Source organism: Nonomuraea sp. NPDC049486, assembly GCF_040676925.1.
Classification (GTDB): Bacteria; Actinomycetota; Actinomycetes; order Streptosporangiales; family Streptosporangiaceae; genus Nonomuraea; species Nonomuraea ferruginea.
Genome location: NZ_JBFAPV010000002.1, coordinates 734,905 through 792,575 on the forward strand (window position 1 = coordinate 734,905; position 57,671 = coordinate 792,575).

General features: G+C 70.7%; 47 protein-coding genes and 1 pseudogene (2 of these 48 only partly in view). 27 read left to right on the plus strand and 21 right to left on the minus strand.

Annotation, left to right across the window (positions count from 1 at the left end; genetic code table 11):
* The 7 genes in view from AB0K05_RS08330 to AB0K05_RS08360 are tightly spaced (at most 17 nt apart) and all read left to right on the plus strand, a layout consistent with a single transcriptional unit that may run on beyond the window.
* On the plus strand, positions 1-409 hold the 3' end of the coding sequence (locus AB0K05_RS08330) for an ABC transporter substrate-binding protein (protein ID WP_364227791.1). Its footprint begins 683 nt before the window's first position; the window shows 409 of its 1,092 coding nt (coding positions 684-1,092); the start codon falls outside the window, past its left edge; its stop codon occupies positions 407-409.
* Complete coding sequence (locus AB0K05_RS08335) at positions 410-1,411, plus strand: LLM class flavin-dependent oxidoreductase (protein WP_364227794.1); 1,002 nt, start codon at positions 410-412, stop codon at positions 1,409-1,411.
* Entirely contained in the window at positions 1,408-2,601 is a 1,194-nt protein-coding gene (locus tag AB0K05_RS08340; protein ID WP_364227797.1) for a thiolase family protein, read from the plus strand. The genes AB0K05_RS08335 and AB0K05_RS08340 overlap by 4 nt, the downstream gene beginning before the upstream one ends.
* Positions 2,598-3,260, plus strand: coding sequence for a 3-oxoacid CoA-transferase subunit A (locus AB0K05_RS08345; RefSeq protein ID WP_364227800.1), 663 nt, complete (start codon positions 2,598-2,600; stop codon positions 3,258-3,260). The genes AB0K05_RS08340 and AB0K05_RS08345 overlap by 4 nt, the downstream gene beginning before the upstream one ends.
* Positions 3,257-3,922 (plus strand): 3-oxoacid CoA-transferase subunit B, encoded by a 666-nt coding sequence (locus AB0K05_RS08350; protein ID WP_271277141.1) that lies wholly within the window; start codon positions 3,257-3,259, stop codon positions 3,920-3,922. The genes AB0K05_RS08345 and AB0K05_RS08350 overlap by 4 nt, the downstream gene beginning before the upstream one ends.
* Before the next feature lie 17 nt (positions 3,923-3,939).
* Positions 3,940-5,367, plus strand: a complete 1,428-nt coding sequence (locus AB0K05_RS08355; RefSeq protein WP_271277142.1) for an aldehyde dehydrogenase family protein — start codon at positions 3,940-3,942, stop codon at positions 5,365-5,367.
* A 13-nt stretch (positions 5,368-5,380) separates the two neighbouring features.
* Positions 5,381-6,007: a nuclear transport factor 2 family protein gene (locus tag AB0K05_RS08360; RefSeq protein ID WP_364227805.1), complete on the plus strand. Its 627-nt coding sequence runs from the start codon at positions 5,381-5,383 to the stop codon at positions 6,005-6,007.
* Positions 6,008-6,165: 158 nt separating this feature from the next.
* On the opposite strand, the pseudogene AB0K05_RS08365 reads toward AB0K05_RS08360, so the two are convergent.
* A pseudogene (locus tag AB0K05_RS08365) lies at positions 6,166-6,282 on the minus strand (IS701 family transposase); the annotation flags it as partial.
* 109 nt (positions 6,283-6,391) lie between these two features.
* Here AB0K05_RS08365 and AB0K05_RS08370 point away from each other — a divergent pair.
* A complete protein-coding gene (locus AB0K05_RS08370) occupies positions 6,392-6,790 on the plus strand; it encodes a hypothetical protein (protein ID WP_271277144.1) in 399 nt (132 codons plus the stop codon).
* A 21-nt stretch (positions 6,791-6,811) separates the two neighbouring features.
* Here AB0K05_RS08370 and AB0K05_RS08375 read toward each other — a convergent pair whose 3' ends face one another.
* From AB0K05_RS08375 to AB0K05_RS08395, 5 genes are all read right to left on the minus strand, one after another.
* The gene (locus AB0K05_RS08375; protein WP_271277145.1) at positions 6,812-7,828 is read right to left on the minus strand and encodes a serine hydrolase domain-containing protein; all 1,017 of its coding nucleotides are present in this window, start codon (positions 7,826-7,828) and stop codon (positions 6,812-6,814) included.
* A 68-nt stretch (positions 7,829-7,896) separates the two neighbouring features.
* Positions 7,897-9,267, minus strand: coding sequence for a HAMP domain-containing sensor histidine kinase (locus AB0K05_RS08380; RefSeq protein WP_364227809.1), 1,371 nt, complete (start codon positions 9,265-9,267; stop codon positions 7,897-7,899).
* The gene (locus AB0K05_RS08385) at positions 9,264-9,941 is read right to left on the minus strand and encodes a response regulator transcription factor (protein WP_364227812.1); all 678 of its coding nucleotides are present in this window, start codon (positions 9,939-9,941) and stop codon (positions 9,264-9,266) included. Before AB0K05_RS08385 ends, AB0K05_RS08380 begins: the two co-directional genes overlap by 4 nt.
* Before the next feature lie 268 nt (positions 9,942-10,209).
* A complete protein-coding gene (locus AB0K05_RS08390) occupies positions 10,210-11,403 on the minus strand; it encodes an FAD-dependent oxidoreductase (protein WP_364227815.1) in 1,194 nt (397 codons plus the stop codon).
* Between the two features lie 50 nt (positions 11,404-11,453).
* On the minus strand, positions 11,454-12,305 hold the full coding sequence (locus AB0K05_RS08395; RefSeq protein WP_364227818.1) for an SDR family NAD(P)-dependent oxidoreductase: 852 nt from the start codon (positions 12,303-12,305) through the stop codon (positions 11,454-11,456).
* Positions 12,306-12,534: 229 nt separating this feature from the next.
* Here AB0K05_RS08395 and AB0K05_RS08400 point away from each other — a divergent pair, with 229 nt between their 5' ends.
* Both AB0K05_RS08400 and AB0K05_RS08405 read left to right on the plus strand, forming a co-directional pair.
* Positions 12,535-13,476, plus strand: coding sequence for an RNA polymerase sigma-70 factor (locus AB0K05_RS08400; RefSeq protein WP_364227821.1), 942 nt, complete (start codon positions 12,535-12,537; stop codon positions 13,474-13,476).
* A 64-nt stretch (positions 13,477-13,540) separates the two neighbouring features.
* Positions 13,541-14,764, plus strand: a complete 1,224-nt coding sequence (locus AB0K05_RS08405; protein ID WP_364227823.1) for a cytochrome P450 — start codon at positions 13,541-13,543, stop codon at positions 14,762-14,764.
* 309 nt (positions 14,765-15,073) lie between these two features.
* Here AB0K05_RS08405 and AB0K05_RS08410 read toward each other — a convergent pair whose 3' ends face one another.
* A complete protein-coding gene (locus AB0K05_RS08410) occupies positions 15,074-16,405 on the minus strand; it encodes a ricin-type beta-trefoil lectin domain protein (RefSeq protein ID WP_364227826.1) in 1,332 nt (443 codons plus the stop codon).
* 405 nt (positions 16,406-16,810) lie between these two features.
* Entirely contained in the window at positions 16,811-17,581 is a 771-nt protein-coding gene (locus AB0K05_RS08415) for an FCD domain-containing protein (protein ID WP_148032243.1), read from the minus strand.
* Positions 17,582-17,748: 167 nt separating this feature from the next.
* Between AB0K05_RS08415 and AB0K05_RS08420 the strand changes: the two genes are divergently transcribed.
* The 4 genes from AB0K05_RS08420 to AB0K05_RS08435 are packed head-to-tail and all read left to right on the plus strand — an operon-like array spanning position 17,749 to position 21,940.
* Entirely contained in the window at positions 17,749-18,987 is a 1,239-nt protein-coding gene (locus tag AB0K05_RS08420) for an extracellular solute-binding protein (RefSeq protein WP_364227831.1), read from the plus strand.
* Between the two features lie 55 nt (positions 18,988-19,042).
* Positions 19,043-19,936, plus strand: a complete 894-nt coding sequence (locus tag AB0K05_RS08425) for a sugar ABC transporter permease (RefSeq protein WP_364227834.1) — start codon at positions 19,043-19,045, stop codon at positions 19,934-19,936.
* Positions 19,936-20,763 (plus strand): carbohydrate ABC transporter permease, encoded by an 828-nt coding sequence (locus AB0K05_RS08430; RefSeq protein ID WP_148032241.1) that lies wholly within the window; start codon positions 19,936-19,938, stop codon positions 20,761-20,763. Before AB0K05_RS08425 ends, AB0K05_RS08430 begins: the two co-directional genes overlap by 1 nt.
* A gap of 25 nt (positions 20,764-20,788) precedes the next feature.
* A complete protein-coding gene (locus AB0K05_RS08435; RefSeq protein WP_364227838.1) occupies positions 20,789-21,940 on the plus strand; it encodes a mandelate racemase/muconate lactonizing enzyme family protein in 1,152 nt (383 codons plus the stop codon).
* A 24-nt stretch (positions 21,941-21,964) separates the two neighbouring features.
* Here the strand turns inward: AB0K05_RS08435 and AB0K05_RS08440 are convergent, their stop codons facing one another.
* A complete protein-coding gene (locus AB0K05_RS08440) occupies positions 21,965-22,702 on the minus strand; it encodes a FadR/GntR family transcriptional regulator (RefSeq protein WP_219552531.1) in 738 nt (245 codons plus the stop codon).
* 354 nt (positions 22,703-23,056) lie between these two features.
* Between AB0K05_RS08440 and AB0K05_RS08445 the strand changes: the two genes are divergently transcribed.
* The 3 genes from AB0K05_RS08445 to AB0K05_RS08455 all read left to right on the plus strand — a co-directional run bounded on the left by AB0K05_RS08445 (position 23,057) and on the right by AB0K05_RS08455 (position 30,090).
* Entirely contained in the window at positions 23,057-25,438 is a 2,382-nt protein-coding gene (locus tag AB0K05_RS08445) for an RICIN domain-containing protein (RefSeq protein ID WP_364227842.1), read from the plus strand.
* 83 nt (positions 25,439-25,521) lie between these two features.
* Entirely contained in the window at positions 25,522-28,341 is a 2,820-nt protein-coding gene (locus AB0K05_RS08450; RefSeq protein WP_364227844.1) for a carbohydrate-binding protein, read from the plus strand.
* Between the two features lie 12 nt (positions 28,342-28,353).
* Positions 28,354-30,090, plus strand: a complete 1,737-nt coding sequence (locus AB0K05_RS08455; protein ID WP_219548845.1) for a ThuA domain-containing protein — start codon at positions 28,354-28,356, stop codon at positions 30,088-30,090.
* A gap of 48 nt (positions 30,091-30,138) precedes the next feature.
* On the opposite strand, the gene AB0K05_RS08460 is transcribed toward AB0K05_RS08455, so the two are convergent.
* Genes AB0K05_RS08460 through AB0K05_RS08490 form a run of 7 tightly spaced genes read right to left on the minus strand, consistent with a single transcriptional unit; the run spans position 30,139 to position 36,750 of the window.
* Complete coding sequence (locus AB0K05_RS08460) at positions 30,139-31,470, minus strand: nucleotide pyrophosphatase/phosphodiesterase family protein (protein ID WP_364227848.1); 1,332 nt, start codon at positions 31,468-31,470, stop codon at positions 30,139-30,141.
* Positions 31,470-32,582 carry a metabolite traffic protein EboE gene (gene eboE, locus AB0K05_RS08465; RefSeq protein ID WP_364227851.1) on the minus strand — a complete coding sequence of 371 codons (1,113 nt, stop codon included), beginning with the start codon at positions 32,580-32,582 and terminating at the stop codon, positions 31,470-31,472. The genes AB0K05_RS08460 and eboE overlap by 1 nt, the downstream gene beginning before the upstream one ends.
* A 2-nt stretch (positions 32,583-32,584) precedes the next feature.
* The gene (locus AB0K05_RS08470; RefSeq protein WP_364227854.1) at positions 32,585-33,430 is read right to left on the minus strand and encodes a TatD family hydrolase; all 846 of its coding nucleotides are present in this window, start codon (positions 33,428-33,430) and stop codon (positions 32,585-32,587) included.
* Positions 33,431-33,937: an EboA domain-containing protein gene (locus tag AB0K05_RS08475; RefSeq protein ID WP_148032232.1), complete on the minus strand. Its 507-nt coding sequence runs from the start codon at positions 33,935-33,937 to the stop codon at positions 33,431-33,433. It abuts the gene before it with no gap.
* Positions 33,882-34,748 carry a sugar phosphate isomerase/epimerase family protein gene (locus AB0K05_RS08480; protein WP_364227858.1) on the minus strand — a complete coding sequence of 289 codons (867 nt, stop codon included), beginning with the start codon at positions 34,746-34,748 and terminating at the stop codon, positions 33,882-33,884. The genes AB0K05_RS08475 and AB0K05_RS08480 overlap by 56 nt, the downstream gene beginning before the upstream one ends.
* Positions 34,745-35,590 carry an SCO3242 family prenyltransferase gene (locus AB0K05_RS08485; protein WP_364227861.1) on the minus strand — a complete coding sequence of 282 codons (846 nt, stop codon included), beginning with the start codon at positions 35,588-35,590 and terminating at the stop codon, positions 34,745-34,747. The genes AB0K05_RS08480 and AB0K05_RS08485 overlap by 4 nt, the downstream gene beginning before the upstream one ends.
* Positions 35,587-36,750, minus strand: a complete 1,164-nt coding sequence (locus AB0K05_RS08490; protein ID WP_364227864.1) for an inositol-3-phosphate synthase — start codon at positions 36,748-36,750, stop codon at positions 35,587-35,589. The genes AB0K05_RS08485 and AB0K05_RS08490 overlap by 4 nt, the downstream gene beginning before the upstream one ends.
* Before the next feature lie 247 nt (positions 36,751-36,997).
* Between AB0K05_RS08490 and AB0K05_RS08495 the strand changes: the two genes are divergently transcribed.
* From AB0K05_RS08495 to AB0K05_RS08530, 8 genes are all read left to right on the plus strand, one after another.
* On the plus strand, positions 36,998-38,437 hold the full coding sequence (locus AB0K05_RS08495; protein WP_364227867.1) for a sugar ABC transporter ATP-binding protein: 1,440 nt from the start codon (positions 36,998-37,000) through the stop codon (positions 38,435-38,437).
* Positions 38,438-39,400 carry an ABC transporter permease gene (locus tag AB0K05_RS08500; RefSeq protein ID WP_364227870.1) on the plus strand — a complete coding sequence of 321 codons (963 nt, stop codon included), beginning with the start codon at positions 38,438-38,440 and terminating at the stop codon, positions 39,398-39,400.
* Entirely contained in the window at positions 39,397-40,347 is a 951-nt protein-coding gene (locus tag AB0K05_RS08505) for an ABC transporter permease (protein WP_148032227.1), read from the plus strand. The genes AB0K05_RS08500 and AB0K05_RS08505 overlap by 4 nt, the downstream gene beginning before the upstream one ends.
* Positions 40,334-41,530 carry a substrate-binding domain-containing protein gene (locus AB0K05_RS08510; protein ID WP_364227874.1) on the plus strand — a complete coding sequence of 399 codons (1,197 nt, stop codon included), beginning with the start codon at positions 40,334-40,336 and terminating at the stop codon, positions 41,528-41,530. Before AB0K05_RS08505 ends, AB0K05_RS08510 begins: the two co-directional genes overlap by 14 nt.
* A 37-nt stretch (positions 41,531-41,567) precedes the next feature.
* Positions 41,568-42,401 carry a sugar phosphate isomerase/epimerase family protein gene (locus tag AB0K05_RS08515; protein WP_364227877.1) on the plus strand — a complete coding sequence of 278 codons (834 nt, stop codon included), beginning with the start codon at positions 41,568-41,570 and terminating at the stop codon, positions 42,399-42,401.
* Between the two features lie 226 nt (positions 42,402-42,627).
* Complete coding sequence (locus tag AB0K05_RS08520) at positions 42,628-46,101, plus strand: ThuA domain-containing protein (protein ID WP_364227880.1); 3,474 nt, start codon at positions 42,628-42,630, stop codon at positions 46,099-46,101.
* 123 nt (positions 46,102-46,224) lie between these two features.
* Positions 46,225-49,011 (plus strand): glycoside hydrolase N-terminal domain-containing protein, encoded by a 2,787-nt coding sequence (locus AB0K05_RS08525; protein WP_364227882.1) that lies wholly within the window; start codon positions 46,225-46,227, stop codon positions 49,009-49,011.
* A 230-nt stretch (positions 49,012-49,241) separates the two neighbouring features.
* Entirely contained in the window at positions 49,242-50,543 is a 1,302-nt protein-coding gene (locus tag AB0K05_RS08530) for a potassium transporter TrkG (RefSeq protein ID WP_148032222.1), read from the plus strand.
* Positions 50,544-50,567: 24 nt separating this feature from the next.
* Here AB0K05_RS08530 and AB0K05_RS08535 read toward each other — a convergent pair whose 3' ends face one another.
* The 4 genes from AB0K05_RS08535 to AB0K05_RS08550 all read right to left on the minus strand — a co-directional run bounded on the left by AB0K05_RS08535 (position 50,568) and on the right by AB0K05_RS08550 (position 55,084).
* Positions 50,568-52,124, minus strand: a complete 1,557-nt coding sequence (locus AB0K05_RS08535; RefSeq protein WP_364227884.1) for a hypothetical protein — start codon at positions 52,122-52,124, stop codon at positions 50,568-50,570.
* Positions 52,121-52,993: an ABC transporter ATP-binding protein gene (locus tag AB0K05_RS08540; protein WP_364227887.1), complete on the minus strand. Its 873-nt coding sequence runs from the start codon at positions 52,991-52,993 to the stop codon at positions 52,121-52,123. The genes AB0K05_RS08535 and AB0K05_RS08540 overlap by 4 nt, the downstream gene beginning before the upstream one ends.
* Complete coding sequence (locus AB0K05_RS08545; protein WP_364227890.1) at positions 52,986-53,651, minus strand: helix-turn-helix domain-containing protein; 666 nt, start codon at positions 53,649-53,651, stop codon at positions 52,986-52,988. The genes AB0K05_RS08540 and AB0K05_RS08545 overlap by 8 nt, the downstream gene beginning before the upstream one ends.
* Positions 53,652-53,722: 71 nt before the next feature.
* Entirely contained in the window at positions 53,723-55,084 is a 1,362-nt protein-coding gene (locus AB0K05_RS08550; protein ID WP_364227893.1) for a potassium transporter TrkG, read from the minus strand.
* Positions 55,085-55,340: 256 nt separating this feature from the next.
* On the opposite strand from AB0K05_RS08550, the gene AB0K05_RS08555 reads away from it, so the two are divergent.
* Complete coding sequence (locus AB0K05_RS08555) at positions 55,341-55,607, plus strand: hypothetical protein (protein ID WP_148032218.1); 267 nt, start codon at positions 55,341-55,343, stop codon at positions 55,605-55,607.
* A 132-nt stretch (positions 55,608-55,739) separates the two neighbouring features.
* Here the strand turns inward: AB0K05_RS08555 and AB0K05_RS08560 are convergent, their stop codons facing one another.
* Positions 55,740-56,351, minus strand: a complete 612-nt coding sequence (locus AB0K05_RS08560) for a TetR/AcrR family transcriptional regulator (RefSeq protein ID WP_364227896.1) — start codon at positions 56,349-56,351, stop codon at positions 55,740-55,742.
* Between the two features lie 101 nt (positions 56,352-56,452).
* On the opposite strand from AB0K05_RS08560, the gene AB0K05_RS08565 reads away from it, so the two are divergent.
* On the plus strand, positions 56,453-57,671 hold the 5' portion of the coding sequence (locus AB0K05_RS08565) for an FAD-dependent monooxygenase (protein WP_148032216.1). Its footprint extends 296 nt past the window's final position; the window shows 1,219 of its 1,515 coding nt (coding positions 1-1,219); it begins with the start codon at positions 56,453-56,455; its stop codon lies beyond the right edge, outside the window.

Sequence of the window (57,671 nt, forward strand, 5' to 3'; positions counted from 1 at the left end):
GGGCGGCGGCTTCGCGACGACCCGGAAGAACCTCGAGGCCAAGAAGGACGTCCTCGAACGGTTCGGCCGTGCGGTGGCGAAGGCGTTCGTCTTCGCCAAGGCCAACCCCGAGGCCGCGATCCGCGACCTGTGGAAGCTTTATCCGGAGACCCGCGGGTCGGAACCGGAGGAGAAGGCGCTGGCCGACGGGGTCAAGGTCCTCGAGGTACGCCTGGACGGACAGGGCTTCGACGACAAGACGCTGGGCCGGATCGACGAGGCGGCGTTCACCCGTTCGCTCGACTTCATGGCCTCGGCCGGACTCATCAAGAAGTTCCCGGCGAAGGAGATCTACACCGACGCGATGTTCAAGGCGTTCAACGAGTTCTCCTACGACGAGGTCGTCAAGCAAGCAGAGAGCGCCGGCTGAATGCGGCTGGGGGTCGCGCTCGACCTGAGCTCCCAGGAGCCGGTCCGCCCGCAGGTGGATCGCGCGGTGACGCTGCTCGCCCGCGCGGAGCGGCACGGTTTCGACTCCGCGTGGGTGGGTGAGAGCTATCACGCGGCGGCTCAGCCGTTCCACCTTCCGTCCGTCCTGATGGTCCTGGGGCATCTGGCCGGGCGGACGTCCCTGGCGCTGGGGTCGGCGGTGCTGCTCCTGCGCGCGTACAGTCCGGAGAAGCTGGCGTACGAGGCCGCGCTGCTCGACCAGCTGTGCGGCGGGAAGCTCACCCTCGGCCTCGGGCTCGGCGGCCCGGAGGTCGCCCACCGGGCCGGGCTGCCCGCGTCAGGTCCGGCCGGCGCGGCCTTCGACGCCACGCTGAAGTCGCTGCGCGACGCCTGGTCCGCCGACGAGCCGGTGGCGGTCCCGCCTCCGGTGCGGCGCGGCGGGCCGCGGATCCTGGTGGGCGGCAAGGTGGTTGCCTCGGCCCGTCGTGCCGCGACGCTCGCCGACGGATTCTATGGCGCGACGAACTACTGCGACGACCTGTTGACCAAGCAGTCGGCCGCCTACTGGTCGTGTCGCGGCGGACGGCCGGACGGGACGGAGGGAGTGGTCGCCACCACCAGGTTCTGCGTCGTCCACGAGGACGCCGCCACTGCCCGCGAGCTCGCCGCGCGCCACCTGAAGGCCGCGACCGGCTACTACACCGAGCGGGGCTTGTGGATGGGTGCGGACGGCCCTGCCGAGATCGAGCTTCCCATGGTGGGCACGCCCGGCGAGATCGACGCGACGATCGCCCGGTACGTCCGGGCGGGGGTCACGTCCGTCCAGCTGCGGGTCGCCCCGTTCGGCATGCCGCCGGAGGTCGCCCGCCACACACTCGACCTGGTCGGGCGGCACGTCCTCCCGCACTGGGACCACACGACATCCGCAAGCAAGCGAAGGACGCCTCCTGAGATGGGGCAGGAAGTGGAGACGCTCCGATGAGCAGCTCATTCGTGTACGCGTCGGTCCGGACCCCGTTCGGCCGGTTCAACGGAGCCTTGGCCGACACGAGGGCCGACGATCTGGCCGCGACTGCGTTGAAGGGACTTCTCGACCGCTCGCCGGGCCTGGATCCCGGCCTGGTCGACGACGTGTTCTGGGGCAACGCCAACGGCGCCGGCGAGGACAATCGCAACGTCGGCCGGATGGCCGTGCTGCTGGCGGGCATGCCCGTCTCGGTGACCGCCACCACGGTGAACCGGCTCTGCGGCTCGTCGCTGGACGCCGCCATGATGGCCGCACGCATGATCGAGGCCGGCGACGCGGAGATCGCGATCGCCGGAGGCGTGGAGTCGATGACGCGGGCGCCGTGGGTCCTGCCGAAGCCGTCGCGCCGGTTCCCGGCAGGCGACGTCACCGCCGTCTCCACGACGCTGGGCTGGCGTCTGGTGAACGAGCGGATGCCCGCCGAGTGGACGGCCTCGCTGGGCGAGTGCAACGAGCAGCTGCGGGAGAAGTTCTCGATCTCGCGTGAGCGGCAGGACGAGTTCGGCGCCCGCTCGCACCGCCTCGCGGCGGAGGCGTGGGCGAAGGGCTTCTACGACGACCTCGTGGTGCCCGTCCCCGGCGCCGACCTGGTCCAGGACGAGAGCATCCGTGCCGGCACCTCGCTCGAGGCGCTGGCGAAGCTGAAGCCGGCGTTCCGGCCCGACGGGACGATCACCGCCGGCAACTGCTCACCGTTGAACGACGGCGCGAGCGCGGTCCTGCTGGGCTCGGCGAGCGCAGCCGCGACCATCGGTCGTGACCCGGTCGCGCGGATCGCCGGTCGCGGCTGGGCGGCGCTGGTGCCGCAGCAGTTCGGCTACGCCCCGGTCGAGGCCGCGGGCGACGCGCTCGAGCGGGCGGGCATCACCTGGGACGACATCGGCGCTGTCGAGCTGAACGAGGCGTTCGCCGTCCAGTCGATCGCCTGTGTCGACGCCTGGCTGAAGCTCGGGCTGCGGGACGCCGAGCTCGTCAACGCCAAGGGCGGGGCGATCGCCATCGGGCATCCACTGGGCGCCTCGGGCGGGCGCATTCTCGGGACCCTCGCGGCGCGGCTCGTGGAGTCCGGTGAACGATGGGGCGTGGCGGCCATCTGCATCGGTGTGGGTCAGGGCTTGGCGGTCGTGCTGGAGAACGTCGCATGACGCTGCTCTGCACCTCTGCCGACGAGGCGGTCAGCGGCATCGCCGACGGCTCGACGGTGCTGGTCGGCGGCTTCGGCACGACCGGCATGCCGTTCGACCTGATCGACGCGTTGATCCGGCAGGGAGCGCGAGACCTCACCGTCGTGTCGAACAACGCGGGCAACGGGGACACCGGGCTCGCGGCGCTGCTCGCGGCCGGGCGGGTGAGCAAGATCGTGTGCTCGTTCCCCCGGCAGACGGACTCCTGGGTCTTCGACGAGCTGTACCGCAGCGGGAAGATCGAGCTCGAGGTCGCGCCGCAGGGGAACCTGGCCGAGCGCATGCGCGCCGCCGGAGCCGGGATCGGCGGGTTCTACACCCGCACCGGAGCCGGGACCCTCCTCGCGGAGGGAAAGGAGACCCGCGAGATCGACGGCCGGACGTACGTCCTGGAACTGCCCATCGCCGCCGACGTCGCGCTCATCAGCGCCCACACCGCGGACGCCTTCGGGAACCTCGTCTACCGCAAGACGGCACGCAACTTCGCTCCCGTCATGGCGACGGCCGCGACGACCACCGTCGTGCAGGTGCGGCACGTCGTCGAGCCGGGAGTGCTGGATCCTGAGGCCGTGGTCACCCCAGGCATCTACGTCGACCGGATCGTGCAGGTGTCGTCATGATCGCTCAGCACTCTGACCGCAGCCCTCTCGGGCGGGACGAGATGGCCCGGGTGCTCGCGCGCGACATTCCCCGCGGGGCGTACGTCAACCTCGGCATAGGTCAGCCCACGACCGTCGGCGATCACCTCCCCCCGGAGTCGGGGGTCATCCTCCACACCGAGAACGGCATGCTCGGCATGGGGCCGGCGGCGACGGGCGACGCGATCGATCCCGACCTGATCAATGCCGGCAAGTTCCCGGTGACCGAGCTGCCCGGCGCCTCGTACTTCCACCACGCCGACTCGTTCGCCATGATGCGAGGCGGCCACCTCGACCTGTGCGTCCTCGGCGCCTACCAGGTCTCGGCATCGGGGGATCTCGCCAACTGGCACACCGGCGAGCCCGACGCGATCCCGGCGGTCGGCGGGGCGATGGACCTCGCCGTGGGCGCCAAGCAGGTCTTCGTGCTGATGTCGCTGTTCACCAGGACCGGCGAGCCGAAGCTCGTCAGGGAATGCACGTATCCGCTCACCGCGCTGCGGTGCGTGGACCGGATTTATACGGACGTCGCCATATTCGAGATCACCGGAGGGGACCAGGTCCTCGTCCGGGAGACGTGGGGGATCTCGTTCCATGAGCTCCGCTCGCGACTCGACGTCCCGCTCGCCGCGGCGACACCATGAGGAGGTTGGAGAGCGACATGTCCACCAGACACCAGTTCTACATCGGGGGTGCGTGGGTCGATCCGGCCGCGCCGCGCACCTTGGGCGTCCTCGACCCCGCGACCGAGGAGACGTTCGCGGAGATCAGCCTCGGGACGGCCGAGGACGTCGACCGCGCGGTGGTGGCGGCGCGCGCGGCCTTCGCCGCGTACGCGCACGTCAGCGTGGAGCAACGGCTGGAGTACCTCGAGCGGATCATCTCCGGCTTCCGGGCTCGGCTGCCCGAGATCGCCCGGACGATGACGCGTGAGATGGGGGCGCCGATCACGTTCTCGACGGAACGCCAGGCCACGGTGGCGCTGTTCCACTTCGAGGAGGCGGCCCGCGTGCTCGCGGGCTACCGCTTCGAGGAGAAGATGGGAGCCGGGATCGTGCGGCGCGAGCCGATCGGCGTCTGCGGTCTCATCACGCCGTGGAACTGGCCGCTGAACCAGGTCGCGTCGAAGGTGGCCCCGGCCCTCGCCACGGGATGCACCGTGGTGCTCAAGCCGAGCGAGATCGCGCCGCTCAGCGCCATGGTGCTCGCCGAGGTCATCCACGACGCCGGGCTGCCGCCCGGCGTGTTCAACCTCGTCAACGGTGACGGTCCCACGGTGGGTGAGGCCATCGCGGCGCACCCCGGCATCGACATGGTCTCGCTCACCGGCTCGACCGGTGCCGGCATCAGGGTCTCCAAGCTCGCGGCCGACACGGTGAAGCGCGTCGCGCTCGAGCTCGGCGGCAAGTCGGCCAACATCATCCTGCCCGACGCGGACCTGGAGTCCGCGGTCGTCGCCGGGGTGCACTCGTGCTACACCAACGGCGGCCAGAACTGTCAGTCGCCCACGCGGATGCTCGTGCACCGCTCGCAGCGCGACGAGGCGTACGCCGCTGCGCGACGGGCGGTCGAGGAGGTCCGTCTCGGGGACCCGTTCGATCCGTCGACCACGATGGGGCCCGTGGTGAGCCAGGCGCAGCTGGAGAAGATCACCGCGCTCGTGCAGTCGGGGATCGACGAGGGCGCGACGCTCGTGGCCGGCGGCCCGGGACGCCCCGACGGGCTCGACAAGGGGTTCTACGTCCGCCCGACCGTGTTCGGCGACGTCACGCCGCAGATGCGGATCGCGCGCGAGGAGATCTTCGGCCCCGTGCTCTCGATCCTGCTCTACGAGACCGAGGACGAGGCCGTCGAGATCGCGAACGACACGCCGTACGGGCTGGCGGGCTTCGTGCAGTCGAAGGACCCCGACCGCGCCCGCAGGGTCGCCAACCGCATCCGTGCGGGCCGCGTCTACCTCAACGGCGCTCCGTTCGACCGCAGCCTGCCGTTCGGCGGCTACAAGCAGTCCGGGAACGGACGGGAGTTCGGGCGGTTCGGCTTCGAGGAGTACCTCGAGGTGAAGGCCGTGCTCGGCTATCCGCGGTGAACGAGAGGACGACATGGTGAACCCTGACCACAGCCGGCGGCTGGCAGTCCTCCTGGACCGCGAGGAGCTCTTCGACCTGGTGAGGCGGGAACGCTTCGCCCGCGACCAGCGACTCTTCGACATGATGCGTGACTGCTTCCACGACGACGCCTACGTCCGGACCACGTGGTACGAGGGACGCGGCGGCGAGGCCTACGTCGAGGCGACGAAGACGTGGATGGCGCGGACCGGGAACAGCAAGCACTGGGTCTTCCCCGCCTACGCGCGGGTCGAGGGCGACCGGGCGACCGTCGAGAGCCCGGCGAAGATCTTCAACCGGACCACGGTGAAGGGAGTGGAGGTCGATTTCCACGCCTACTGCCGCTTCTTCTCACGTGCGGTTCGGGACGAAGGACGGTGGAGGCTGATGACCTTCGAGGTCCTGATGGAGCGCGACGAGCTGCGCCCCGTCCACGCGGGTGAGGCGCTTCCGGTGGACGGGGCCCAGCTTGCCGGGCTTCGGCCGTCCTACCGGTTCCTCACCTGGATTCAGTCGACCCGCGGCGTGACGGTGAGCCAAGACCTGCTCGGCGACGACCGGCCGGCCGAGCTCGACGCGTTCCACCAGGGCGAGACCGCCTGGCTCGCCGGCACGGGCTAGCGGTCAGCGCCGCGGGCCCCGCTGCGACGGGCCCGGGCGTGCACGAGCCTGGGCGGGTCGAGCCGTAAATTCGCCCTGCACCTGCACCGCCGGCGTCGGCCAGGACGACGAGCCCGACATCGTCTCGGTCCCCGGCCGCGCGACCGCGGACCGAGCAGCCCGGCGTGTTCGGCCAGGTTCCAGCAGTTCTCGCGGTCGGTGTCGGCCGGCAGCCCGCGCACGTACGCATGCGCGGCGCGACGTGGTTCGATGCGGCCGAACCGACCGGCGGTCCGCGGCCACTGCACGATCTTCGGTTGTCTTCACCGACTCCGGACGATCTCGCGGTGGCCGTCGCCAGGTGACCCCTACGCCTCAGTACTAAGGCCCGTTCATACCCGACACGTGACGGTGACGGTCTCCTGGTCGGCGCAGGGGCATGCGGAGGGCATGGACGCGGAGACGGCGCGGCGGAACGGACCAGTGATCTGCGGCGCCCGCGCGACATCGGCGACAACCCCGGAGGTCGCGCTGCCGGCCGGCCGTTACGAGGACGACTGGACCCGGCTGTGGTGGGTGCGGGCTGACGGGAGTGCGGTGGTGGCGGTGGACGGCCGGGACCGGGCCGCCGTGCTGGACGCGCTCGTGCGTGAGTACGAGCAGTACCGCGAGCGCCGCCCCGCCGGGCCGGTGATCATCGTCCGGGTCACCCGCTGGTCGGGGTGGCGGTACCGGGACGAGCCTGAGCAGCCCGTGACGCCGGCTCGCCGCAGGCCGTCGCCCGACGGTGACCGTGCGAGGTGACCCGGGTGTCGTACGGCGCGCTCAGGAGACCTTGGCGGCGACGGCGCGGAAGGCGGCGAGCACCTCCTCCTGGTCGTGCGCGCCGGTCGACGTGGTGGACTTGACGATCACCACGTCGTGCTCCGGCGAGACGTAGATGTACTGTCCGCCGAACCCCGCCGCCATGAAGTCCCGCTCGCCGCCCAGCCACCAGTGCAGCCCGTACTTCGGGTTGACCTCGGACGGGCTGGTGGACGACTTCACCCACGATGCCGGGACCACCTGCTTGCCGTGGGCCTTGCCCTGGCGCAGGTAGAGCAGGCCGAAGCGGGCGTAGTCGCGGTCGGTGGCCTGGAAGCAGCAGTAGCCGAGGCTCTCGCCCTTGCCGTCACTGGAGATCTGGGCCGCGCCCGCCATGCCCGCGGGCTGCCAGATCTTCTTCTCGACGTAGCGGTGGTAGGGGGTGCCGGTCGCCTCGGTGATCACGCGGGCCAGGACGTACGAGTTCATGCTGTTGTACTCGAACTGGCTTCCGGGGGTCCAGTCGGGCTGCTGGCGGGCGGCCATCCGGGTGAGCGACTGGCCCTGGTTCGCGGCGATCTGCATCCGGGGGACGTCCTCGCGCTCGTCCCAGTCGGTGCCGGACGACATCCACAGCAGGTGCCGGATGGACACGTTGTTGTAGCCGGACTTGCGCAGTTCGGGCAGGTACTTGGTGACGGGCTCGTCGAGCGACCGGATGTGCCCCTCCCGCAGCGCGATGCCGAGCGCCGCCGAGGTGAAGGACTTGGCCATCGACCACGACTGGAAGCGGGTGTTCCGGTTCGCGTCGGTGTACCGCTCGTGGACGATCTTCTGACCACGCAGGACGAGGAATCCGTTGGTCTTCGTACGGGTGAGAAAGTCGTCGAGGGTGCGCCGCTCGCCCTGGTAGGTGTACGTGGCCGAGAGCGGCCGGTTGGCGTCGACCAGCTTGACCGGGTCGGCCGACGGCCGGATGACGTCGGCGGACGGGGCCGCGGGAGCGGCCAGGGTGAGCGCGATGAGGATGCTGCGCACGTCGCCTCCTGGAGTGGGTGATGGGACAGGGGCGATGATGGCGGGCGTCCTTGGCAAATCTCTGGCAGTCACTCCAGCCACGAGCGGGCGCGGCCGGTCCCGCCGGCCGTGGGCAGCCGGATCTCGAAGCGGGAGCCGGTCACGGTGGCGGCGCCGCCGTGCAGCTCGGCCTGCTGACGGACGAGCGTCAGGCCGAGGCCGGAGCCGGGACTGCCCGGACGGCGGCGGAACCGGGCGAACACGGCTTCACGCTCCCCGGCGGGGACGCCGGGGCCGCCGTCGGCGACGGTGAGGACGGCGGTCGCCCCGTCGAGGGCGAGTTCCACGGTGATCGGGGGCTCGCCGTGCCTGGCGGCGTTGTCGAGCAGGTTGCCGGCGATCAGCCGGAGCCCCTCGGCCCAGCCGCGCACGGTCACGCCGTCCGCCACGGACTCGATGATCGTCGTGCCGGGGTGGCGGCGGCGGGCCGAGGCCGCGGCTTCGCGCACGATGCCGCTCAGGTCGGCGGGGGCGGAGGTCGCGGGGTCGAGCAGCTCTCCGGCGGCGAGCTGGCGGAGCACGGTGATGAGCCGCTGGACGCGGGCGTGCTCGGCGGTCAGGTCGGCGACGAGTTCGTCGCGGTCGGCGGGGGTGAGGCCGGGGTGGTCGAGCTGGGCGAGGTTGGCGCCCATGCTGGTGAGCGGGGTGCGCAGCTCGTGCGCGGCGGTGGCGGCGAAGGCGCGGGCGGTGTCGAGCGCCTCGGCGGTGCGGGTCACCGCCGCGTCGCGCCGGTCCAGCAGGTCGTTGAGGACCCCGGCCAGGTGGTCGATCTCACCGACGCGGGACCCGGTGTCCAGCCGGATCCCCGTGCGGGCGGACGGCTCCGGCGGGGTGTCGAGGGCCGCGGCCTGCCGGCCGAGCCGGACGAGCGGTCGTACCGCGTACCGCCCGAGCGCCAGCCCGGCCGCCGCGCCCGCCGCGGCGCCGGCCAGCGTGACCGTCCACACCCGCCGGCGCAGCAGCGCGAGCTGGGCGTCGAGCCGTTCCCGCGGCTCGAACAGCCATAACCGGCTGCCCCGCCGCCCCAGGTCGGTGGCCACGTACCGCCACTCGCCCGCCCCTTCGGCGTGGTCGGCGGGGCCGTCGCCGGCGGGCGGGCGCGCGGGCACGTCGCCGATCGTCAGCGGTTCCGCGCCGTGGACGTGCACGTACGCGCCCGTACCGACCGCGGCGGCCAGCCGCCGCTCCATGAAGTCCGGCGGCACGGCGGGCGCGACGCGGGCCCGCCAGGCGTACGAGGTGGCCATCGGCCGGAGCGCGTTCAGCCGCGCCAGCAGCCGTTCGTCGCGCTCGGCACGCAGATCGGCGGAGACCAGGGCCAGCACCAGCAGCCCGGCCAGCGACACCATGAGCGGGACGAGCACGGCCAGGCAGAGCGCGAAGCGGGTGGACAGCTTCACGCCGCCGGCGCCCGCAGGACGAAGCCGACACCGCGGACGGTGTGCACCATGCGGGGCTCACCCAGCTTGCGCCGGAGGTAGCCGACGAAGGTGTCGACGGCGTTCTCGGTGACGTCGAAGTCGTAGCCCCAGACCCGCTCCAGCAGCACCTCGCGGGACAGCACCAGGCCGGCGTTGAGCGCCAGCACCTCCAGCAGGTCGAACTCGCGACGGGTCACCTCGACCTCGCGCCCGTGCATCGTCACCCTGCGCGCGGCCGGCTCGACGACCAGCGGCCCGACCCGTACCGCGGCGCCGGGGACGCGGCCGGCCCGGCGCAGCAGCGCGCGCAGCCGCAGCACCAGCTCGCCGAGGTCGAACGGCTTGACCACGTAGTCGTCGGCGCCCGCGGCGAGCCCGGCGACCCGGTCGGCCACGTCGTCCATGGCGGACAGCATGAGCACCGGCACGTCGGCCCCGCCGGACCGCAGGCGGGCGCACACTTCGATGCCGGACAGGCCGGGCATGGACACGTCGAGCACGACCGCGTCCGGCCTGCGGACGGCGACGAGCTCCAGCGCCCGCTGCCCGGAGCCGGCGGTGTCGACGCCGAACCCTTCCAGCCGCAGCCCGCGCCGCAGCGCCCGCAGGATCGCCGGGTCGTCATCGACCGCGAGGATCTGGTGACCGGCCAACGACACCTCCAGGGGGAACAGCCGAGGGGCCCAGATCCTACTTCGTCAGGTCTGGAGCACGAACAGGATGTTGGCCGCCGGGCCGGCGCCGCAACTCAGGTCGCCTGCGTGCACGACGCCCCGATCGTCGCCGTCGAAGCGAGCGTCACCCCAGGCCGTCAGAGCCGGACGGCGACAACTCCTGCGGTCGGCCGGCGTCTCCGGCCTCGAACCGGCTGGGGTCGATCAGCGGCGGTGTCGTCCACGTGGACCACACCCTATGAGGCGGCTACACGGCCGCCTTCGCGGCTGTCGCGTCCGGTGCGGCGGCCAGGCGGTGTTTGCGTCTGGGCATGCCGAAGGTCGGGTGCGAGGTGGCCCACAGCGCCATCCTGAGAATGACCGACTTGATCTGTGCGGGCTTCCGGCCGCCCTGGTACTTCGCCCTCGCTCGCCCTTCGTCGTCGACCGCCTGCCGGATCCCGTCCCGTCGCCCGAGGCTGATCTGGTTGTACGTGTAGACCAGCTTGGTGTGTGGGATCTTGCGGCCGGTCAGGCGTCCCACGATCGCCTCGATGGCCTGCCGGCTGGTGTAGCCGGCCGAGGCGCAGGACATCGGCAGCGGCCGGCCGTTGTCGCCGACGGCGCAGGCGCTGTCGCCGATGGCGTAGACGTCGGGGTGCGAGACCGACCGCATGGTGCGGTCGACGACGATCTGACCGGTCCCGGTGACCTTCAGCCCGGCGGCGGCGGCGACGGGGCTGACCGCGAACCCGGCCGTCCACACGGTCGCGTCGGAGGCCAGGGTGGTGCCGTCCGTGCACAGCACCCGCTCCGCTTCGACGGCTTCGACGCTGGTGTGCTCCAGGACGGTGATGCCCAGCCGGTCGCAGGCCTGCCGCAGGTGGCCGCGGGCTCCGGCCGAAAGCCGGGCGCCCAGCTGTCCGCGGGCGATGAGCGTCACCGACAGGCCGGGCCGGGATTCGGCGAGCTCGGTGGCGGTCTCGATGCCGGTCAGCCCGTCGCCGACGACCAGCACGTTCCCGCCTCCGCCCCGCGTGACCAGGCTGTCCAGGCGTTCGCGCAGGCGCAGCGCCGAGGGCCGGGCGGCGACGTCGAAGGCGTGCTCGGCCACGCCCGGCGCGCCTTCGACGTCACCGTGGCTGCCGAGCGCGTAGACAAGCGTGTCGTAGCCGAGTTCGCCGCCGGCGTCGGCCAGGGCGACGACCCGGCGCTCGGGGTCGACGGCGGTGACACGGGCCAGGCGCAGCCGTATCCCCGTGCCCGCGAAGACGTCGGCGAGGTTCGGAGTGTCGATCTCCTGACCGGCCGCCAACTGGGGCAGCCGCATGCGCTGGACGAATTCCGGCTCGGCGTTGACCACGGTGATCTCGAAGTCCGCCGGGGACAACCGACGGGCCAGGATCCCGGCCCCGTAGGCCCCGGCGTAGCCGGCGCCGAGGACGACGATGCGGTGCTTCATGTGGTGCTCCTGTCGGTTCGCTTGCTTGCGATGGATTGACTCGGCCCGGGTCACCGATCTTCTTGATCGAGGTTGCCGTGAGCCTGCGCCGAAAGGTCCTGCCAGTCGGCCCAGGTCTTGAGCCGGTCGGCGTAGACCTGCTGGAGGATCGGGTAGAAGCCCTGGCCGAAGAGCACCCGCAGGGGCGGGTCGTCGGAGTCGACGATCTTGAGGAGGGCCTGGGCCGCGGCGGCCGGGTCGCCGGCGGGTTGCTTTCCCGCGAACGCGGCGATGCGCCGGCGAAGGCCGTCGTAGATCGGGTCGGGCTCGGCCAGGTGGCCGTTGTCGAGGGGATCGGGGTTCTTGCCGCCCCTGGTGGCGAAACCGCCGGGCTCGATGACGGTCACCTTGATACCGAAGTCGGCGACCTCCTGGGCGAGGGATTCGTTCACGGCTTCCAAGGCCCACTTGGAGGCGCTGTAGGCGGCGCTGAGCGGCATGGCCATGAGCCCGGCGGCCGAGGACAGCTGGATGATGTGTCCCGAGCCCTGCTCGCGCAGGTAGGGCAGTGCGGCCTGGATCACCCACACCGCGCCGAACAGGTTGGTCTCCATCTGGTCGCGCAACTGCTGTTCGGTGATCTCCTCGACCGCGCCGACCTGGGCGTACCCGGCGTTGTTGATGATGACGTCGAGACGGCCGAAGTGCTCGGCGGCCCGCTTCACACCGTCGAGGACGACGGCCTTGTCGGTCACGTCCAGCTCCAGTGGAAGCACCGCGTCGCCGTAGCCGGCGACCAGCTCGTCAAGGCTTGCGGCGGTACGGGCGGTCGCGGCCACTTTGTCGCCGCGCGACAGGGCGGCCTCGACGAAGTGGCGGCCCAGGCCGCGAGACGAACCGGTGACGAACCAGACCTTGCTCATGATGTCTTTCCGTTCCTTGTGAGATGGCGGTTGCGCGGTCACCCCGCAGCGGGGCCAAGGTGATCGCTCAGGGAGTCGGCGCCCTGACGACCATGCGGCGTTCGCGCCCCGGATTTTGTGACAGTGCGGTGACGTGAGGTGTGTCACCCATCACGGGTGTCACACATCGGCGGGCGCCGGCGCCTTATGCATGGAGCAGCAGTCGCGAATGAGCGGGCAGGAGCCAGGTATGCGGGAGCGCGGGGACGCGACGACGGGCGCAGCCGAGCCGATGGCCGGTGGCGGCCGGATGGGCCCGGCCACCGAGGTGTTCCTCGCCCATCGCAACCTGCTGTTCACCGTCGCCTACGAGATGCTCGGTTCGGCGGCCGACGCCGAAGACGCCCTGCAGGAGACCTGGCTTCGGTGGGTCAAGGTCGACCTGGGACAGGTGTCCGACCAGCGCGCCTACCTGATACGGATCGCCACCCGGCGCTCGCTGGATCGGCTGCGCACCATGAGGCGTCTCAAGGAGGACTACGTCGGCTCCTGGTTGCCCGAGCCGCTGCTCACCGCGCCGGACGTGGCCGAGGACGTCGAACTGGCCGAGAGCGTGTCGATGGCGCTGATGCTCGTCCTGGAGACGCTGTCGCCGACCGAGCGGGCCGTCTTCGTGCTGCGCGAGGTCTTCGCCATCGGCTACGAGGAGATCGCGGCCGCCGTCGGCAAGACGCCGGGGACCGTACGCCAGATCGCGCACCGGGCCCGCCGGCACGTCGACGCCCGGCGTCCTCGCGAGGTGGTCTCCCCGGGCCAGGCCCGGGCGGCTCTGGAGTCGTTCCGGCGCGCGTTGGAGACCAGGGACCTGCAGGGCCTGCTCGACGTGCTCGCCCCTGAGGTCGTTCTGGTGAGCGACGGCGGCGGCGTCAAGCAGGCCGCGCCGCAGCCGATCACCGGCGCGGGCAAGGTGGCCCGCATGATCGTCAGCGGCCTCGGCAAGGCCCAGGTCACGCTCACCAGCGAGCCCACCGTGGTCAACGGCAACCCGGCGCTCCTCCTGCGCGTGGACGGCGAGATCGACGGCGTCATAGCAGCCCGGGTCGAGGACGCCCGCATCACCGGCCTCTACTACGTCCGCAACCCCGACAAGCTGACCCGCATCGCATCCGAGACCCCACTCACCCTGCGATGAACATCGGCGGAACAGCCCACACCGCCTCCGGCTTCATCCCGGACTTTTTACCAGGAGGTTCTTCATGACGAACAGCGTCGCCGGCGAACGCGCCGACCTGGAAGTGCCTGTCGAGCGTGGCTGCCCCTTCGCCCCGCCCGCCGCCTACGAACGGCTGCGCGAGCGGGCACCGATCAGCAGGGTCCGCCTGACCAGCGGCGGCGAGGCGTGGTGGGTGTCCGGGCACGAGGAAGGCCGTGCCGTCCTCGCCGACCCCCGCTTCTCCTGCGACAAGCGCAAGGACGGCTTCCCGCTCTTCACCCTCGATGCGGCGACCTTGCGGCAGCTCCGCAGCCAGCCGCCGTTGATGCTCGGCATGGACGGCGCGGAACACGCCGCGGCCCGCCGCCCGGTGATCGGCGAATTCACCGTCAGGCGGCTGGCCATGCTGCGCCCACGGATCCAGGACATCGTCGACCGCTTCATCGACGACCTGCTCGCCGCCGACCAGCAGCCGGTCGACCTGGTCCAGGCGCTGTCCCTGCCGGTGCCCTCCCTGGTGATCTGCGAACTGCTCGGCGTCCCCTACAGCGACCACGACTTCTTCCAAAGCCGCACCACCATGATGGTGAGCCGGACCTCCCTGGAGGACCGGCAGCGAGCCTTCGCCGAACTGCGCGCCTACATCGACGACCTGGTCACCCGCAAGGAGTCCGAACCCGGCGACGACCTGTTCAGCCGGCAGATCGCCCGGCAACGCCGGCAAGGCGCCCTCGATCACGCGGGCCTGGTGAGCCTGGCCTTCCTGCTGCTGACCGCCGGACACGAGACCACAGCGAACATGATCTCGCTCGGCGTGGTCGCACTGCTCACCCACCCACAGCAACTCGCCCTGATCACCGCCAATCCGGACAAGACGCCCATGGCCGTGGAGGAACTGCTGCGCTACTTCACCATCGCCGACGGAGTCACCTCCCGGGTGGCCACCGAAGACGTGGAGATCGGCGGGGCGCGTATCAAGGCCGGCGAGGGCGTCATCGTCTCGGCCCTGTCGGCCAACTGGGACCCGGCGGCGTTCAAGGACCCGGCCGAACTGGACGTCGAACGCGGGGCCCGCCACCACCTCGCCTTCGGCTTCGGCCCGCACCAGTGCCTCGGCCAGAACCTGGCCCGGATGGAACTGCAGATCGTCTTCGACACGCTGTTCCGCCGCGTCCCCGCCCTGCGGCTCGCCACACCGGCCGAGCACCTGCCGTTCAAGAGCGACGCCGTCGTCTACGGCGTCCACGAACTCCCGGTCACCTGGTGAGCAGGACACGGTGCGGATCACAGCCGGCACCGGACTCCGCGTCGGCTCCGGCCCATGCGTCCTGACCCAGCCGGGGCACCGTCCGGAACGCAGCCTCCACTCGCCCGGACTTGCCGAACAGGAGCGGGACGAAGGTGTCCGCTCCTGGGCCACACCCAGGAGCCGACACGCTCCTGGGTGTGGCCCAGGCAGAGCTCTGCAGGACGTACCCGCTGGCGGAGATGTGGTGGGTGCGGGCGTCGATGATGCGGTCGGTGGAGGTGAGCGGGGGGCGGTGACTCGCCCCGGCGATGGCGCCTTCGCGGACCGTCAGGCGCGGGTCCACTTCTGGTTGGCGCCGCCGTGGCAGGTCCAGATCTGCGTCCTGGTGCCGTTGGCGGTGCCGGCGCCGCTGACGTCCAGGCACTTGTTCGCGCCGACCGCGGTGATGCTGCCGTCGGCGTTGAGGCGCCACTTCTGGTTGTTCTGGCCGTTGCAGTCCCAGATGATCACCGCGCTGCCGTCGGCCGTCGCGGCCCCGTTCACGTCCAGGCACTTGCCGCCGTAGACCCGCAGCTCACCGGCGCTGGTCACGGTCCACTGCTGATTGGGCTGGCCGTTGCAGTCCCAGATCAGCGCCTGCGCGCCGTTCGCCTGGGAAGCGCCGTTGACGTCCAGGCACCGGTTCGACCCCACACCCCGCAGCGCGCCCGTGTCGGGCGGATTCGGGTCGCCGCCTCCCAGTTGCGTGAAGAAGTTCCAGACCACGGGCCTGGTCCAGGAGTTCTCGCCGGGTTCGAAGTCGCCAGGCCTCCCGTCCACGGGACCGGGGGTGTGGCCCGCGTCGAACGCCGCCCACGCCACCGGATACCCGGTCCGGCACCCCGAGTAGTAGGTGACGATGTGCGTCAGGCTGCCCTGCGCGGGCTCCTGCGGGTTCTGGGGTGTGCAGCCGTTGTTCCCGACGAACCTGTCACGTAGCGACCGGCCCGCGGAGATGTTGAGCACCGAATCCCTGAGGCCGTGCAGTCCGATGTACGCGACGGGCTCCGTGCCTCCGCTGCACCCGCTGAGCTGCGCGCCGGCGTAGACCGCCACCGCGCGGAAGACCGTCGCCCGGGCGCACGCGAGCGCGTAGCTCATGCCGCCGCCGTAGCTGAAGCCCAGGGCGAAGCGCTGTGCGGTGTCCACGCAGAGGTCCGCCTCGATCCTCCGGATCATGTCGTCGACGAAGGTGACGTCCTCACCGCCCGAGTTGGCCCAGCCGTTGTTGAGTCCCTGAGGCGCGACGAAGATCGCGGTGCCGTTCGACAGCGCCCTGAGCCCGTAATAGGACCACGGATAACCACTGGTTCCGCCCGAGTCGACGTCGTTGGCGGTGCCGCCGTTCCAGTGGAATCCGAAAATCAACCGGTAGGGGGTGGTGTTGTTGTAGCCGTCTGGAATTCTCAGGACGAAGCTTCGATTTCTGCCGTTCGTGGTAATCGATTGGGCGCCGCTTCTGAGCGTCGGGGTCTTGCCGCATCCCGCGGTGGGCGCGAGGGCGCTCTGTTGCGCGCGCGACGGGGTCGCGCTGTCGCCCAGCGCCGTCTGCCCCGTGGTCGGAACGACGAGCAGTGCCGCCGACGCGATGGCGGTGAGGAGGAGCCTGAACCTCGACATCACGCGATTTCCTTTGCCGTTGTGGTGGTGCCACACGTGAATGGGAAGTATGTGCCTCGCCTTGCGGGCGCCGGTGATATCAGGGTCGACGCCGCCACGTTCCGCCGATCGAAACCCGCCGACCGGCGCGCATCGGTCAGCTGGTCGGTAATTTCAGGTGTTAGCGCTAACGCAATAGCGCCGTAATCGGTCCCCCTTTCTTTCGGGCGGCTGATGGCGATGGTGCAGCGGAGCAAATATGACCGTGACAAGACCTGTCAAGGCCCGGCCCGCCCGACGTCGCGGGCCCTCGCCCGGGGAGATCCCGCCGCTCCTCCGCCTGACCAGGACAAGCCGCCGCGGCCACCCCTGATCTGCCGAGATGAAACTTTCAGATCGTCCGGATGCCCGAGCGGGGTGCCCGTGCTAGCGCTGCAGCCGTACGGGATCGGCCGTCCCGCTGCGGCGGACGATCCAGGCGTCGGTGATGTGGCGGAACATCGCCTCGGCGGCGCCGTCGGGATCGTGCGCGGCGATGCGTTCGTAGATGCGGCGGTGGCCGAGGTTCGACGCCACGCACAGGGCCCGCTCGGTCCTGCCCAGGTAGCGGGCGGTGTTGACGACCTGGCCTTCGAGTGACCGTACGACGCCACGAGCGATGCGGTTGCCCGAGGCCCGCATGATGGTGTCGTGGAAGGCGCGGTCGCTCTCGGCGTACGTGACCGGGTCGTCCACGAGCTCGTCCATGTGATCCACCAGTGCTCGTAGCTGATCTACGGTGTCCGGCCCGGCCAGGCGGGCGGCGACGTTGGCCATGTCGGACTCCAGCACGCGCCGGGTGACGACGAGGTCGTCGAGGATCGCCAGGCTCTCGTCCTCGGCGATGGTCGCGGTGAGGACGAGCTCGTCGAGCATGTCCCAGGTCGCCGGGGGAGTGACCATGGTGCCGGAGCCCTGGCGGACCTGCACCAGCCCTTTCTCCTGCAGGATCTTCACCGCCTCCCGCACGACGGTGCGGCTCACGGAGAAGGTCTCGCACAGCGCGGGCTCGGGGGGCAACGGTGTCCCCGGCGGGTGCACACCGCGCACGATGCGCTCCACCAGCTCGGCGGTAACCGCTCTGGCGAGACTCGCCGGGCGGCGTACCCAGGCCGGTGGCGCCGGGTCACTGCCGGCCGTTTCCCGCGATGCCGTCATGTCGCCTCCGGTGGCCTGGCAGGTGACAGCGTCACCGCGGTCAGTATACGCACGATCCCTTGCCGTGAGACGTCATACGAATTACGTTTGACCGCAGACGGCCTGATCCGGCGGCCGCTCCCGGAAAGCGGGCAGCGATGAAGCACCGAGCGTTATGGTCGGCCCTGATGGTCGCGGCACTGGCCGTGGCCGGCTGTGGAAGCGCGACCCGGACGGGCACCCCGTCCGGGGACTCGCAGCGGAAGCTCGTGGTCTGGGACTGGAAGTCCGGTGAACCGGCCGCCGCGGCCTACGTCGAGAAGGCGAAGGCGGACTTCGCCCAGCGGCATCCGGGGGTCACCGTCGAGTTCGTCGCCCAGCCGTACGACCAGTACTACACCCTGCTCGGCACGGCGAGCCAGTCGAACAAGGCGCCCGACGTCATGCTCTTCAACGGGGGTGGGCAGATCCGGGACCGGGCCGGCACGCTCCTTCCGCTGGACCGGTACGTGGCCGAGGACAGGAGCCGGCTGGCGGGCTGGGAAGCGTTCAGCGAGGACGGCAAGGTCTACGCCGCACCGGTGACCCTGCAGGGGCACCCGATCTACTACAACAAGACGCTCTACGAAGCGGCCGGCCTCGACCCGTCTGACCCGCCCAAGACCTGGAACGAGTTCGTCAGCGGCTGCGCCGCCATCAAGAAGGCGACCGGGGCCGCCTGCTTCGCGCTCGGGAACAAGGAAGGCTTCGGCATCCAGTTCTTCCTGTCGGGCCTCGGATCCGGGATCCTCACGCCCCGGGAGTACGACGACTGGATCGCCGGAAAGCGCGACTGGACCTCTCCCCACGTACGGCGGATCTTCGAGCTGTGGAAGGACGCCGGCGACAAGGGGCTGAACAACCGCGGCGCCAACTCCACCGCGATGTTCACCGACATCTTCACAGTCTTCGAGACCGGAAAGGCCGCTCACATCATCGGGCTGATGTCGGATATCGGGCACTGGAAGGACTTCGGAGAGTTCCTGCCGCCCGAGAAGATCGGCGTCATGCGGACCCCGGTCGTCACCGACGGAGCCACCCCGAGCCTTCCGTATGACGGCGGCATCGGCTACGCGGTCGCGAAGGGGACGAAAGATCCCGCACTGGCCGCCGATCTGGTGCGAGCCCTGACCTCGACCGACGCCTTGACGGCGTTCTACGCCGAGGCCGGCGCGATCACGTCCGACACCACGATCGACGTCTCGCGGGCCGGCCCGGCCGCCACCGCGATCGTCTCTGAGATCAGGACCGGCAGGCCCGCCCTGCACGTGGCGCTGTCGTCCAAGACCCTGGACCTGATGGGAAGGCTGTCCCAGCAGCTCCTGAGCGGGTCGGCCACCGTGGACGAGGCGGTGGAGCAGCTGGCCGCCTCCGACCGGACGGGCTGACCGCGTGCCGATCGGAGGCCCGTCGCCGCCGGCCCGGCCGGCCGGCGGAGCGGCCGTGAAGCGACGAGCCCGTACGGCAGCCGGCACGGTGCGCGCCGAGCGCCTCGCGCCCTACGTCCTGGTGGCCCCGGCCGTACTGATCATCGTGGCGCTGCGGCTGTGGCCGCTGGCCCTGGGGGTCAACTTCTCCTTCACGGGCGATGGCGAGTACAACGGAAGCTTCGTCGGGCCGGGCAACTACTTGGAGCTGGCCGGCGACCCGCTGTTCCACCTCTCGCTGCGCAACGTCGGGCTGCTGGTGCTGCTGCTTCCCCTGGCGGTGGCGATTCCGGGGCTGCTCGCGACCTTCATCTATCTGCGGGTGCCGGGCCACCGGGTCTACCGCAGCGTCTACTTCTTCCCGGCCGTGCTCTCACCGGTGATCGTCGGCGCGATCTTCAACCTGATGCTCGGGTACGAGGGCCCGTTGAACTCCGCCCTCGCGGCGATCGGCGCCGGCCCCGTCGACTGGCTGGGCGATCCGGGCATCGCCATGTTCACGGTGGTCGGCGTGCACATCTGGGCGACGTTCGGGATGGCCCTGGTGGTGTTCCTCGCGGGATTCAGCACCCTGGACGCCTCGCTGCTGGACGCCGCCCGCGTGGACGGCGCGTCACTCCGCCGGACCATCTGGCACGTGATCATCCCGAGCCTGACCCGCACCATTCAGTTCGTCTTCGTGACGACGATGATCGGAATGCTGACGTCCATGTTCGGCCTGCTCTTCGTCATGACCAGCGGGGGCCCGGAGGGGTCCACCTACCTGCCGGAGTATTACATCTGGCACCAGCAGGGACAGATGAACCGGCCGGCGCTCGCCTCGGCCGCCTCGACGGTTCTCTTCGTCGTCATGCTCGTGGTGGGGCTCCTGCAGATCACCCTGCTCCGTCGCGCCGGGAGGCAGGACTGATGCCCAGGACGCGTCCGGCCAGGTGGGTGGCCGCCGTTCCGATGGCCGCTCTCGCGCTGGCGACGATCTATCCTCTCGTGTTCACCGCCAACGTCGCGATGAAGACCCGCCGGGAGTACGTCCTCGACCGGTTCTCCCCGGCGGGCTCCCCGCGGTGGGACAACCTCGCCGAGGCGTGGGCCGGCGCCGGAATGGCGGGGTACTTCGTCAACTCGTTCATCGTCGTGGCGTGCGCCGTGGCCCTGCTGCTGCTGTTGGGGTCGATGGCGGGCTTCGCGCTGGCTCGGCTCCGGTTCCGCGGTTCCTCGATGATCTTCCTGGGTTGTCTCGCGGGACTGTTCGTCCCGTTCCAGGTGATCATGGTCCCGCTCACCAGGGTCATGGCCGACAGCGGGCTCATCGACACCTATCCGGGGCTGATCCTGGCCTACGTCGCCCAGTTCCTCCCGTTCACCGTCTTCCTGATGACGAGTCACTACAGGACCATTCCGGCGGAGATCGTCGACGCGGCCAGGATCGACGGCAACACGGTGTACGGCGTGTACCTTCGGATCATGCTCCCGCTGGGCGCCCCCGCGCTGCTGTCGGTCGGCATTCTCGACGCCCTGTTCTGCTGGAACGACGTGCTCATCGCCCTGCTCATGATGCCGTCGCCGGAGAACCGCACCCTCATGATCGGGGTCAATGCCCTGCGCGGGCAGTATTCCGGCGACATCCCCGTCTTCGCCTCGGGTGTCCTGATCGCCGCGGTGCCCGTGCTGATGATCTACCTATTCCTCCAGCGCCAGATCACCGACGGGATCACCGCCGGCTCCACGAAAGGCTGACATGCGGATCACTGGCTATCGCACCATGACGACGGTCCAGGAATGGGGTCGTCCCGTCGGTGACGTCAACGGTGTCTTCGCCGACGGAGTCGTCCCGGTGCCGCTCGTCATGGTGGACACCGACGAGGGGATCACCGGCGTCGGCCTCGGGCCGCACGTGGAGATCGAGACGGTCTTCGCCGCGATCGAGGGAGAGGATCCGCGCGGCGTGACGGCGCTCTACGACCGCATGCTGCGGCGGACCTTCAAGGCGGGCCACGCCGGGGCCGTGTTCGGCACGATCGGCGCGCTCGACACCGCCCTGTGGGACATCAAGGCGCGGGCGGCCGGTGAGCCGCTCTGGCGCCTGCTCGGCGGGCGCGACCGGGGGGTGCCCGCCTACGCCTCCGGCCTCGACATCGGCCTGTCCGACGACGAACTCGTCTCCGTCTACCAGGTCTACGCCGGGCACGGTCTGCGCGCGGCCAAGATCAAGGGCGGCCTCGACATCGAACGCGACCGGCACCGCCTCACGCTCGTACGGGAGGTCCTGACCGAGGCGGGGCGCGGAGCGCGGCCGGGCCTGATGCTCGACGTGAACGAGGCCTGGAACCGCAAGCAGGCGGTCCGGCACGTCTGCGAGCTCGAACGCACGCTGGATCTCACGTGGATCGAGGAGCCGGTGCGGCGGTGGGACGCCGACGGCCTGGCCGCGGTCGGCCGCGGGATCCGCGCCTCCGTCGCCACGGGGGAGAACCTCACCGGCCTTGAGCAGTTCCGCCCGCTGCTGGCCGCGGGCGCCGTGGACATCGTCCAGACGGCCGTCGTCTGGGGGGTGTCCCACTTTCTCCGGGTGTCCGCGCTCGCGCACGCCCACGACCTGCCGGTCAGCCCGATCGGCGCCACGCCCGTCGCGCTGCTGCACGCCGCGACGTCGGTGCCGAACCACCTGGCCAGCGAGCTGCAGGATCTGCACCCGCCGCTCGGGCTGTCGCTCGACCTGTACGTCGAGGACGGCGCGTTCGTCCTCGGCGACTCGCCGGGTCTGGGCATCACGGTCGATGAGCAGGCGATCAACGCGTTCGCCCGCAGTCCGGACACCAGGGCGGCCGAGGGCCCCCACATCCGGCCGGAGCACGCCGGGCGGCGGCTGCTGGCGGTCGACGACCGCTCACCCGCGACGCGGTCTCCGGGATGAGCCGGAGCCGGGCGCCCGCCCGGATCAGGGGGACGAGAAGAGACGCTGCTGGATCTCCTTGCGGTAGTCGTCGAGCGTGTTGTCGATGTGCAGGGCCGCGGACTGGGCGGCCGCTTCGGGGTCGCCGGCGCGGATGGCCTGGTAGATGGCGTCGTGCTCCTCCACGGCCTTGGCGGCGTGCCCGCCCACCGAGCCGCGCAGGCCGATGAGGCTCGACTGCGCCTGCAGCCTGCGGGCCTCCCGCACGCCGACCTGGAGGAACATGTTGTGCGAGGCGGCGGCGACAGCGGTGTGGAAGGCGTCGTCGCCCTCGTTGAACAGCTCCTCGCGTCCGGTCTCGTAGCCGCGGCGGCACAGGCCGGCCGCTTCTTCGATGGCCCTCAGCTCGGCGGGCGTGGCGCGCCGGGCGGCCAGCCGGCTGGTCTCCATCTCCTGCGTCCGGCGGAACTCGAACAGCATGTAGACGTGGTCGAGATCGGTCGGGAGGAAGAAGGCCCCCCAGCGCCCGGTGCCGAACATCCCCTCGTCGTCGGCCACGTACAGGCCGCGGCCCTTCTGGGCGCGTACGCGGCCGAGCGCGGAGAGGATCTTCACCGCCTCGCGCACCACGGTGCGGCTGGTGCCCAGTTGCCGGGCCAGCTCGTTCTCGGTCGGCATGCGGTCACCCGGACGCAGGCCGAGCCTGACGATCAGTTCCAGCACCTGCTCGGCGGCTACCTCGTAGCCCGGCCGGTATCCGCTCTCGCGCGGGGCCTCAGTCACCGTGCTTCCTCCTCGGCGTTCCCTGAAGAGTATGACGGAAGAGCCGACCCTCCACGCCTCCGGCGTCGCCCAATAAGTACGACACATATGAACGGTTCATCCGAGAGTCACGGGCGCAGACAAGCGTGGTCACCGGTGTTACCACTGGTGAAAGCGTAAAGCGGCGCCCCATGGTCGCACTCTCAGTGCGCGCATCGGGAAATAAGAAGGCTTAAGGGGTTGACGGGTATCCCTACTCCAAAGGTAATTAGGAGCGAGACCGGCGGTCCACGCCCGCTCGGCCCCGCAACGGCGTCACCTGCCTGACGAACAGGGCGTGACCTGGCCAAACGCCTACCCCCCGAAGGAACGACTGTGCACTTACCGCCACCCGTCACGATGCTCAGACCGGTCCTGATCGGCGTCGTCACCGCCGTGCTGGCCGCGGCGTTCGCCCTCGTCGCCCCCGCCACCCCGGCCCGCGCGGCCACCACGACCCTGTACGCGTCACCCGCCGGCACCGGCACCGGCTGCACCTCCAGCCAGCCGTGCTCGCTGGCCGCGGCGCAGACGGCGGTCCGTTCGCTGAACGCCGGGATGTCCGGTGACATCGTCGTGGAGCTGGCCGGCGGGGTGTATCGGCTGTCCTCGCCGCTCCGGCTGACCGCCGCCGACTCCGGCAACAACGGCTACGTCGTCAGATGGCAGGCCGCGGCGGGGGCCGTCCCGGTCATCAGCGGAGCCAGGGCGGTCACCGGATGGACCCTGGCCGACTCGGCGAGGAACATCTGGCGCGCCAACGTCGGGGCCGGGATCGACACCCGGCAGTTGTACGTCGACGGCGCGCTCGCCACCCGGGCGCGCACCGCCGTCAACCGGTCCGACTTCACCGCGAGCAGCACCGGGATGAGGTTCACCAGCAGCGCGCTGAGCTACCTGAACAACCTCGCCGACCAGGGCCGGGTGGAGATGGAGAGCGTCGGCTCCTTCACCGACCGGTACGCGCCGGTGCAGAGCATCAGCGGAAACCTCATCACGATGCGGCAGCCCGCCTGGAACAACAACAACTTCGGGTACGACACCTTCACCAGTCCGCACCGGGCGGGGCCGCTCCACCTGACCAACGCCTACGAGTTCCTCGACTCGCCGGGGGAGTGGTACCTCGCCCCCGCGACCGGCGCCCTGTCCTACATCCCGCTCCCCGGGCAGAACATGAGCCAGGTCAGCGTGGAGCTGCCGGTGCTCCAGTCGCTGGTGCACGTGGGGGGAACCTACGACGCGCCGGCGCACCACATCACCTTCAGCGGGATCACCTTCACCGGCACGAGCTGGCTCGGCCCCGGCGTCAACCAGGGCTACGCGGACCAGCAGACCGGCGCCTACATAGCGGGCAACTGGAGCTGGCCCGCCTTCACCTCCTGTCACCAGGGCTGCCGGCAGTTCGAGGCGACCCGGCCGAACTGGTACCAGATGCCGGCCGCCGTGCAGGTCTCCGCGGCGAACACCGTCACCTTCACCGACTCGCGCTTCGTCAACCTGGGACAGACGGCCATCGGCATCGGCAACGACGCCAACGCGCACGCCAGCGGTGTCGGCCTGGGCGCCGCCGGCATCACGGTCACCCGGTCGGAGATCGCCCGCAGCTCGGCCGGCGGCATCGTGGTCGGCGGCGTGCGCGCGGACGCCCACCACCCGAGTGACCAGCGGATGGTCAACCGGGACATCACCGTCAGCCACAACCGCATCCACGACCTCGGCCTGGACCACCGGGGCGTCGTCTCGGTCCTGTCCACCTACGTCACCGGCACCGACGTGTCCCACAACGAGGTCTACAACATGCCGTACACCGGCATGTCGATCGGGTACGGCTGGGGCGCCAACGAGCCGGGCGGCAGCACCCACTACGCCGACCGCGGCCTGTACGACTTCCAGCCGCGCTACACCACGCCCACCACCGCCTCCGGCAACCGGCTCGTCGGCAACTACGTGCACGACGTCATGCAGCAGATGACCGACGGCGGCTGTATCTACACGCTGTCGTGGAACCCGGGCGCGGTGATCAGCGACAACCACTGCCTGCGCACCAACGGCTGGTTCGGCATCTACTTCGACGAGGGTTCCCGGTACTACACCGTCAGGAACAACGTGCTGGCGAACACCGGCACCTGGGCCACCGCCAACTACTGGTACGGCGAGAACATGGGCGACTTCACCGTCACCGGCAACTGGTCGACCAACGGCAGCACCAACGTCACCAACGGCGACCGCGGCAACGTGGTGAACACCAACGTCACCGTCACCAACGGCGCCTGGCCGGCCGGCGCCCAGGCCGTGATCGCGTCCGCCGGGCCCGGGGGGCAGCCCTCGGGGGACACGGGCGCGTTCAGGGGAGTCGGGTCGAACCGGTGCCTGGACGTCAACGGCGCTTCCCAGGCGAACGGCGCGCAGGTGCTCATTTGGGACTGCAACGGCCAGCCCAACCAGCAGTGGACCGTGACCAGCGCGGGTGAGTTGCGGGTGTACGGCGGCAAGTGCCTGGACGTGAACGGGGCCGGGACGGCCGACGGCAGCGCGGTGATCATTTGGGACTGCAACGGCCAGAACAACCAGAAGTGGCGCCTCAACGCCGACGGCAGCATCACCGCGGTCGGCGCGAACAAGTGCCTGGACGTCAGCGGCGCCGGCACCGCCAACGGCACCAGGACGCAGATCTGGACCTGCCACGGCGGCGCCAACCAGAAGTGGACCCGCGCCTGACGGTCCCCGTCTCCACCGCGGCCCGAGGCGGAATCCCGGGCGCCTTGCCCTGACTGGTCTTCCTGTCGCAGGAGGGAACACCCATGTCCCGACGTCCGTGGCTCACCTTGCTGACCACGATGGCACTCGTCACTTCAGGAGCGCTCGCGCTCGACGCCTCCCCGGCGAACGCCCTCGACATCCCGCCGTCCGACTACCAGCAGGTGTCCCTCGCGTCAGGTGGCGCTGAGCTGGGTGAGGCGATGTCGCTGGCCGTGATGCCGAACCGGTCGGTGGTGCACACGGCGCGCGACGGCACGCTGCGTGTCACCGACGCCACCGGCGCCACGAAGGTGGCCGGCAGGCTCAACGTCTACACCCACGACGAGGAGGGCCTGCAGGGAGTGGCGGTCGACCCCGGCTTCGCGTCGAACCGGCACCTGTGGATCTACTACTCCCCGAGGCTGAGCACCCCGAACGGCGACGCGCCGAGCACCGGCACGCAGGCCCAGTTCGACCAGTGGAAGGGCGAGCTGTACCTGTCCCGGTTCACCCTCAAGGCGGACGACACTCTCGACATGGCCAGCGAGAAGGTGGTCCTCCGGGTCCAGAACGACCGCGGACAGTGCTGTCACGTGGGCGGGGACATCGACTTCGACGCCGCCGGCAACCTGTATCTGACCACCGGCGACGACACCAACCCGTTCGAGTCGAGCGGCTACTCCCCGCTGGACGAGCGGACCAACCGCAACCCGCAGTACGACGCCCAGCGCTCGTCCGCCAACACCAACGACCTGCGTGGCAAGCTCCTGCGCATCAAACCGCAGCCCGACGGCACCTACACGATCCCCGCCGGCAACCTGTTCCCGCCGGGCACGGCGAGGACCCGGCCGGAGATCTACGCGATGGGCTTCCGTAACCCGTTCCGGATGAGCGTGGACAAGGCGACCGGCATCGTCTACCTCGGCGACTACGGGCCGGACGCGGGCGTGACCTCCTCCAACCGCGGACCGAGCGGGCAGGTGGAGTTCGACCGCATCACCGGTCCGGGCAACTACGGCTGGCCGTACTGCACGGGCACGAACACCGCGAGCGAGACCTACAACGAATGGAACTTCGCCACCAACAGCACCGGTCCGAAGTACGACTGCGCGGGCGGCCCGGCCAACAACTCCTTCCGCAACACCGGCCTGGCCACGCTGCCTCCGGCCAAGCCGGCGTGGATCCGGTACGCGGGGGACGCCGGAAGCCCGCCGGAGTTCGGCTCCGGATCGGAGTCGCCGATGGGCGGCCCGGTCTACCGTTACGATCCCGGCCTGAACTCGGCCGTCAAGTTCCCCCAGTCGCTCGACGGACGGTACTTCGCCGGTGAATACGGCCGGCGCTGGATCAAGGCGATCGAGGTGAAGCAGGACGGCGCGTACGGCGAGATCTCGGCGTTCCCCTGGACAGGGACGCAGGTGATGGACATGGCCTTCGGTCCTGACGGAGCCCTCTACGTCCTCGACTACGGCACCGGGAACAACAACCAGGCGCTGTATCGCATCGAGTACATCGGCGGCGCCAACCGCAACCCGATCGCCAGGGCGTCCGCCGACAGGACGTCGGGACCGGCTCCGCTCGCGGTGAACTTCTCCTCGGCGGGCAGCTCGGATCCGGAGGGCGGCGCGCTGACCTACTCGTGGAACTTCGGCGACGGCACCACCTCCACGGCGGCGAACCCGGGCAAGACCTACACCACGAACGGCGCCTACACGGTGACGCTCACGGTCCGGGATCCGCAGGGTCTCACCGGCACGGCGAGCGTGATCGTGACCGTCGGCAACACCGCGCCGACGATCAGCCTCACCACCCCCGCCCACGGGCAGCCGTTCTCCTTCGGGGACACCGTGCCCTTCCAGGTCACCGTCAGCGACCCGGAGGACGGCACGATCGACTGCGGCGGCGTCACCGTCGCCTACTTCCTCGGTCATGACAGCCACCGCCACCAGATCACCTCCACGACCGGCTGCTCGGGCTCCATCGCGGTGCCGGTCGACGGCGAGCACGACGCCGCGGCCAACATCTACGGCGTCTTCGAGGCCTCCTACACCGACCGGGGCGGTCTGACCTCCACCAGCGCCCGTACGCTCCAGCCGCGGCACCGGCAGGCGGAGCACTTCGGCGCCCAGCAGGGCGTCCAGACGGCCGACCACGCCACCGCGGAAGGCGGCAAGACGGTCGGCTTCACCGACGACGGCGACTGGATCTCCTTCCAGCCGTACAGCCTGGGCGACGCGACCCGGATCACCGCCCGGGTGTCGTCGGCCGGCGCGGGCGGCAGGATCGAGGTGCGGGCGGGCTCGGCGACCGGCACGCTGCTGGGAACGGCGAACGTGGCGAGCACCGGCGGCTGGGACACCTTCACCGACGTCTCGGCGAACCTCAGCGGCGCGCCGGCCGGCACGACGACGTTGTACCTGGTCTTCCGCGGCCCGGCCGGACAGGGCTACCTGTTCGACGTGGACGCCTTCACCCTCGACACCGGCACCCCGCCCTCGGGGAGCACGAGCGCGTTCAAGGGCGTGGGGTCGAACCGGTGCCTGGACGTCAACGGCGCCTCCCAGGCGAACGGCGCCCTGGCGCAGCTCTGGGACTGCAACGGCCAGCCCAACCAGCAGTGGACCGCCACCAGCGCCGGTGAGCTGCGGGTCTACGGCGGCAAGTGCCTCGACGTGAACGGGGCCGGGACCGCGGACGGCACCGCGGTGATCATCTGGGACTGCAACGGCCAGAACAACCAGAAGTGGCGCCTCAACACCGACGGCAGCATCACCGCCGTCGGCGCGAACAAGTGCCTGGACGTCAACGGCACCGCCAACGGCACCAAGGCCCGCATCTGGACCTGCACCGGAGGAACCAACCAGCGCTGGACCCGCGTCTGAAAGGGACATCCCATGTTGCGACATCTGACCCCAGCCGCACCCGGGGGCGGCCGCAAGACCTCTGTACTGCGGCGCCTGTCAGTGGCGGTGGCCGCGATCACCGCCGCCGCGACGTTGATCCCCGCCATCCCCGCCCAGGCCGCCGCCTTCAAGGTGCTGGTGTTCTCCAAGACGGCCGGGTTCCGGCACGACTCGATCCCCGCCGGAATCCAGGCCATCCGCGAGCTGGGGGCGGCCAACGACTTCACCGTCGACGCCACCGAGGACTCGACCGCCTTCAACGCGGCCAACCTGGCCCAGTACCAGGCGGTGGTGTTCCTCAACACGACCGGTGACGTTCTCAACGACAACCAGCAGGCCGCCTTCCAGACGTACGTGGACGGCGGGGGCGGTTCCGTGGGCGTGCATTCGGCCGCGGACACCGAGTACAACTGGCCGTACTACGGGCAGCTCATGGGCGCCTGGTTCGCCAGTCACCCGGCCATCCAGCAGGCCACCGTACGGAACGAGGACCGGGCGCACGCCGCGACCGCGCACCTCGGGGCGACCTGGTCACGCACCGACGAGTGGTACAACTACCGCGCCAACCCCCGCCCCAACGTCCGCGTGCTGCAGAGCCTGGACGAGGGCAGCTACAGCGGCGGCAGCATGGGCGACCACCCCATCACCTGGTGCCACCCGCAGTCCGCCGGCCGCGCGTTCTACACCGGCCTGGGACACACCCAGGAGTCGTACGCCGATCCGGCCTTCCGCACGCTGCTGCTCGGCGGGATCCGGTACGCGGCCAGGGCCGCCAACGCCGACTGCCGCCCGGAGACCGGGTACACGACGTTGTACAACGGCTCGACCACGGGCTGGTCGCAGGCGGGGCCCGGGTCGTTCACCGGCAACGACGCCACGCTGACCTCCCAGGGCGGCATGGGGATGCTGTGGTACAACGCCAAGGAGTTCCGCTCCTACTCACTCAAGCTCGACTGGAAGCTGACCGGCGACTCCAACTCCGGCGTGATCGTCGGCTTCCCGGCCACCAGTGACCCCGGCGCGGCGCTCGACACCGGATACGAGGTGCAGATCGACGCGACCGACACCCCGGACAGGACCACCGGGGCGATCTACGGGTTCAAGGCCGCCGACCTCGCCGCCCGCGACGCGGCGCTGAACCCGCCGGGGCAGTGGAACACCTACGAGCTGCTGGTGGAGGGCGAGCGGCTGCAGGTCTTCCTGAACGGCAGCAAGATCAACGATTTCACCAACGCGGATCCGGCCCGCTCGCTCCAGCAGGGCCACATCGGCATCCAGAACCATGGGCCCGGCGACGTGGTGTCCTTCCGCAACATCCGCGTCAAGGAACTGACCAGCACACCGGGCGGTACGAGCGCGCTGCGGGGCGTGGCGTCGAACCGGTGCCTGGACGTCAGCGGCGCCTCGCAGGCCAACGGGGCGCAGGCGCAGCTCTGGGACTGTCACGGGCAGGCCAACCAGCAGTGGACCGCCACGAGCGCCGGTGAGCTGCGGGTCTACGGCGGCAAGTGCCTGGACGTGAACGGGGCCGGGAGCGCGGACGGCACCGCCGTGATCATCTGGAACTGCAACGGCCAGAACAACCAGAAGTGGCGCCTCAACGCCGACGGCACCATCACCGCCGTGGGCGCGAACAAGTGCCTGGACGTCAACGGCACCGCCAACGGCACCAGGGCGCGCATCTGGACCTGCACCGGAGGAACCAACCAGCGCTGGACCCGCGTCTGATCGGTCACCCGCCGGCGCGGCGATCCGCGCCGGCGGGCCTGTGCGCGGTCAGCGGCTCGTCCGGGCCAGGGCGGTCAGGAGTCCTTTGACCTCGGTCGCCTCGTAGAAGTCACGGTCGAAGGGGCCGATGATCAGCGGTCCGTCGTCGGGGAGATCGGGCAGCCGGCCGTGACTGCCCCGCACCGGCGCCGGGTCGAGCGGCACCACCCGCATCGTGTACCGGAAGCCCAGCTTCTTCCTGGCGAGCGCCGCCGCCGCGCGCAGCTTGACGAACGGATCGCCCGGGTCCATGAACAGCTCGGCGGGGTCGTAGCCGGGTTTGCGGTGGATGTCCACGAGCCTGGCGAAATCCGGGGCGCGGTCGTCGGAGAGCCAGTAGTAATAGGTGAACCAGGCGTCCGGCTCCGCCACCGCGACGAGCTCGCCGGCGCGTTCGTGGTCGAGCCCGTACTTCGCCTTCCCCGCCTGGTCGAGCACCTCGTCGACGCCGGACAACTCGGCGATGACGGCGCGGGTGCGGTCGAGGTCGCCGGGGTCGCGCACGTACACGTGGGCCACCTGGTGGTCGGCGACGGCGAAGGCCCGGGACGCCCACGGGTCGAGATACTCCATGCCGGCCTGGACGTAGACCTCCAGGAGACCTGCGGCGCGCAGCGCCCGGTTGATGTCCACTGGGCGGGACACCGGGGTGATGCCGTATTCGGAGAGCACGACGACCTCGGCGTCCTCGGCCAGGAGCGGAGCCAGCGCGGCGTCGACGGCCCGGGCGGCCGCGATCGCCTCAGGACCGGCGGGGCCGTACCGCTGGAGGTCGTAGTCGAGGTGGGGCACGTAGACCAGCAGCAGATCCGGCCGTTCGCGGGCCAGGATGCGGCGGGCCGCCGCGATGATCCATTCGCTGGAGGCGATCCCCGCGTTGGGTCCCCAGTAGGTGAACAGGGGGAACGGCCCCAGCGCGGCCTCCAGGTCGTCGTGGAGTGAGGGCGGGCGGGTGTAGCAGTCGGGCGACTTGCGGCCGTCGGCGTGGTAGACGGGGCGCGGGGTGACGAGCAGGTCGGCGGGCGCGCCCATCGCGTACCACCAGCAGACGTTGGCGGTGCGCAGGCCGGGCGCGGCGGTCCACAGCTGGTCGCCCTGGATGAGCGCGTTGTGCTGGCGCCACAGCAGCACCTCGCCGAGATCCCGGAAGTACCACCCGTTTCCCACGATGCCGTGGTCGCGGGGCATCGAACCGGTCAGCAGGGTGGCCTGCATCGAGCAGGTGACGGCGGGCAGCACGGGCCGCAGCGCGGCCGCCGAGCCCGCTTTCGCCACGTTCGGCATGTGCGCGAGCAGGCGCGGGGTGAGCCCGACGACATTGATCACGATCAGCGGTGCCATCACGTCTCCTTCAGCCCGAGGGCGGCCAGCTGCCCCCGCATCCAGTCGAGCTCGGCGGCGATGCCCTGCGCGACGTCGGCCGGCGCGCCGGGAAGCACGTGCCAGGTGTAGGTCTCCACCTCGACGTGCCTGGTCAGCGGACGCTCCCCGCCGAGCAGCGTCTCCAGCAGGCGCCGCAGGTAGGGGGCGCTGGTGGTGAGCGGAGGGGGCGGCGCGCCGTGCAGCGGGACGTGGAAGTGCACGCGCCAGCTCTCGTCCGCGGGCAGGCCGCCGGCCAGCGCCTCGCCCAGGTCGTCGGCGTATCCGGTGGCGGAGCGCGTCTGGTGGAGGAACCGGGCCTCGTCGAACGCGGCCAGCGCCCGCTGCGCCCCAGGCGGCGCCACCAGGGCGCACGACGCCTGGAGCTTCACGATCGGCAACCCGCTGTCGGCGCCCGCACCGGGCTCCTCGAAACCCACGGCCATGTGGCAGGCGTCCAGACAGAGGCCGAGGTGGTCGTGGTCCACGTCACTCAGCAGGGCGCGCGCCTGCGACGTCGTCTCGACGACGCAGCCGGGCTCCGGCTCGAAGCCCAGCCGGATCACCTTGCCGGTACGGCTCGCCAGCGCGCGCAGGCCCTGGGCGACCGCGTCGAGATGGGCCGTCACCGCCGCCGCCTTCGCCCTCGTCCACCCGGTCCGCCAGGCGAGGGGAAGGGTCGAGATCGTGCCCTCGGTGACGTCGTCCGGCAGCAGCGCGGTGAGGATCTCGGCGAGCCCGAGCGTGTAGCGCAGCCGGTCCGCGTCGGCCCAGTCAGGAGTGTAGACGCGGTACTTCACGACCTCGTCGTGGAAGCCGCGGTAGGGGAACCCGTTGAGGGTCACGACCTCCAGCCCGAGCGTGGTCAGCCGCTCGCGCAGCGCCGCGAGCTCCCCGGGCCGGGCGGTGAGGTCCGCGGCGGCGTGCTGGGACAGCCACAGCCCGAGCCCGAGCCGCTCGACGCCGAGCAGGCGCCTGACCCGCGCCGCGACGCCGGACAGCTGAGCGTGGATGCCGGGGAGATCCTCGGCGGCGTGGACGTTGGTGCAGTAGGACAGATGCACCGTCGAGCCGTCCGGATGGCGCAGCCGCATGGTCAGCCCCGCTTGATCGTGTTGCCGGCGTAGTCAGATCCGGATTCCGAGCCGGAACTGAGGTCGAGCCGGCCGCTCTGCCCGTAGAATGCGACCGGGTTGCGCCACAGGACCTGATCGACGTCGTCCCCGCCGAAGCCGGCCGCGAGCATGGCGTCGGCGACCTCGCGCGTCTTGAGCGGATCGCTCCGCCCCCAGTCGGCGGCCGAGTTCACCAGCATCCTGTCCGTGCCGTACTGCTTGAGCAGGGTCACCATCCGGTCCGGGTCCATCTTGGTGTCCGGGTAGATCGAGAACCCCATCCAGCAGCCCGAGTCCGCGACCATGCCGACGGTCAACTCGTTGAGGTGGTCGACGAGCACCAGCCCGGGGGGAATCCCGGCGGCCCGCACCACGTCGAGCGTCCGGCGGGTGCCCTCGGCCTTGTCCCGGTGCGGAGTGTGCACGAGCACCGGAAGATCATTGTCCTGGGCGAGCGCCAGCTGGGCCTCGAACGCCCGTTCCTCCTCAGGCGTCATCGAGTCGTAGCCGACCTCGCCGACCGCGACGACGGAGTCCTTCAGCAGGTATCGCGGCAACTCGGCCAGCACCGGCGCGCAGCGCGGATCGTTGGCCTCCTTGGGGTTGAGCGCGAGCGCGCAGTGGTGGCGGATGCCGTGCTGCGCGGCGCGGTAGGGCTCCCAGCCGAGCAGCGCGTCGAAGTAGTCGAGGAAGCTGCCCACGTTGGTCCGGGGCTGCCCCAGCCAGAAGGCGGGTTCGACGACGGCCCGGACCCCCGCGGCGTGCATGCGCCGGTAATCGTCGGTGGTCCGGGAGGTCATGTGGACGTGCGGGTCGAAGATGCGCATTCAGATCCTCTCCAGGACGTCACGCGGGACGGGGCGGCCGGCCGCCCGTAGCTCGGCCGCGTAGTCCGACAACATCCGGGCCAGCTCGGCGTCGAAGCGGCGGTCCAGCCCGGCCACCTCGTCCAGGGGGATCGACATGAAGACGCACTTGAGCACCCCTTGCCGGAAGGAGTGGTCGCCCAGCCACGCCGAGCCGTACGGGCCGAGGGCCGCGGCGACCAGCCGCGCGTCATTGGTGCGAAGCGCGTCCTCCACCAGCGCGACCGCCGTGCCGTCCAGGTCGAGCTCGTGCAGGACGGTCAGGATCGCCAGCCGCTCGCCGCTGTCGCCGGCCTCGTACAGGCTTCGGATCACCGCGGGGTCGCCGCGCAGCGCGCCGAGCAGCGCGCGCCGGGCGTCTGGACCGCCCCGCCGTCCGGCCTGCGGGAAGAGCCGGTGGATCGCGTGCGGGTCAGCCTCGACCTGCCGGACGGCCGAGGCCTGCCACTCCTGTGCGGGCTCCTTCATGTGCCCTCCTCAAGAAGTCGATCGATCGGCGGGCGACCTGCGGGGCCGCATGGCTGTGCCGGGCCAGTTCCACGGCCACCAGGCCCGGGTAGCCGCGCAGAGCGGCCAGCACCGGCACGAAGTCGATCTCACCCTCGCCGAACTCCAGGTGCTCGTGGACTCCCCGGCGCATGTCCTCGATCTGCACGTGCACGGTGTACGGCAGCGCCCGCCGGACACACGTGTCCAGGTCCTCCCGCTCCACGCAGTGACAGTGCCCGATGTCGAGGGTGAGACCGAACCGGGGATGGCCGCCGAGCATCGCCCGCAGCCGCTCGTAGCCGTCCAGGTCGGCGACCAGCATCCCGGGTTCGGGTTCGAATCCCAGCGTGACGCCCACCCGATCGGCCTCGTCGAGCAGCCGCGCGCACTGGCGGGCCAGTCGCGTGTACGCCTCCACCTCCGGCATGCCGTCGGGCCGGACGCCGCTCCACAGATGCACCACGGGAGCGCCCAGGTCTGCGGCGACGCGCATCGCCATGACCAGGAACTCCACTCTGCGTCCGGCGTCCTCGCTGATGAGGGTCGGATGGTGTTTGCGCAGCGGATCGAGGGTGTAGCGCCCGCCCGTCTCGACCACGGTGCCGAGGCCGAGGCGAGCGCAGATCCCGGCGATGCTGGACACCTCCGCGGCCAGCCCGGGGGAGAAGGGGTCGAGATGACCGTGGTCGAGCGTGATGGCCGCGCCCGTGTACCCCAGATCGGCCAGGACCGCGAGCGCCTCGGGGAGCCGGTGGCCGGCGAATCCGTTGGTGCAGTAGGCCCACTTCACGATGTCGCCAGCCGGGATGAGAGCCACCGCCCCACGGGGAGCGAACACAGCAGCGCGCCCGCCGTCGCGAACCGGCCGCCGCCCGCGACCGCCGCCGCCTGGAGCGGGATCAGGCCGAGGATGCTCAGCCGGACGGCCCGCCGTACGTTCTCGGGGTCGGGAAGGGTCCGTAACCCGGCCTGGACCGGGAGGGTGGAGGCGAGATAGCCGGCGATGAGGACGCCCGCCCCGGCCCGCGCGGCGGCTCCGCCCCGCGCGCAGGAGGCGGCCGCGAGCCCGGCCGCCACGGTGCTGGCCGCGACCGCGCGCCCGGCGGTCCCGGGTGCCGCCCCCGTCACCTCGGCGCGGCCCAGGACGCTGATCCCGTAGGTGTGCGCGCCTATCGCCAGCGCCGCCGGCAGGGCGGCCCTGGTCTGCTCGCCCGCGCCGAGAAGCACGTCGAGCACGCGGCAGGCCGCCATCGACGCCGGTCCCGCCGCCGTCCGTTTGAGACCCAGGTCGTAGGCCCACACCGCGCCGGCCAGCAGGCCGGCGACGGTGAGACCGCGACGGCCGCCGGCGAGGGCGGCGGTGGCCAGGCCCGCGCCGGTCAGGGCGGCCGCGAGCCCGAGCGCGGCGCCCGGGCGGACCCGGCCCGACGGGATCGGGCGCTCGGGACGCTCGACGGCGTCCGCCTCACGGTCCGCCCAGTCGTTGAGCGCCATTCCCGACCAATACATGAGCACCGACGCCAGGGCCAGGCCGGGTGCCGGACGCCGTCCCGCGGCGGCGGCCCCCGCGATGGTGTCCCCCGGCACCGACAGCGCGGCGGGTGCGCGGACCAGTTCGAGCAGCGCCCTCATGACAGCTCCTCGGCGAAGGCGCGCAGCCGGGCGTACTGCGCGGCCAGGGCGTGCTCGTCCGTCCCCAGCGGGCTCTTGAAGAAGTACCCGAGCTCGGGCAGGACGCCGTGCCGCCCTTTCTCGTGCGCGCGGGCGACCAGCCGGGCCAGGTCCAGGACGAGCGGGGCGGCGAGCGCCGAATCGCAGCCCTGCCAGGTGAACTGCAGCGTCATCCGGACGCCGAGGAAGCCCTCGAAGCTCACGTGGTCCCAGGCGGTCTTCCACTCCCCGAGATCCGGGACGTAGTCGATGTGCGTCTCACCCTCCACGGGTTCTCCCAGGACCCTCGTGACGACCTGGTCCTTGGAGAGCCGCTTGCTGGACCTGGCGGCCGGATCGGCGAGCGTCGCCCCGTCGCCGCCGCCGAGCAGGTTGAGCCCGGACCAGGAGCGGACCCGGAGCGCCCGGTCCGCGAACATGGGCGCCAGGGCGCTCTTCACCAGGGTCTCGCCGGTCTTGCCGTCGCGTCCCGCGTACGGCACGCCCCGCCGGGCGGCGAGTTCCGCCAGGGCGGGCAGGGTCGGCCCGGTGGAGGGGGTGAACTCCACATAGCCGCATCCCGCATGGAACGCCGCGTAGGCGTACAGCGAGCTCGGCGGCAGGACGTCGTCGCCCGCGGCGAGCCGCTCCTCCAGGTCGGCCAGCCTCTCGAACTCCGGGCGCGGATCCACCGGGGGCTCGGTCGACGACACGTTGATGACGACCACCCGGGCCAGCCCGTGCCGGGTGCGGAAGCCGGTGATGTCGTCGATCAGCCGGGTCGCGGCCGGTCCGTCGCCGGGGACGTGGCCCGGCTGGATCTCGGCGTCGGCGGCTTCCAGGTCGGACGCGAGCAGCCCCGGGAGGTCCGGTGAGATGACCTCCGCTCTGCCCAGTTGCTCGGCGCGCTTGCGTAAGGAGGTCTCGGCGATGTCATGTCCGCCGAAGACCAGGTCGGTCAGCGGAACCAGCTGCCCGGGAAAGCCGGCGGACTCGCTCACGCATCCACGAGGGGAGGCCGCTCCCGCCCTGATGGCCGCGGCGCCCACGATGGCAGTGGTCGCCACGGATCCTCGTGCCCCGATAAGCCACACACCGAGCTTGTCCATGAAAGCTCCATCGTGTCCGGGACTACCCCGCATGCGAAGGCATCCGGTAGGTGAGTCTTCGCGATGGTAAAAGGTATTTTCGTCGATGGTCAAGCATAAGTAGGCTCATCGTTGTCTTATGGTCTGCCGTCTATGGCCATCGCCGCCCGTTCGTCACGTCCCAAACCCGGGCAATTTAGGCGTACTGGCGACCAACTTTTGCTTGACCATCGATATAAGCCCGCTTAACATCCCGCACCATGAGCCATAGGCCTGAAAGTCGGCGGGGACGGCTGACCGGATGCTGAGCCTGCGCGGCATCGGCAAGAGCTTCCTGGGCGTGCGGGTGCTGTCCGGGGTGGACCTGGCCGTGACGGCCGGCGAGGTCCACGCCGTCGTCGGCGAGAACGGCGCCGGCAAATCCACCCTCATGAAGATCATCTGCGGGGTGCACGCGCCCGACGAGGGCACGATCGAGCTCGACGGCCGGCCCGTCTCCTTCGGCCATCCGCTCGACGCGCGGCGCTCCGGCATCGCGATCATCTACCAGGAGTTCAACCTGCTGCCCGAGCGCACCGTCGCCGAGAACGTGTTCCTCGGGCGCGAGCCCGTCAGGCGCGGCCTGGTCGACCGGGCCGCCATGGAGCAGGCGACCGCGCGGCTCCTCCACGAGCTAGGCGAGGAGGCCTTCGGCCCTCGCGACGCCGTGAAGCGCCTGCCGGTGGCCCAGCAGCAGATCGTCGAGATCGTCAAGGCGTTGTCGGTGAACGCGCGGCTCATCGTCATGGACGAGCCGACAGCGGCGCTCGCCGAGCACGAGGTCGAGTCGCTCTACCGGCTCATCGGGCGGCTGAGGGAACGCGGCGTCGCCGTCGTGTACATCTCCCACCGATTACGCGAGGTGTTCGATCTCGCCGACCGGGTCACCGTGCTCAAGGACGGCGCGCGCGTCACCACCCTCCCGATCGGTGAGGTGACCCCCGGCGAGCTGATCCGCCTGATGGTGGGCCGCGACCTCGGGACCTACTTCCCGCCCCGCTCGGCGGGCGCCGGCGAGGTACGCCTCAGCCTGCGAGCGGCCGGCAATCACCGGCTCCATGACATCGACCTGGAGCTGCGCGCCGGGGAGATCGTCGGCATCGCGGGCCTCCAGGGATCCGGCAGATCGGAGCTCGCCAGAGCGATCTTCGGCGCGGAGCCCTTCACCACGGGCGAGATGATCCCGTCGCGCCCGCGCTCGGTCCGGGAAGGCGTGGCCCTGGGCATCGGACTCGTGACCGAGGACCGCAAGGCCGAAGGGCTCGCGCTGCGCCAGTCCGTGCGCGACAACGTCCTGCTCGTCGCCCGCGCGGTGCGCGCCGGCGACCGCGCCGGCGTCCGTGACCTGCTCGAACGGGTACGCCTCTCGCCCGTACGCCGGGAACAGGAGGTCCGTTACCTGTCCGGCGGCAACCAGCAGAAGGTCGTGCTGGTCAAGTGGCTGACGATGGCGCCGCGGGTGCTGCTGTTCGACGAGCCGACCCGGGGGATCGACGTCGGGGCCAAGGCCACGATCCACGACCTGATGCGCGAACTGGCGAACGGCGGCATGGCCATCATGATGATCTCCTCCGAGCTGCCCGAGCTCATCGGCATGAGCGATCGCGTCGTCGTCCTGCGCGACGGCCGCGTGGCGGGCACGCTGCCCGCCGGTGCCTCCGAGGAGGCCGTCATGCGCCTGGCCGCGGGAGAGGCGGCCTGAATGCCCCTGCTCACGCGGCTGCGCGAACCCACGCAGGTGGTGTTCCTCGCGCTGCTCGGCCTGGTCGCGGTCGGCTGGGCCCTCGTCGCGCTCGACGGCGGCCAGTTCCTCACCCTGGAGAGCGTCGTCGGGATCCAGCAGCGTTCCGCGGCCCTCGGCATCGTGGCGATCGGGCAGACGCTGGCGATCCTGGCCGGGTCGCTCGACCTGTCGGTGGCGTACCTGATCAGCCTGGCCTCGCTGGTCGCGGCGGAGATCATGGCGGGCCAGGACGGGAACATCGGGCCGGCGGTCGCCGCGGTGCTGGCCATCAGCGCTCTGGTGGGGCTGGTCAACGGGCTGGTCATCACCGGGCTCCGGGTGCACGCCTTCATCGCCACGCTCGGAGTCGCCCTGATCATCAAAGGCGTCGTCGACCACCTGTACGACGGGCCCGCGGGCAAGGTGCCCGAGTCGTTCCAGGTCCTCGGCTACTCCCGGATCGGGCCGATCCCCGTCTCCGCGCTGCTCTGGGCGGGCGTGGCCGTGCTGGCCTGGTTCCTGCTGAGCAGGACCCGGCTCGGATACCGCATCTACGCGGTCGGCGGGAACGAGGAGGTCGCCCGCCTGTCCGGCATCCGCACCGGCCGGGTCATCGTGCTCACCCACGTGCTGTGCTCCGTCTGCGCCGGCATCGCGGGCCTGCTGCTGGCCGGCAGGCTCGGCGCCGGGGCCCCCACGGTGGGCACCGACGGCGGCTACGACCTCGAGTCCATCGCCGCCGTCGTGCTCGGCGGGACCGCGCTGGCCGGCGGCAAGGGCGGCGTCGCCGGAACCGTGGGCGGAGTCCTGCTGCTGGCCGTCCTGGACACCGTCTTCAACCAGCTCGAGGTCAACTCCTTCGTCAAGGACGTGGTCCGCGGCGTGGTCATCGTCGTCGCGGTGGCCGTCTACGCCCGGCGTACCGTGGGACGGCCCGCATGAGGCGGGCCCTTCCCATCCTCGCGGTCCTCGTGGCGCTGCTCACCGCGATCGCCCTGGTCAACCCCCACTTCCTGGAGCCCGCCGGATTCCTGGCGTTCCTCAAACGGGCCGCGCCGCTGGTGATCCTCGCCGCGGGACAGTATTTCGTCATCGTCTCCGGCGAGTTCGACCTGTCGGTCGGCTCGCTGGTGACGGCCGAGGTGGTGATCGCCGCACGCCTCATCGACGGCGACGAGTCCGCCACCTGGCCGGTCCTCGTCCTGCTGATCGTCATCGGGCTGCTCGTCGGGCTGGTCAACGGCGTGGCCACCACCAAGCTGCGGGTGCCGTCGTTCATCGTGACGCTCGGCATGCTGCTCATCCTGTCCGGGGCGGTGTTCCTGTGGACCGGTGGCGCGCCGCGCGGCGCGCTGTCGGAGGGCTTCCGCGTCTTCGGCCGCGGCGGCCTCGGGCCGGTGCCGTGGTCGGTGCTGATCCTCGTGGCCCTGGGCGCGGCGGCGATCCGGCTCATGCGCGCCGACTTCGGCAAGACGCTGATGGCCGCCGGCGACAACGAGCGTGCCGCGGCGCTGTCCGGGGTCCGGGTCGACCGGGTCAAGATCTTCGCTTTCATGCTCTCCGGCCTGGCGGCGGCCGTCGCGGCGATCCTGCTCGGCGGTTTCGCCGGCGTCTCGGCCCAGGTCGGTCAGGGGCTGGAGTTCTCCGCCATCACCGCCGTCGTCCTCGGCGGCGTGGCGCTCGGCGGCGGCCGCGGCTCCGTGCCGGCCGCCATGGCCGGGGCCGTCACGCTGGAGGCGCTGTTCACCCTGCTCAACCTGTACGGAATCTCGGGGGCGCTGGAGTTCACCGTGCAGGGCGTCATCATCATCGCCGCGGTCGCGGCAGGAGCCATCCGGCTTCCCTGGAAGCCCACCCCCCGAAGAGGAGACGCACATGCCGCGTCCTGAGGCCGCAATCGCAGTATTGGCCGCGCTGGTTCTCGCCGGCTGCACCACCGACAGGCCGACGGCCACCACCCAGCCCGCCGCACCCGCCACGAGCGCTCAGGGCTCCGGCACGGGCACGCAGTCGAAGTTCTTCGTGCAGGCGGATTTCGACGCCCAGCTGGCCATGCGCTCCCAGACACCTCAGGGCCCCGCGGCCAAGCCCTGGGAGCAGGCCATCGACCCGAAGATGATCGACACGGCACAGTACAAGAAGGACGGGCCGTACCACCTGTGCTTCTCCAACGCGGCGGTCAACAACCCCTGGCGCCAGGTCGGATGGAAGACGATGCAGGCCGAGGTGGCCCTGCACGAGGAGATCGAAGAGTTCACCGCGCTGGACGCCGAGGGCAAGGACGACAAGCAGATCTCCGACATCGCCGAGCTGCAGGCCAAGGGCTGCGACGCGCTGATCGTCTCGCCGAACACCACGGCGACGCTCACCCCCGCCGTGACGGCCGCCTGCGCGAAGGTGCCCGTCATCGTGTTCGACCGGGGCGTGGAAACGGACTGCCCGGTGACGTTCATCAAGCCCATCGGCGGCTACGCCTTCGGCGCCGACGCCGCCGAGTTCCTGACCGAGAAGGTGCCGGAGGGCGGGAAGGTGCTGGCGCTGCGCATACTGCCTGGCGTCGACGTGCTGGAGACCCGCTGGTCGGCGGCGAAGGTGGTCTTCGACAGGAGCCGCCTCCAGGTGGTGGGGGTGGAGTTCACCGACGGTGACGCCGCCAAGACCAAGAGCATCGTCAGCGACTACATCCAGCGGCACGGCACGATCGACGGTGTCTGGATGGACGCGGGCGCCACGGCGGTTGCCGCGATCGAGGCGTTCGAGGACGCCGGCCTGCCGGTGCCGCCGATCAACGGCGAGGACCAGCAGGACTTCCTGCAGAAGTGGAAGGACGCCGGTCTCACCGCCGTCGCGCCCACGTACCCGACCTACCAGTGGCGCACCCCGATCATCGCCGCTCTGAAGATCCTCAAGGGCGAGGAGGTGCCGGAGAGGTGGAACCTGCCGCAGCCCAAGGTCACCGGCGACAACCTGGCGGACTACCTCCAGCCCGACATGCCGCCGCTGCACTACGCGCTCTGCGGTTGTGAGGACCTGCCCGGGTTCCCGGAGGCCTGGGGCGGGAAGAAGGGCTGATCGGCCCCCTCCCGAGCCGACGACGAAGAGGGACGCCATGTTCTCCATCGGAGTGAACACCTGGGTCTGGGTCTCCCCGCTGACCGACGACGAACTGGCGCGGCTCGCGCCCCGCATCGCCCGGTGGGGCTTCGACGTCATCGAGCTGCCCGTCGAGCGGCCCGGCGACTGGAACCCGGACAAGGCCGCGGTTGTGCTGGCCGAGCACGGGCTGGCCGCGTCCGTGGTGCTGGTCATGCCGCCGGGGCGCGAGCTCGTGGCCGCGTCCCCGGGGACCGTCCGCGACACCCAGGACTATCTGCGGCACTGCGTCGACGTGGCGGTGACCGTCGGCTCCCCGGTGATCGGGGGGCCGGCGTACGCCTCGGTCGGCCGTACGTGGCGGCTCTCGCCGGACGAACGCCGGGGGGTCTACGCCGAGTTGCGCGAGCATCTGCGGCCTGTCCTGGACCATGCGGCCCAGCGCGGGGTGAAGCTCGCCGTCGAGCCGCTCAACAGGTACGAGACCAGCCTCGTCAACACGGTCGAGCAGGCGCTCGAGGCGCTGCCCGAGGACTGCCACCTGGCGCTCGACGTCTACCACATGAACATCGAGGAGAAGGACCCCGCCCAGGCGGTGCGGCTGGCGGCGGATCGCATCGCGCACGTGCAGGTGTGCGGCACCGATCGCGGCACGCCGGGAGCCGACCGCTTCGACTGGCCGGGCTTCTCCCGGGCCCTGCGCGACACCGGCTATCGGGGGCCGCTCGTCATCGAGTCGTTCACCGCGCACAACCGGACCATCGCCACCGCGGCCTCCGTCTGGCGGCCCCTCGCGGAGAGCCAGGACAGGCTGGCCGTGGACGGCCTCGCCTACCTTCGGACCCTGTGATTGAAAGTTTCATACTTATCCTGCTGGGTGGAAGCGGGTGCGGTAGCGACCTTCGGCGCGTTGACCTGCTGTTATCGATGGGCACTCGCCGGATAGGTGGACAGGGCCGGTTTCCCAACTCTGAATAAGCAGGCTTAATGGGTCTGTGGCGAGGCGACACGCCTCACGTCCTCCCTCGTCATCCTCCGACTCCGACCTGTTGCCGGCACCCCCCAGGAGATCCTTCATGCGAAGATCACGCCTGTTCCCCGCCTTGGTCGCAGCCCTGTCAGGGCTGTTGATGTCCTTGTCGCCGCAGCTGGCGCAGGCGGCCGCGCCGTTCAGGGTGCTGCTGTTCACCGAGACGGCGAGCGGCGCCTACCGGCACGACTCCATCCCCGCGGGTGTCGCGATGTTCCAGCAGCTGGCGGCCGACCACGACTTCCAGCTCGACCACAGCGAGAACTCCGCCGTCTTCACGCCCGCGACCCTGAACACCTACGACGCGGTGATCATGCTCCAGACCAGCGGCATGGTGTGGGACAACGACGCCCAGCGTCAGGCCTTCCAGGCCTACGTGCGCGCCGGCCACGGCGTCGTCGCGATCCACAACGCCACCGACATGAACATCGAGACGCAGTTCCCCTGGTGGGACCAGGTCGTCCTGGCGGGCGCCCACATGACCGCGCACTCGTCGATCCTCCAGGGCACCGCCAAGGTGGCCGACAAGGCCCACCCCTCCACGGCCGGGCTGCCCGACCGGTGGGTGCGGGCGGAGGAGTGGTACAACTTCGACAAGAACATGCGGGGCTCGGTGCACGTGCTGGTGACCGCGGACGAGACCACGTACGACGCGGGGCCGAGCAAGATGGGCGTCGACCACCCGATCTCCTGGTGTCACAACCCGGAGGGCGGCCGGGTGTGGGCCACCGCGATGGGCCACCAGGCGTCCTCCTACGCGGAGCCCCTGTTCCGGCAGCACCTGCTGGGCGGCGTGCGGTGGGCGGCGGGCGATGCGCCGGGTGACTGCGGCGGCACGGTCGCGGCCCGGTTCCAGAAGGTGACCCTCGACGGCGCACCGGACCAGCCGATGGAGCTCGACGTGGCCGCCGACGGCAGGGTCTTCTACATCTCGCGCTCCGGCAAGGTGAACATGATCCCCGCCAACGGCGGGGGCACGCGCGTCATCGGCACCCTGCCGGTGTACGACGGCGGTGAGGACGGCGGCATCGGGCTGGCGCTGGATCCGAGCTTCGCCACCAACGGCTGGATCTACGTCAACTACTCGCCGTTGAACGGCGGTGAGGTGAACCGGGTGTCGAGGTTCACCTTCAACGGGACCAGCCTCGACCTGGCGAGCGAGAAGAAGATCATCGAGGTTCCGGCGTACCGCAACGTCGACGAGCCCGGCCACACGGGCGGCTACCTCGCGTTCGGGCCGGGCGGGAACCTTTACATCGGTCCGGGTGACGACACCAATCCCAACGGGTCCAGCGGATACGCCCCGATCGACGAGCGGCCCGGCAGGGAGCATTACGACGCTCAGCGGTCCTCGGCCAACACCAACGACCTGCGCGGCAAGATCCTGCGCATCCACCCCGAGCCCGGCGGCACCTACACGATCCCGTCCGGCAACCTGTTCGCGCCCGGCACCGCCAAGACCCGGCCGGAGATCTACGCGATGGGCTTCCGCAACCCGTTCCGCTTCTCGGTCGACAAGGTGACGGGCTGGATCTCGGTGGGCGACTACGGACCGGACGCGGGCGCCGCGAACCCCGGCCGCGGTCCCGAGGGCACCGTCGAGTGGAACCTGATCAAGCAGCCCGGCTTCTACGGCTGGCCGTACTGCGTCGGCGACAACCTCCCGTTCAACGACTACAACTTCGCCACCAACACCTCCGGCCCGAAGTTCACCTGCTCGGCACCGGTCAACGACTCGCCCAACAACACCGGCCTGACCAACCTGCCCGCGGCCAAGCCCGCCACCGTGTGGTACGACTACCATGCCTCGGCCCAGTTCCCCGAGATCAACTGCTGCGGCGGCGCCGCCCCGATGGGCGGCCCGTTCTACCGCCATGACCCGGCCAGCGGTTCGGACCGGAAGTTCCCCGCGTACTTCGACGGCACGCCGTTCTTCTACGAATGGAGCCGCAACTTCGTCAAGGAGTTCCGCCTCGACTCCTCGGGCAACCTTCTGAAGATCAACCCGTTCGTGGCGCAGATCGCCCCGCGCGCGCCGATCGACATGAAGTTCGGGCCGGACGGCGCCCTGTACATGGCCGACTGGGGCAACGGCTTCGGCCACGCGAACACCGATGACAGCATCTACCGGGTCGACTACGTGGCCGGGAACCGCGCGCCCCTGGCCAAGGCGAGCGCCGACCCCGACTCGGGCACGGCACCGCTGGTGGTGGCGTTCTCCTCGGCCGGCTCAACCGACCCCGACGGCGACGCGATCACCTACGCGTGGGACTTCGGCGACGGCGGGACCTCCACCGGCGCCAACCCCTCTCACACCTACACCGCCAACGGCACCTTCACGGCCAGGCTGACCGTACGGGACTCCGGCGGGAAGACGGGCAGCGTCACGGTGCCCATCGTCGTCGGCAACACCCGTCCCGGGGTGACCTTCTCGGCCCCGCCCGACGGCGGGTTCATCGACTTCGGCGACCAGGTGGACTACACGGTGAACGTCACCGACGCCGAGGACGGCGCCGCCGACTGCACCAAGGTCAACGTGATCACGGCGCTCGGCCATGACCAGCACGCCCACGACACCGGCCAGTACACCGGTTGCTCCGGGACGGTCACGACCACCGCCTCCGGCCATGACGAGGCCTCCAACGTCTACTACGTCCTGTCCGCCGACTACACCGACAGCGGCGGCCTGAAGGGCTCCGCCGGCCTCACCCTGCAACCGAAACACAAGCAGGCCGAGCACTTCACCGGCTCGTCCGGCATCCGCGTCATCGACGAGTCCGGAGCCGAAGGCGGCAGGCGCATCGGCGACATCTCCAACAACGACTGGATCTCCTTCAGCCCGATCAACCTGTCCGGGATCGACACGGTGTCCTTCCGCGTCTCGGCGCCGTCCAGCACCGGCGCGTCCATCGAACTGCGCGCCGACTCGCCGACCGGAGCCCTCCTCGCCTCCAGCCCCGTGCCGGCGACCGGGGGATGGAACACCTACGTGTCGCTGTCCCCGGTGCGGGTCACCGACCCCGGTGGCACCCGCAATGTCCACGTGGTGTTCAAGGCGCCGTCCGCGAACGCGTTCGACCTGGACTCCGTCACCTTCAACGGCACGGGCGTCGGGCAGGGCGACGGCCCGCCCCCGGGCGGCACGAGCGCGCTGCGGGGTGTGGCGTCGAACCGGTGCCTGGACGTCAACGGCGCCTCCCAGGCCAACGGCGCGCAGGTGCTGATCTGGGACTGCAACGGCCAGGCGAACCAGCAGTGGACCGTCACCAGTGCCGGTGAGCTGCGGGTGTACGGCGGCAAGTGCCTGGACGTGAACGGGGCCGGGACGGCCGACGGGACCGCGGTGATCATCTGGGACTGCAACGGCCAGAACAACCAGAAGTGGCGGCTCAACGCCGACGGCAGCATCGCCGCGGTCGGCGCGAACAAGTGCCTGGACGTCAACGGCACCGCCAACGGCACCAGGGCACGCATCTGGACCTGCACCGGCGGCGCCAACCAGAAGTGGACCCGCGTCTGATCTCCGCGCGACGCCCGCGTGAGCCGGGGACCGACCACCACTCCGTAGGAAACGGGATGCGAGATGTCTGATCTATCACGAAGGCAAGTCCTCAGATTCGGCGCCGCCGGAGCCGGAGCCTTCATGCTGCCGCCGGCATGGACCGCCGCCGCCCGGGCCGCCTCGGCGCCCCCTCCGGAGGTGAGCGCCGCGAACGATCTGGCCCTCTGGTACGACGAGAGCGCCGGCACGGACTGGCTGCGGGCGCTCCCGATCGGCAACGGCCGCCTGGGCGCCATGGTGTTCGGCAACGTCGACACCGAGCGGTTGCAGCTCAACGAGGACACCGTCTGGGCCGGTGGACCGTACGACCAGAGCAACCCCCGAGGGGCGGCGGCGCTGGGCCAGATCCGGCAGCTGGTCTTCCAGAACCAGTGGAGCCAGGCCCAGACGATGATCGACCAGAACATGCGGGGAAACCCGGTGGGACAGCTGGCCTACCAGACCGTCGGTGATCTGCGGCTCGGCCTCGGCAGCGCCGCCGGGGTCGCGGAGTACAACCGTCATCTGGATCTCACCACGGCCACCACCGCCGTGTCCTATCTGCAGAACGGCGTCCGGTACCGGCGCGAGGTGCTCGCGAGCGCGCCCGATCAGGTGATCGCCGTCCGCCTGACCGCCGACAGGCCGGGCTCGATCACGTTCTCCGCGACCTTCGGCAGCCCGCAACGAGCGACGCGCTCCAGCCCGGACGGGACCACGGTCGCGCTCGACGGCATCTCGGGCGACATGGAGGGAGTGGCCGGCTCGGTCCGCTATCTGGCGCTGGCGCGGGCCGTCGCCGAGGGCGGCAGCGTCAGCAGTTCCGGCGGCACCCTGCAGGTCAGGTCCGCCAACAGCGTGACGCTGCTGGTCTCCATCGGCACCAGTTACCGTAACTTCCGCGACGTCGGCGGCGACTACCAGGGCATCGCCCGGCGCCATCTCGACGCCGCCACCGGCAGGACCTACGACGACCTGCGCGGCCGGCACGTCGCCGACTACCAGCGGTTGTTCGGGCGCACCACGCTCGACCTCGGCCGCACCGCGGCAGCCGACCAGCCGACCGACGTGCGGATCGCGCAGCACGCGAACACCGACGACCCGCAGTTCTCCGCGCTGCTGTTCCAGTACGGCCGATATCTGCTGATCTCCTCCTCCCGGCCGGGCACGCAGCCGGCCAACCTCCAGGGCATCTGGAACGACTCGCTCACCCCGGCCTGGGACTCGAAATACACCATCAACGCGAACCTGCCGATGAACTACTGGCCGGCCGACACGACGAACCTGTCCGAGTGCTACGAACCGGTGTTCGCGATGCTCGACGAGCTCGCGGTCAGCGGCGCCCGGACGGCCCGCGTCCAGTACGACGCCGGCGGTTGGGTGACCCATCACAACACCGACGCGTGGCGGGGGACGTCGGTCGTCGACGGGGCGTTCTGGGGCATGTGGCAGACCGGCGGAGCGTGGCTGGCCACCCTCGTCTGGGACCACTACGGTTTCACCGGCGACCTGGAGTTCCTCCGGCGCTACTACCCCGCGATGAAAGGCGCCGCGCAGTTCTTCCTGGAGACCCTCGTGCAGGAACCTCAGCTCGGGTATCTGGTCACCAACCCGTCGAACTCTCCAGAACTGGCCCACCACGCGGGCGTCAGCGTCTGCGCCGGCCCCACCATGGACAACCAGATCCTGCGCGACCTGTTCAACGGCTGCGCCCAGGCCTCGCAGGCGCTCGGCGTCGACGCCGACTTCCGGGCGCGGGTCCTGGCCGCCCGGGACCGGTTACCGCCGATGAAGATCGGCTCGCGCGGCAACATCCAGGAGTGGCTGTACGACTGGGTCGAGACCGAGCCCGCCCACCGGCACATCTCCCACCTCTACGGCCTGCACCCCAGCAACCAGATCACCAAGCGCGGCACCCCGGCGCTGTACACCGCCGCCCGGCGCACCCTCGAACTCCGCGGGGACGACGGGACCGGCTGGTCCCTGGCCTGGAAGATCAACTACTGGGCGCGGATGGAGGAGGGCGGCCGCGCGCACACGCTGCTCCGCCTCCTGGTGACGACGGCCCGGCTGGCGCCGAACATGTTCGACCTGCACCCGCCGTTCCAGATCGACGGCAACTTCGGCGCCACGTCCGGCATCGCCGAGATGCTGCTGCAGAGCCACAACGGCGAGCTGCACGTGCTGCCGGCGCTGCCGCCGGCCTGGCCGGACGGCACGGTGCGGGGTCTCCGAGGACGAGGCGGCCACACCGTGGACGCGACCTGGAGCTCCGGCGGGGCCACCGAGATCCTCCTGAGGTTCGACCGTGGCGGGACGGTCAACGTGCGCGCCCGGATCTTCGCCGGGACCTACCAGGTGGTCGACACCACGACCGGCGATGCCGTCAGCGTCGCCAAACCTGAGAACGACGTCATCAGACTGACCGGTCAAGCCGGTCGTACGTACCGCATGACCGGGTCCGGCCCCGCGCCCGCGAGCCACGTGCGGATCACCAACGCGACCACCGGCCTGGTGCTGGACAGCGGCGGGAACGTCGCCTCCGGGTCGAACCTCAAGCAGTGGAACTGGGACGGCAGCACCAACCTGCAGTGGCAGCTCGTGGACCTGGGCGGAGGCTGGTACCGCATCGTCAACCGCACCAACGCCATGGTCATCGACAGCTGGGGCAACACCGCCAACGGCGCCAACGCCCGGCAGGCGGCCTGGAACGGCGGCGCCAACCAGCAGTGGCGACTCAACAGCACGGGCAACGGCCGCCACCAGATCATCAACCGGGGCACCGGCACCGCCCTGGACGGCATGGGCAACAGCACCGCCGGCTCCACCGTCGCCCTGTGGACGCCGAACAGCAGCACCAACAACCAGTGGACGATCATGAGCACCTGACCGTCCATCCCCGTCCGTGGCACGGTGCGCGGTTGGCGGCTATGCCGTGCTGCGCTACGGTATGCGCGGAGTGCCGGGAAGCCTGGTCGGCGGCGTCTTCAGCCGTACGACTCCACGGGGGCTCCCTGATGCGTGGCTCATGGCCTGCTGCCCAGCAGCCGGCGAGGGCGGGTAACCGGAAGGCACGGCGCCGGCCCGCGGTGCCGGGCCGCGGCCGGCACCCGGCGGTGATGATCTCGGTGGGATTCGGGACCGCTGTGCTGATCGGCACGCTGCTGCTCGGCCTCCCGCTGGCCACCACCGAGGGCGACTCCTCCCACTGGCTCACCGCGCTGTTCACCGCCACCTCGGCCGTCTGCGTGACCGGCCTGATCGTGGTGGACACCGAAACGCACTGGTCGGTGTTCGGCGAGGTGGTGATCGTCTTTCTCATCCAGGTGGGCGGTCTGGGCATCATGACACTGGCCACGCTGATCATCGTGATGATCTCGGGCCGGATCGGCCTGCGCGCCCGCCTGTCGGCCCAGTTGGAGACCAAATCGGTGGTCGCCGCCGACCTTCGCCGGGTTCTGCGGAAGGTGGTGATGTTCAGCATCGTCTGCGAGGCCGCCGTCGCGGTGGTCCTCACGGTCCGCTTCGTCACCGGATACGGCGAGCCGCTCGGCCGGGCAGCCTACCTGGGCCTCTTTCACTCGGTGTCGGCCTTCAACAATGCCGGCTTCGCCCTGTGGCCCGACAGTCTGATGCGCTTCGTCGCGGATCCGTGGATCTGCCTGCCCGTGGCACTGGCTGTCGTCGTCGGCGGGCTCGGCTACCCCGTCGTCTTCGAACTCCTGCGGACCTGGCGGCATCCGGGCCGCTGGTCGATCCTGACCCGGGTCACCGTCGGCTTGAGCGTGGTCCTCCTCGGCGGCGGTACGTTGACGTTCCTGGCGATCGAGTGGCACAACCCCGCCACGATGGGCCCGCTGGATGATTCCGGCAAGCTGCTGGCGGCCTTCTTCGCCGCCGTCATGCCACGCTCCGGGGGCTTCAACTCCATCGACATCGGCCAGATGAACCCCTCCTCCTGGCTGCTCACCGACGTGCTGATGTTCATCGGCGGCGGCAGCGCCGGCACCGCGGGCGGGATCAAGGTCACCACGTTCGGGTTCCTGGTGTTCGCCATCTGGTCGGAGCTGCGCGGCGAGCACCAGGTCAACATCGGCCACCGCCGCCTGCCGTCCACCACCCAGCGTCAGGCGCTGTCCATCAGCTTGATCGGCGCCATCCTGGTCACGTTCTCCACCTGGCTCATGCTGATGATCTCTCCGCACAGTCTCGACCAGGTGCTGTTCGAGGTGATCTCGGCCTTCTCCACCAACGGCCTGTCCACCGGCATCACCGCCGACACCACGCTGGCCGGGCATGTGCTGCTCAGCGTGCTGATGTTCATCGGGCGCATCGGCCCGCTGACGCTGGGCTCCGCGCTCGCCCTGAAGCAGCGCACTCGTCGTTACGAGCTGCCGGAGGAGAAGGTGATCGTCGGCTGACACCAGGCACCGGTCACAGCAGGTTCACAGGGTCAGATCGCGGCGGCGGAGTCCGTACAGACCCACCGCGGCCAAGCCTGCCGCCACGACGGTGAGCCCGGCCAGCGTGCCCGGTCCGGGGCTGGCCAGCGTGGAGTAATGGACGTGGGCGAACGGGGAGATCATGAAGAGCGAGTCGTTCACCAGGCCGACCTCCCAGGCGACTTCGAGGGCGATGGTCAGGACCAGGGCGGTCCACCCCACGACCGCTCCGGCCCGCCGGAACAGCCCGAACGCCGCCACGGCGATCCCGGCCATCACCCAGATGCCGGGCAGGATGACCGTGGTGAGGGCCAACCCGCCGGCGAAGTCGCCGCTGCCGAGGCCCAGCGCGAGGCCGGCGATCACCAGCATGGCGACGGGGACCGTCACCGCGAACAGGAGATGGGCAGCCGCCCACCGGGTCCGGCTCACCGGGCCGGACAGGAAAAGCTCGGTGGCCTCGTCGCCGCGCAGGCGCAGCACCGTCATGATCGCGTACAGGGAGACGGAGAACACCGCCAGCTCGTACACGACGAGCTTGAAGAAGATCCGCGCGGGATCGTCCTCTCCCGTGCGCCCGGCCCAGTAGTCCAGCGCTCCGCTCTGACCGAACGTCTCGACGGCGGTCTGCCCGCCGAGCCCGAGCCCCGCGCCGATGAAGGCGGCGCCCACGATCCACGCCAGTGCCGAGCCCCGGTGCGTCCGCCAGGCCAGCCCGAGCGGTCCGCGCAGGCCGGCCGGCGCGCGGGCGGGGCCGAGGCGGGGCGGCAGGAGACCGGCGCCGAGGTCGCGGCGGGCCGACAGCGCGTAGGCCGCCGAGGCCATGGCCGCGACGAATGCCGCGACCAGCGCGAACACCCACCACTGCTCGCCGCCGAAGGCGCGCGCCCGCAGGAACCAGCCGTTCGGTACGAGCCAGCCCAGCCATTCCATCCCGGGGCCGCCCAGGTCGCTGACGCCCCGGAGGAGGTAAGCCGCGAAGAACACGGTGAAGGCCGCGGCTCCGGCCACGCGGGCGCTCTGGGTCAGCTGCACGGCCACCGCGGCCAGCGCGGCACCGACCCAGCCACCCGACGCGGCGGTCAGGCCCCAGGCGAGGGAGCCGGCCGGAGGGAGCCCGGCGCTCACGCCGACCACCGCGATCAGTGCGGCGAGCACCAGGTTCGCGCCCAGCACGACGGTGAGGGCGGCGGTCAGCGGGGCGCGCCGTCCCACGGCGGCCGAGCCGACGAGCTCCCGCCGCCCTTGCTCCTCGTCGGAGCGGGTGTGCTTGACCAGGAGGGCGATGCTGGCCAGGGCGGCGAAGATGGTGGTGGCGGCGGCCCGCTGCTGGGCGGCGGCGGCGCCCACGCTGTCGCCGTACGCGGGTCCCTGCAGCAGGAGGATCACGGGGTTCCGCGCGATCTCCTCGACGTAGTGCAGGACCGCGTCCCGGGTGGGGAGCAGTTGCCGGATGGTGGTCACCGTGGTGGCGACGAAGAGGGCGACGGACAGGATCCACAGCGGCTGCCAGACGCGGTCGCGGCGCAGGATCAGCCGGATCAGCGCTGTCGTGTTCATCGGTAGTGCCTCATGAACAGCTCTTCGAGAGTGGGCGGCTGGGCGGTGATGTCGCGCACGCCGTACTGCGCCAGGTGGGCCAGCACGTCGCCGATGTGGTCGGTGTCGGCCTGGAAACGCACCCGGCCGCCGTCCGTGCTCAGGTCGTGGACATGGGGGAGCCCGCCGGCCGGGACCCTGGCGAGTTCGGCCGTGACGGAGACGCGTGTGAGATGGCGCAGCTGCGCGAGGGTGCCGGCCTCCACGATGCGGCCGTCGCGGATGATGCTCACCCGGTCGCAGAGCGCCTCGACCTCGGCGAGGATGTGACTGGAGAGCAGGACCGTGCGGCCCTTGCGCCGTTCTTCCGCGACGACCTCACGGAAGATCGCCTCCATCAGCGGATCGAGGCCGGAGGTCGGCTCGTCCAGCAGGAGCAGCTCCACCTCGGAGGCGAGCGCGGCGATCAGCGCGACCTTCTGCCGGTTGCCCTTGGAGTAGGTCCGGGCCTTCTTACGAGGATCCAGGGCGAAACGCTCGATCAGCTCGTCGCGCCGCCTGGCGTCGGTGCGGCCGCGCAGCCGGCCGAGCAGGTCGATCACCTCGCCGCCGGACAGGCTCGGCCAGAGGGTGACGTCGCCGGGGACGTAGGCGAGCCGCCGGTGCAGCTCGACGGCGTCGGCCCAGGGGTCGCCGCCGAGCAGCCGGACCTGGCCGCCGTCCTTGCGCAGCAGGCCGAGGAGGATGCGCAGGGTCGTGGTCTTGCCGGCGCCGTTGGGGCCGAGGAAGCCGTGCACCTCTCCTTCCCGCACGGTCATGTCCAGGCCGTCCAGCGCGCGGACCCGGCCGAACTCCTTGGTCAGCCCGTGGATCTCGATCACGTCAGTCACGGGGGTGCTCCTTCATGTGGTGATCGGTGACGGCCTGGCGGACCTGGTCTCCGGGTCCCGAGGTGATCCACTGCCCCAGGTGCGCGTAGACGTCGGCCATGGCGATGCCGAGCCGGGGCAGATTCGTCCTGCTCAGCGCGTCGACGCCCATCCGGCGGGACAGGTGCGCGTGGAGCACGATCGTGCTGAGGTGCATCGCCGCCATCACGGCGGCGCGTTCGCGCACCTTGGACTCGTGCGGGGGGAAGTCGTCCGGCCAGTTCTCCATGAGGAACCGCTCGGCGGCGTCGGCGCCTTCGTCGAACAACACCGCCGCCACGCCCCAGCCCTCGGCCAGGGCCCGGGCGAGGTAGCGGACGCTGAGCTCGTTGGCCTCGTACATGCCCTGGATGACGTCGGGGGTGACCTCGACGCCGTCCTGGACCTGGCCCGCGGCGCCCATCATGGCGGCACGGACGTGCGCGTCGCAGGCCTCCCGCAGCCCTTCCTTGGAGCCGAAATGATGCTGCACCAGGCCGACCGAGACACCGGCGGCATCGGCGACGGCCTTCAGCGTCGCCCCCTTGAAACCGCGTTCGGCGAACTCCGCCAGGGCCGCGTCGCGGATCCGCGCGCGAGCGGTCAGATCCTCGGGCGGTCGATCATAGGCTGAACACATGACCCGGATACTATATGGAAATATTGTTTCCGGCAAGATCGTATTGTCCTGAAGCCGGCGGGCCGATCCGGTCAGCCGATGATCATCCTTTCCTCCGGCAGTTCGTAGCGGCGTGTGCGTTCCTTCAGCGCCAGCGCGGAGCCGAGCGTCACCGGGCCGATGCGGCCGACGAACATGAGCACGGTCAGCAGCAGGTGCCCGGCGGGTGTGACGGCAGCGGTGATGCCGGTGGACAGCCCGACCGTGCCGAACGCGGAGACGACCTCGAACAGCACCTGATCCAGGGTGTGCGGGGTGAGCACGAGCAGCACGTAGGTGGACACGGCGACCAGGCCCATGCTCATCGCGGCGATGGTGATCGCCTGGCGTTGCGTGGCCGACGTCAGCTGCCGGTGGCCGATGGTGACCCGCGGCTCGCCGCGCATCTCGGCCCAGACGACGAACGCCAGCACGCCGAAGGTGGTGACCTTGATGCCGCCGGCCGTGCCGGCGGTGCCTCCGCCGATGAACATCAGCACGTCGGTGACCAGCAAGCTGGAAGGGGTCATGGAAGCGATGTCGAGGCTGTTGAAGCCGGCGGTACGAGGCATCACGGCGGTGAAGAAGCCGGCCAGCACCTTGTCGTCATCGCTCAACGCCCCCAGCGTCCTGGGGTTGCTCCACTCGGCGGCCAGGAAGACCAGGGTGCCGATCAGGAGCAGGATGACGGTCATGCCGACGGTGATGCGGGTCAGAAGCGACCACCGGCCGGGGTGCCGCCACGAGCGGCGCAGCTCGAACAGCACCGGGAAGCCGAGCCCGCCCACGACGACTGCGGCGGCGATGGTCAGGCAGATCCACGGATCGGCGGCGAACCGGGTCAGACTGTCCGGCCACAGCGCGAATCCGGCGTTGTTGAAGGCCGACACGGCGTGGAAGACGCCCAGGTAGAGCGCCCGGCCGAACGGCTCGCCGTACCCGAGAAGAAACCGCAGGGTGAGGATGACGGCGACGACCGCCTCACTGAACAGGCTGAACAGCACCACGTTCCGCACGATGCGCCGCAGATCGCCGGCGGTGAGTGACTTGGTCTCGGCCTGGGCGAACAGCCGGGCGCGCAGCCCCAGCCGCCCGGAGATCAGCAGGGTGAACACGGTGGCCAGGGTCATGATGCCCAGACCGCCCACCTGGATCAGCAGGGCGATCACCGCCTCGCCGAACGCCGACCAATGTCCGCCCGTGTCGACGATCACCAGGCCGGTCACGCACACCGCCGAGGTCGCGGTGAACAGCGCAGTGATCCAGTCGGTGGGTTCCGCCGAGGCGCTGGCCAGGGGAGAGGACAACAGTACGGTGCCGACGAGCACCGCGGCCGCGAAACCAGTCGTGATCACCTGTGCCGGGTGCTGGAACCGGCCCAGCAGAGCCGCGACCGGTCCGCCGCGCCTCACCACGTTTCCCGGCGCAGGTAGCGGACCGTCCCGGATTTCCTCTCCCGTTTCGTGGTCTTCACGTTCACCGCTCCAGACTTCACCTTGAGAACAGCGGAATCACGTCGAACGCTGGGGAAGGCTCGGCCCGCATTCGTCGTGTCGCTGTGTACCTGGCCTCTATGGCGGCGATCGGGTTCGGTTCCGGACGCCAGGGGCATACCGACCAACGGAATCCCCACATCGCCGCTCCCCGACAAGCGGTGCAGGAAGGACCTTCATGATCGGCTTTATTGTCGCAGGGCTCATCATCGGCGCTCTCGCGCGGCTCATCAAGCCGGGCAAGCAGAACCTCGGCCTGCTGGCGACCCTGCTGCTGGGCCTGGTGGGCTCGTTGATCGGCGGCACCGTGGCCAGCCTGCTCGGCACCGGCGACATCTTCGAGCTCAATGTGCTCGGTTTCGTCGTGGCTGTCATCGCCGCGGTGGCCTTGGTGGGCACCGCGGAGGCCATCGTCGGCTCAAGGCGCCGGCGAGAGGTGCGATGATCGCAGCAGGCTCTCCGCCGCGTTCGGCGATCGCGCATGCGTTGCCTCGTCAACCGCCGTCGTGCGCGGAGCTTCTTCGACCGGCCTGTACGAGCGCGGCCATGATGCCGGCCCGCTCGACCCGTGGCCGGCTCAGCCGCGGCAGGCGGTCAGCGCGGCCAGGATGACCTCCACCAGCCGCGCCAGGACACCGGGATCCAGCGGCTCCGAGGGCTGCCACGGCGTCCGGGGACGCAGGTAGGCCAGGCCGATCAGGCAGTCGGTGGCCAGGTCGAGGTCGAGGTCGGCGGGCAGTTCGCCGCGGTCGACGGCGCGCTGCAGCAGCTCTGTGGCGGCGGCGCGGCGGGGCAGCTCGGCCGTGGTGTGCATGGCCGCCGCCAGTCGCGGGTTGCGGGTCGCCTCGGCGGTCAGGTCGGTGAGGATCCGCATGGCGCGGGTGTCGGCGCGCAGCGCCGAGGTGTGGCGGACGAAGCCGGCGACGTCCTCGTACAGGGTGCCCGTGTCGGGAAGGGGCACGGCCTGGTCGGCGAGTTCGGTGAGAAGGTCCAGCACCAGGGGCTCCTTGGAAGACCAGCGCCGGTAGATGGCCGCCTTGCCGACGCCGGCCCGGCGGGCGACGGCGTCCATGGACATGCGGGCGTATCCGTGGTCGGTCAGCTCCGCCAGGGCGGCCTCGATGATCGCGCCGGTGACCTCTTGGCGCAGGACGGCCGCGCCGGCGGGCCTGCGGCTGGAGTCGGACATGCGCGACATTCTCCCATGAGACGGAACGGTTGCGTTCCATTGTAGGCGGGCCGTACCGTGGAAGGGCCGGAACGGAATCGTTCCGTTCTAAGGGAGATGTCATGAACGAATCCACGGATGTCCTGGTCGTCGGCGCCGGGCCGGCCGGGCTGGCGCTGGCCTGCGGCCTGCTGCTGCACGGCGTGCGGGTGCGCGTGGTGGACCAGGCGGCGGGGCCGGCGACCACGTCGCGGGCCAACCTCCTGCACGCCAGGGGCGTCGAGGTGCTCGACCGGCTGGGCGCGCTCGGTGACCTGCCCGAACGCTCGGCCCAGGGGCTGGTGCTCACCACCTACATCGGGGGCCGGCCGGTGATGCGGATCCGCTTCGGCGACCCGATCCTCGGCACTCCCCGGCCCGCGCTGGTGCTGCCCCAGACCGAGATCGAGGCCGCGCTCCGCCGCCGGTTCGCCGAGCTGGGCGGCGGCGTGGAATGGGGGACCGGACTGGTCGACGCACGCCAGGACGGGGACGGCGTCACGGCCGTGCTCGGCGGCGGGCGGACCGTACGCGCGAGCTGGCTGGCCGGCTGCGACGGCGCGCACAGCACGGTACGCAAGCTGGCCGGCATCGGATTTCCCGGCGCGCCCCTGACCGACCAGTGGCTGCTGGCCGACGGTCACGCCGGCTTCGGCCTCGGCCGCGAGGGCGGGCACGGCTGGGCTCATCCCGACGGGCCGCTGTTCGTCATGCCGATGCCCTCGCCCGGCGGCACGGGCGACGACCTGTGGCGGCTGATGGCCTACCTGCCGGGCGCCACCGACGAGAAGCTGGACGAGGCCGAGATCCTGGAGGCGTTCCGGCGCGTCGTGGGCGAGCGCGCGGGGCTCGCGGGTGAACAGCTCAAGGACCTCGTCTGGGCCTCGATGTTCCGGGTCCACCGGCGGCTGGCGACCGGCTACCGGCAAGGGCGCGTCCTGCTGGCCGGTGACGCGGCCCACATCCACAGCCCGATGGGCGGCCAGGGCATGGTCACCGGGATGGGCGACGCCGAGAACCTCGCCTGGAAGCTCGCGCTGGTCGTCCACGGCCGCGCCGGCCACCGGCTGCTGGACACCTACCAGGCCGAGCGCCGCCCGCTCGCCGCCGAGGTGCTCCGCTCCACCAGCGCGACCGCCCGGTTGCAGATCGGCGACAGCCCGCTGCTGCGTCTGCTGATCAGGTGGGTGCTGGTGCCCCTGTTCAACCGGCCGGCGGTGCAGCGCCGGGGAACCATGGCCGCCTCCCAGCTCGGGGTGACCTACCGTCGCGGCCCGCTGGCCGGTCGCGGATCGCGGCTGG

What these genes read in the sequence shown, in the direction of transcription:
- AB0K05_RS08335 (WP_364227794.1), top strand. Translation starts at nt 410, where the DNA reads ATGCGGCTGGGGGTCGCGCTCGACCTGAGCTCCCAGGAGCCGGTCCGC.
- AB0K05_RS08340 (WP_364227797.1), top strand. Translation starts at nt 1,408, where the DNA reads ATGAGCAGCTCATTCGTGTACGCGTCGGTCCGGACCCCGTTCGGCCGG.
- AB0K05_RS08345 (WP_364227800.1), top strand. Translation starts at nt 2,598, where the DNA reads ATGACGCTGCTCTGCACCTCTGCCGACGAGGCGGTCAGCGGCATCGCC.
- AB0K05_RS08350 (WP_271277141.1), top strand. Translation starts at nt 3,257, where the DNA reads ATGATCGCTCAGCACTCTGACCGCAGCCCTCTCGGGCGGGACGAGATG.
- AB0K05_RS08355 (WP_271277142.1), top strand. Translation starts at nt 3,940, where the DNA reads ATGTCCACCAGACACCAGTTCTACATCGGGGGTGCGTGGGTCGATCCG.
- AB0K05_RS08360 (WP_364227805.1), top strand. Translation starts at nt 5,381, where the DNA reads ATGGTGAACCCTGACCACAGCCGGCGGCTGGCAGTCCTCCTGGACCGC.
- AB0K05_RS08390 (WP_364227815.1), bottom strand. Translation starts at nt 11,403, where the DNA reads ATGAAGCACCGCATCGTCGTCCTCGGCGCCGGCTACGCCGGGGCCTAC.
- AB0K05_RS08395 (WP_364227818.1), bottom strand. Translation starts at nt 12,305, where the DNA reads ATGAGCAAGGTCTGGTTCGTCACCGGTTCGTCTCGCGGCCTGGGCCGC.
- AB0K05_RS08400 (WP_364227821.1), top strand. Translation starts at nt 12,535, where the DNA reads ATGCGGGAGCGCGGGGACGCGACGACGGGCGCAGCCGAGCCGATGGCC.
- AB0K05_RS08405 (WP_364227823.1), top strand. Translation starts at nt 13,541, where the DNA reads ATGACGAACAGCGTCGCCGGCGAACGCGCCGACCTGGAAGTGCCTGTC.
- AB0K05_RS08410 (WP_364227826.1), bottom strand. Translation starts at nt 16,405, where the DNA reads ATGTCGAGGTTCAGGCTCCTCCTCACCGCCATCGCGTCGGCGGCACTG.
- AB0K05_RS08415 (WP_148032243.1), bottom strand. Translation starts at nt 17,581, where the DNA reads ATGACGGCATCGCGGGAAACGGCCGGCAGTGACCCGGCGCCACCGGCC.
- AB0K05_RS08420 (WP_364227831.1), top strand. Translation starts at nt 17,749, where the DNA reads ATGGTCGCGGCACTGGCCGTGGCCGGCTGTGGAAGCGCGACCCGGACG.
- AB0K05_RS08430 (WP_148032241.1), top strand. Translation starts at nt 19,936, where the DNA reads ATGCCCAGGACGCGTCCGGCCAGGTGGGTGGCCGCCGTTCCGATGGCC.
- AB0K05_RS08435 (WP_364227838.1), top strand. Translation starts at nt 20,789, where the DNA reads ATGACGACGGTCCAGGAATGGGGTCGTCCCGTCGGTGACGTCAACGGT.
- AB0K05_RS08450 (WP_364227844.1), top strand. Translation starts at nt 25,522, where the DNA reads ATGTCCCGACGTCCGTGGCTCACCTTGCTGACCACGATGGCACTCGTC.
- AB0K05_RS08455 (WP_219548845.1), top strand. Translation starts at nt 28,354, where the DNA reads ATGTTGCGACATCTGACCCCAGCCGCACCCGGGGGCGGCCGCAAGACC.
- AB0K05_RS08460 (WP_364227848.1), bottom strand. Translation starts at nt 31,470, where the DNA reads ATGGCACCGCTGATCGTGATCAATGTCGTCGGGCTCACCCCGCGCCTG.
- eboE (WP_364227851.1), bottom strand. Translation starts at nt 32,582, where the DNA reads ATGCGGCTGCGCCATCCGGACGGCTCGACGGTGCATCTGTCCTACTGC.
- AB0K05_RS08470 (WP_364227854.1), bottom strand. Translation starts at nt 33,430, where the DNA reads ATGCGCATCTTCGACCCGCACGTCCACATGACCTCCCGGACCACCGAC.
- AB0K05_RS08475 (WP_148032232.1), bottom strand. Translation starts at nt 33,937, where the DNA reads ATGAAGGAGCCCGCACAGGAGTGGCAGGCCTCGGCCGTCCGGCAGGTC.
- AB0K05_RS08485 (WP_364227861.1), bottom strand. Translation starts at nt 35,590, where the DNA reads ATGAGGGCGCTGCTCGAACTGGTCCGCGCACCCGCCGCGCTGTCGGTG.
- AB0K05_RS08490 (WP_364227864.1), bottom strand. Translation starts at nt 36,750, where the DNA reads ATGCGGGGTAGTCCCGGACACGATGGAGCTTTCATGGACAAGCTCGGT.
- AB0K05_RS08495 (WP_364227867.1), top strand. Translation starts at nt 36,998, where the DNA reads ATGCTGAGCCTGCGCGGCATCGGCAAGAGCTTCCTGGGCGTGCGGGTG.
- AB0K05_RS08500 (WP_364227870.1), top strand. Translation starts at nt 38,438, where the DNA reads ATGCCCCTGCTCACGCGGCTGCGCGAACCCACGCAGGTGGTGTTCCTC.
- AB0K05_RS08505 (WP_148032227.1), top strand. Translation starts at nt 39,397, where the DNA reads ATGAGGCGGGCCCTTCCCATCCTCGCGGTCCTCGTGGCGCTGCTCACC.
- AB0K05_RS08510 (WP_364227874.1), top strand. Translation starts at nt 40,334, where the DNA reads ATGCCGCGTCCTGAGGCCGCAATCGCAGTATTGGCCGCGCTGGTTCTC.
- AB0K05_RS08515 (WP_364227877.1), top strand. Translation starts at nt 41,568, where the DNA reads ATGTTCTCCATCGGAGTGAACACCTGGGTCTGGGTCTCCCCGCTGACC.
- AB0K05_RS08520 (WP_364227880.1), top strand. Translation starts at nt 42,628, where the DNA reads ATGCGAAGATCACGCCTGTTCCCCGCCTTGGTCGCAGCCCTGTCAGGG.
- AB0K05_RS08525 (WP_364227882.1), top strand. Translation starts at nt 46,225, where the DNA reads ATGCTGCCGCCGGCATGGACCGCCGCCGCCCGGGCCGCCTCGGCGCCC.
- AB0K05_RS08530 (WP_148032222.1), top strand. Translation starts at nt 49,242, where the DNA reads ATGATCTCGGTGGGATTCGGGACCGCTGTGCTGATCGGCACGCTGCTG.
- AB0K05_RS08535 (WP_364227884.1), bottom strand. Translation starts at nt 52,124, where the DNA reads ATGAACACGACAGCGCTGATCCGGCTGATCCTGCGCCGCGACCGCGTC.
- AB0K05_RS08545 (WP_364227890.1), bottom strand. Translation starts at nt 53,651, where the DNA reads ATGTGTTCAGCCTATGATCGACCGCCCGAGGATCTGACCGCTCGCGCG.
- AB0K05_RS08555 (WP_148032218.1), top strand. Translation starts at nt 55,341, where the DNA reads ATGATCGGCTTTATTGTCGCAGGGCTCATCATCGGCGCTCTCGCGCGG.
- AB0K05_RS08560 (WP_364227896.1), bottom strand. Translation starts at nt 56,351, where the DNA reads ATGTCCGACTCCAGCCGCAGGCCCGCCGGCGCGGCCGTCCTGCGCCAA.